The organism is Saccharopolyspora sp. NPDC045941 (genome assembly GCF_056431445.1).
Map to the genome: position 1 here is coordinate 171,345 of NZ_JBWKKU010000001.1, position 57,671 is coordinate 229,015.

At 70.9% G+C, this 57,671-nt stretch carries 49 protein-coding genes, 1 pseudogene and 1 riboswitch (2 of these 51 cut by a window edge); of the genes and pseudogenes, 37 read left to right on the forward strand and 13 right to left on the reverse strand.

The window, feature by feature from the left end; genetic code table 11:
• Positions 1 to 397: the 5' portion of an FdhF/YdeP family oxidoreductase gene (locus AC07FN_RS00775; RefSeq protein ID WP_478393873.1), read on the reverse strand. Its footprint begins 1,901 nt before the window's first position; 397 of the gene's 2,298 nt are visible here — the first part of the coding sequence; its start codon is at positions 395 to 397; its stop codon lies beyond the left edge, outside the window.
• 126 nt (positions 398 to 523) lie between these two features.
• Here AC07FN_RS00775 and AC07FN_RS00780 point away from each other — a divergent pair, with 126 nt between their 5' ends.
• Positions 524 to 3,151 (forward strand): valine--tRNA ligase, encoded by a 2,628-nt coding sequence (locus AC07FN_RS00780; protein ID WP_478393732.1) that lies wholly within the window; start codon positions 524 to 526, stop codon positions 3,149 to 3,151.
• Between the two features lie 183 nt (positions 3,152 to 3,334).
• On the opposite strand, the pseudogene AC07FN_RS00785 reads toward AC07FN_RS00780, so the two are convergent.
• A pseudogene (locus AC07FN_RS00785) lies at positions 3,335 to 3,658 on the reverse strand (hypothetical protein); the annotation flags it as partial.
• Between AC07FN_RS00785 and folC the strand changes: the two are divergent.
• Entirely contained in the window at positions 3,543 to 4,910 is a 1,368-nt protein-coding gene (gene folC, locus AC07FN_RS00790; protein WP_478393733.1) for a bifunctional tetrahydrofolate synthase/dihydrofolate synthase, read from the forward strand. The pseudogene AC07FN_RS00785 and the gene folC overlap by 116 nt on opposite strands.
• Positions 4,907 to 5,389 (forward strand): DUF4233 domain-containing protein, encoded by a 483-nt coding sequence (locus AC07FN_RS00795; RefSeq protein WP_452612104.1) that lies wholly within the window; start codon positions 4,907 to 4,909, stop codon positions 5,387 to 5,389. Before folC ends, AC07FN_RS00795 begins: the two co-directional genes overlap by 4 nt.
• A 2-nt stretch (positions 5,390 to 5,391) precedes the next feature.
• Here the strand turns inward: AC07FN_RS00795 and AC07FN_RS00800 are convergent, their stop codons facing one another.
• Positions 5,392 to 6,492, reverse strand: a complete 1,101-nt coding sequence (locus tag AC07FN_RS00800; RefSeq protein WP_452612101.1) for a zinc-binding dehydrogenase — start codon at positions 6,490 to 6,492, stop codon at positions 5,392 to 5,394.
• A gap of 209 nt (positions 6,493 to 6,701) precedes the next feature.
• On the opposite strand from AC07FN_RS00800, the gene AC07FN_RS00805 reads away from it, so the two are divergent.
• From AC07FN_RS00805 to AC07FN_RS00855, 11 genes are all read left to right on the forward strand, one after another.
• Positions 6,702 to 8,240, forward strand: coding sequence for an alkaline phosphatase D family protein (locus tag AC07FN_RS00805; protein WP_478393734.1), 1,539 nt, complete (start codon positions 6,702 to 6,704; stop codon positions 8,238 to 8,240).
• 66 nt (positions 8,241 to 8,306) lie between these two features.
• The gene (locus AC07FN_RS00810) at positions 8,307 to 8,531 is read left to right on the forward strand and encodes an AbrB/MazE/SpoVT family DNA-binding domain-containing protein (RefSeq protein ID WP_358576745.1); all 225 of its coding nucleotides are present in this window, start codon (positions 8,307 to 8,309) and stop codon (positions 8,529 to 8,531) included.
• Positions 8,521 to 8,949 carry a type II toxin-antitoxin system VapC family toxin gene (locus AC07FN_RS00815; protein ID WP_478393735.1) on the forward strand — a complete coding sequence of 143 codons (429 nt, stop codon included), beginning with the start codon at positions 8,521 to 8,523 and terminating at the stop codon, positions 8,947 to 8,949. Before AC07FN_RS00810 ends, AC07FN_RS00815 begins: the two co-directional genes overlap by 11 nt.
• Before the next feature lie 106 nt (positions 8,950 to 9,055).
• Positions 9,056 to 9,466 (forward strand): nucleoside-diphosphate kinase, encoded by a 411-nt coding sequence (gene ndk / locus AC07FN_RS00820; RefSeq protein ID WP_101376463.1) that lies wholly within the window; start codon positions 9,056 to 9,058, stop codon positions 9,464 to 9,466.
• 5 nt (positions 9,467 to 9,471) lie between these two features.
• Positions 9,472 to 10,005, forward strand: a complete 534-nt coding sequence (locus tag AC07FN_RS00825; RefSeq protein ID WP_478393736.1) for a GNAT family N-acetyltransferase — start codon at positions 9,472 to 9,474, stop codon at positions 10,003 to 10,005.
• 345 nt (positions 10,006 to 10,350) lie between these two features.
• Entirely contained in the window at positions 10,351 to 12,315 is a 1,965-nt protein-coding gene (locus AC07FN_RS00830) for a TIGR03960 family B12-binding radical SAM protein (RefSeq protein ID WP_478393737.1), read from the forward strand.
• 264 nt (positions 12,316 to 12,579) lie between these two features.
• Positions 12,580 to 13,374, forward strand: a complete 795-nt coding sequence (locus AC07FN_RS00835; RefSeq protein WP_478393738.1) for a TIGR03936 family radical SAM-associated protein — start codon at positions 12,580 to 12,582, stop codon at positions 13,372 to 13,374.
• A 166-nt stretch (positions 13,375 to 13,540) separates the two neighbouring features.
• The gene (locus tag AC07FN_RS00840) at positions 13,541 to 16,555 is read left to right on the forward strand and encodes a translation initiation factor IF-2 N-terminal domain-containing protein (protein WP_478393739.1); all 3,015 of its coding nucleotides are present in this window, start codon (positions 13,541 to 13,543) and stop codon (positions 16,553 to 16,555) included.
• A 94-nt stretch (positions 16,556 to 16,649) separates the two neighbouring features.
• The gene (locus AC07FN_RS00845) at positions 16,650 to 17,558 is read left to right on the forward strand and encodes a hypothetical protein (protein ID WP_478393740.1); all 909 of its coding nucleotides are present in this window, start codon (positions 16,650 to 16,652) and stop codon (positions 17,556 to 17,558) included.
• Positions 17,559 to 17,603: 45 nt separating this feature from the next.
• Positions 17,604 to 18,212, forward strand: coding sequence for a TetR/AcrR family transcriptional regulator (locus tag AC07FN_RS00850; RefSeq protein WP_478393741.1), 609 nt, complete (start codon positions 17,604 to 17,606; stop codon positions 18,210 to 18,212).
• Positions 18,213 to 18,234: 22 nt separating this feature from the next.
• Entirely contained in the window at positions 18,235 to 19,740 is a 1,506-nt protein-coding gene (locus tag AC07FN_RS00855) for a carboxylesterase/lipase family protein (RefSeq protein ID WP_478393742.1), read from the forward strand.
• Between the two features lie 16 nt (positions 19,741 to 19,756).
• Here the strand turns inward: AC07FN_RS00855 and AC07FN_RS00860 are convergent, their stop codons facing one another.
• The 4 genes from AC07FN_RS00860 to AC07FN_RS00875 form a co-directional block, all read right to left on the reverse strand.
• Positions 19,757 to 20,509: a helix-turn-helix domain-containing protein gene (locus AC07FN_RS00860; protein WP_478393743.1), complete on the reverse strand. Its 753-nt coding sequence runs from the start codon at positions 20,507 to 20,509 to the stop codon at positions 19,757 to 19,759.
• Positions 20,510 to 20,600: 91 nt separating this feature from the next.
• The gene (locus AC07FN_RS00865; RefSeq protein ID WP_478393874.1) at positions 20,601 to 23,912 is read right to left on the reverse strand and encodes an arabinosyltransferase domain-containing protein; all 3,312 of its coding nucleotides are present in this window, start codon (positions 23,910 to 23,912) and stop codon (positions 20,601 to 20,603) included.
• A 164-nt stretch (positions 23,913 to 24,076) separates the two neighbouring features.
• The gene (locus AC07FN_RS00870) at positions 24,077 to 25,054 is read right to left on the reverse strand and encodes a glycosyltransferase family 2 protein (RefSeq protein ID WP_452612088.1); all 978 of its coding nucleotides are present in this window, start codon (positions 25,052 to 25,054) and stop codon (positions 24,077 to 24,079) included.
• Positions 25,051 to 26,751 carry a hypothetical protein gene (locus AC07FN_RS00875; protein ID WP_478393744.1) on the reverse strand — a complete coding sequence of 567 codons (1,701 nt, stop codon included), beginning with the start codon at positions 26,749 to 26,751 and terminating at the stop codon, positions 25,051 to 25,053. Before AC07FN_RS00875 ends, AC07FN_RS00870 begins: the two co-directional genes overlap by 4 nt.
• A 417-nt stretch (positions 26,752 to 27,168) precedes the next feature.
• Here AC07FN_RS00875 and rplU point away from each other — a divergent pair, with 417 nt between their 5' ends.
• The 4 genes from rplU to proB all read left to right on the forward strand — a co-directional run bounded on the left by rplU (position 27,169) and on the right by proB (position 30,561).
• Positions 27,169 to 27,477: a 50S ribosomal protein L21 gene (gene rplU / locus AC07FN_RS00880; RefSeq protein WP_093278869.1), complete on the forward strand. Its 309-nt coding sequence runs from the start codon at positions 27,169 to 27,171 to the stop codon at positions 27,475 to 27,477.
• A gap of 14 nt (positions 27,478 to 27,491) precedes the next feature.
• Positions 27,492 to 27,749 carry a 50S ribosomal protein L27 gene (gene rpmA, locus AC07FN_RS00885; RefSeq protein WP_132489159.1) on the forward strand — a complete coding sequence of 86 codons (258 nt, stop codon included), beginning with the start codon at positions 27,492 to 27,494 and terminating at the stop codon, positions 27,747 to 27,749.
• A gap of 203 nt (positions 27,750 to 27,952) precedes the next feature.
• Positions 27,953 to 29,443 (forward strand): GTPase ObgE, encoded by a 1,491-nt coding sequence (obgE, locus tag AC07FN_RS00890; RefSeq protein ID WP_478393875.1) that lies wholly within the window; start codon positions 27,953 to 27,955, stop codon positions 29,441 to 29,443.
• A complete protein-coding gene (gene proB, locus AC07FN_RS00895; protein ID WP_452612086.1) occupies positions 29,440 to 30,561 on the forward strand; it encodes a glutamate 5-kinase in 1,122 nt (373 codons plus the stop codon). The genes obgE and proB overlap by 4 nt, the downstream gene beginning before the upstream one ends.
• 64 nt (positions 30,562 to 30,625) lie before the next feature.
• Here proB and AC07FN_RS00900 read toward each other — a convergent pair whose 3' ends face one another.
• On the reverse strand, positions 30,626 to 31,903 hold the full coding sequence (locus AC07FN_RS00900) for an MFS transporter (RefSeq protein ID WP_478393745.1): 1,278 nt from the start codon (positions 31,901 to 31,903) through the stop codon (positions 30,626 to 30,628).
• A 117-nt stretch (positions 31,904 to 32,020) separates the two neighbouring features.
• Positions 32,021 to 32,260, reverse strand: a complete 240-nt coding sequence (locus AC07FN_RS00905) for an HC3 family zinc finger protein (protein WP_478388354.1) — start codon at positions 32,258 to 32,260, stop codon at positions 32,021 to 32,023.
• A 251-nt stretch (positions 32,261 to 32,511) separates the two neighbouring features.
• Here AC07FN_RS00905 and AC07FN_RS00910 point away from each other — a divergent pair, with 251 nt between their 5' ends.
• The 3 genes from AC07FN_RS00910 (at position 32,512) to AC07FN_RS00920 (ending at position 35,356) form a co-directional block, all read left to right on the forward strand.
• Positions 32,512 to 33,363 carry a helix-turn-helix domain-containing protein gene (locus AC07FN_RS00910; protein ID WP_478393746.1) on the forward strand — a complete coding sequence of 284 codons (852 nt, stop codon included), beginning with the start codon at positions 32,512 to 32,514 and terminating at the stop codon, positions 33,361 to 33,363.
• Entirely contained in the window at positions 33,360 to 33,557 is a 198-nt protein-coding gene (locus AC07FN_RS00915; protein ID WP_132489149.1) for a DUF397 domain-containing protein, read from the forward strand. The genes AC07FN_RS00910 and AC07FN_RS00915 overlap by 4 nt, the downstream gene beginning before the upstream one ends.
• A gap of 158 nt (positions 33,558 to 33,715) precedes the next feature.
• Positions 33,716 to 35,356, forward strand: coding sequence for a DUF885 domain-containing protein (locus tag AC07FN_RS00920; RefSeq protein WP_478393747.1), 1,641 nt, complete (start codon positions 33,716 to 33,718; stop codon positions 35,354 to 35,356).
• 93 nt (positions 35,357 to 35,449) lie between these two features.
• Here the strand turns inward: AC07FN_RS00920 and AC07FN_RS00925 are convergent, their stop codons facing one another.
• Positions 35,450 to 37,570, reverse strand: coding sequence for a RecQ family ATP-dependent DNA helicase (locus tag AC07FN_RS00925; protein ID WP_452612081.1), 2,121 nt, complete (start codon positions 37,568 to 37,570; stop codon positions 35,450 to 35,452).
• A gap of 89 nt (positions 37,571 to 37,659) precedes the next feature.
• On the opposite strand from AC07FN_RS00925, the gene AC07FN_RS00930 reads away from it, so the two are divergent.
• The 10 genes from AC07FN_RS00930 to AC07FN_RS00975 all read left to right on the forward strand — a co-directional run bounded on the left by AC07FN_RS00930 (position 37,660) and on the right by AC07FN_RS00975 (position 47,376).
• Positions 37,660 to 39,000: a glutamate-5-semialdehyde dehydrogenase gene (locus tag AC07FN_RS00930; RefSeq protein WP_478393748.1), complete on the forward strand. Its 1,341-nt coding sequence runs from the start codon at positions 37,660 to 37,662 to the stop codon at positions 38,998 to 39,000.
• Between the two features lie 2 nt (positions 39,001 to 39,002).
• Entirely contained in the window at positions 39,003 to 39,587 is a 585-nt protein-coding gene (locus tag AC07FN_RS00935; RefSeq protein ID WP_478393749.1) for a TetR/AcrR family transcriptional regulator, read from the forward strand.
• Positions 39,588 to 39,668: 81 nt separating this feature from the next.
• Complete coding sequence (locus AC07FN_RS00940) at positions 39,669 to 40,874, forward strand: cytochrome P450 (RefSeq protein ID WP_478393750.1); 1,206 nt, start codon at positions 39,669 to 39,671, stop codon at positions 40,872 to 40,874.
• Between the two features lie 28 nt (positions 40,875 to 40,902).
• Positions 40,903 to 41,124: a ferredoxin gene (locus AC07FN_RS00945; RefSeq protein ID WP_132489137.1), complete on the forward strand. Its 222-nt coding sequence runs from the start codon at positions 40,903 to 40,905 to the stop codon at positions 41,122 to 41,124.
• A gap of 287 nt (positions 41,125 to 41,411) precedes the next feature.
• Entirely contained in the window at positions 41,412 to 42,035 is a 624-nt protein-coding gene (gene nadD, locus AC07FN_RS00950) for a nicotinate-nucleotide adenylyltransferase (protein ID WP_478393751.1), read from the forward strand.
• A 188-nt stretch (positions 42,036 to 42,223) separates the two neighbouring features.
• Positions 42,224 to 42,622, forward strand: a complete 399-nt coding sequence (gene rsfS / locus AC07FN_RS00955; RefSeq protein WP_478393752.1) for a ribosome silencing factor — start codon at positions 42,224 to 42,226, stop codon at positions 42,620 to 42,622.
• On the forward strand, positions 42,619 to 43,233 hold the full coding sequence (locus AC07FN_RS00960) for a histidine phosphatase family protein (RefSeq protein WP_478393753.1): 615 nt from the start codon (positions 42,619 to 42,621) through the stop codon (positions 43,231 to 43,233). The genes rsfS and AC07FN_RS00960 overlap by 4 nt, the downstream gene beginning before the upstream one ends.
• A 34-nt stretch (positions 43,234 to 43,267) precedes the next feature.
• On the forward strand, positions 43,268 to 44,125 hold the full coding sequence (locus AC07FN_RS00965; protein ID WP_478393754.1) for a DegV family protein: 858 nt from the start codon (positions 43,268 to 43,270) through the stop codon (positions 44,123 to 44,125).
• A 339-nt stretch (positions 44,126 to 44,464) separates the two neighbouring features.
• Positions 44,465 to 45,028, forward strand: coding sequence for a ComEA family DNA-binding protein (locus AC07FN_RS00970; RefSeq protein WP_478393755.1), 564 nt, complete (start codon positions 44,465 to 44,467; stop codon positions 45,026 to 45,028).
• Complete coding sequence (locus AC07FN_RS00975) at positions 45,025 to 47,376, forward strand: ComEC/Rec2 family competence protein (protein ID WP_478393756.1); 2,352 nt, start codon at positions 45,025 to 45,027, stop codon at positions 47,374 to 47,376. Before AC07FN_RS00970 ends, AC07FN_RS00975 begins: the two co-directional genes overlap by 4 nt.
• Before the next feature lie 102 nt (positions 47,377 to 47,478).
• On the opposite strand, the gene thrC is transcribed toward AC07FN_RS00975, so the two are convergent.
• Positions 47,479 to 48,747, reverse strand: a complete 1,269-nt coding sequence (gene thrC, locus AC07FN_RS00980) for a threonine synthase (RefSeq protein ID WP_132489125.1) — start codon at positions 48,745 to 48,747, stop codon at positions 47,479 to 47,481.
• 12 nt (positions 48,748 to 48,759) lie between these two features.
• Positions 48,760 to 48,892, reverse strand: a riboswitch (SAM riboswitch).
• Positions 48,893 to 48,988: 96 nt separating this feature from the next.
• On the opposite strand from thrC, the gene holA reads away from it, so the two are divergent.
• Positions 48,989 to 49,975, forward strand: a complete 987-nt coding sequence (gene holA, locus AC07FN_RS00985; protein WP_132489123.1) for a DNA polymerase III subunit delta — start codon at positions 48,989 to 48,991, stop codon at positions 49,973 to 49,975.
• A gap of 71 nt (positions 49,976 to 50,046) precedes the next feature.
• On the opposite strand, the gene rpsT is transcribed toward holA, so the two are convergent.
• Positions 50,047 to 50,307, reverse strand: coding sequence for a 30S ribosomal protein S20 (rpsT, locus tag AC07FN_RS00990; protein WP_093271622.1), 261 nt, complete (start codon positions 50,305 to 50,307; stop codon positions 50,047 to 50,049).
• Positions 50,308 to 50,515: 208 nt separating this feature from the next.
• Between rpsT and AC07FN_RS00995 the strand changes: the two genes are divergently transcribed.
• From AC07FN_RS00995 to AC07FN_RS01005, 3 genes are all read left to right on the forward strand, one after another.
• On the forward strand, positions 50,516 to 51,322 hold the full coding sequence (locus AC07FN_RS00995; protein WP_478393757.1) for a TSUP family transporter: 807 nt from the start codon (positions 50,516 to 50,518) through the stop codon (positions 51,320 to 51,322).
• 207 nt (positions 51,323 to 51,529) lie between these two features.
• Positions 51,530 to 52,393, forward strand: a complete 864-nt coding sequence (locus tag AC07FN_RS01000) for an EamA family transporter (RefSeq protein ID WP_478393758.1) — start codon at positions 51,530 to 51,532, stop codon at positions 52,391 to 52,393.
• Positions 52,394 to 52,442: 49 nt separating this feature from the next.
• On the forward strand, positions 52,443 to 52,832 hold the full coding sequence (locus tag AC07FN_RS01005; protein ID WP_478388337.1) for a VOC family protein: 390 nt from the start codon (positions 52,443 to 52,445) through the stop codon (positions 52,830 to 52,832).
• Between the two features lie 22 nt (positions 52,833 to 52,854).
• Here the strand turns inward: AC07FN_RS01005 and AC07FN_RS01010 are convergent, their stop codons facing one another.
• A complete protein-coding gene (locus AC07FN_RS01010) occupies positions 52,855 to 53,439 on the reverse strand; it encodes a class I SAM-dependent methyltransferase (RefSeq protein ID WP_478393759.1) in 585 nt (194 codons plus the stop codon).
• A gap of 129 nt (positions 53,440 to 53,568) precedes the next feature.
• On the opposite strand from AC07FN_RS01010, the gene lepA reads away from it, so the two are divergent.
• Both lepA and AC07FN_RS01020 read left to right on the forward strand, forming a co-directional pair.
• On the forward strand, positions 53,569 to 55,419 hold the full coding sequence (gene lepA / locus AC07FN_RS01015; RefSeq protein ID WP_478393760.1) for a translation elongation factor 4: 1,851 nt from the start codon (positions 53,569 to 53,571) through the stop codon (positions 55,417 to 55,419).
• 484 nt (positions 55,420 to 55,903) lie between these two features.
• Positions 55,904 to 57,671, forward strand: partial view of an arylsulfatase gene (locus AC07FN_RS01020; protein WP_478393761.1) — the 5' portion only. 572 nt of this gene lie beyond the right edge of the window; 1,768 of the gene's 2,340 nt are visible here — the first part of the coding sequence; its start codon is at positions 55,904 to 55,906; the stop codon falls past the right edge of the window.

Here is a 57,671-nt window from a genome sequence, read left to right on the forward strand (position 1 = left end):
GCAGGATCATCGGCTGCGTCAGCCGGCCCTGCTGGCCGAGCCAGTAGTCGGTCTTCCCGGCGAGCTCGGCGACCGGGTGGCGGGCGAAGAACTCCGGCCCGACCCGCCGCGTCGTCGCCTCCTCGGCGACCGCCTTCGCGCCGTTCTCGCAGAACTCGGCGAGCTTCCGCTTGTCGCCCTCGGCCTCGCGCGGGTCCGGCCACGCGCACCCGGGGCAGTCGAAGCCCGCGCGCTGGTTCAGCAGCGGCAACGTCCGCACGGTGCGGGTCAGGCCCATCTGCTCCCAGCTGCGCTGCAGCGAGACCAGAACGCCCTTCACCCCCGCCGCGGCGTGGCCGGGCGGACCGACTCGGAGGCCGTTCTCGTCGATGTCCTGTTCGGGCGCTCCACGCGACATGCGCCTAGCGTGCGCCACGGCGCGCAGGCGGGCACGGGTGGGGTGGGGGGAGTCACAACCGCGCTGGTCGCCGCGCACCCCAATGCCCGGAAAACGCGCTGAACAGGCACTCGTAGAATCCGGTGCGTGACACAGACCCATGACGCTCAGCAACGTGAACTTCCGTCGACCTGGAATCCGGCCGACGTAGAGGCCGAGCTGTACGAGCGCTGGGTAGCCGCCGAATACTTCACCGCCGACGCGAACAGCGACAAGCCGCCGTTCTCGATCGTCATCCCGCCGCCGAACGTCACCGGCAGCCTGCACATCGGGCACGCCTTCGAGCACACCCTGATGGACATCCTCACCCGGCGCCGCCGGATGCAGGGCTACGAGGCGCTGTGGCTGCCGGGCATGGACCACGCGAGCATCGCGGTGCAGGCGCTGGTCGAGCGGCAGCTCCGCGAGGAGGGCGTCGACCACCGCGAGCTGGGCCGCGAGGCGTTCCTGGAGCGCGTGTGGCAGTGGAAGGAGAAGCACGGCGGGGCGATCCTGTCCCAGATGCGCCGCCTCGGCGACAGCGTCGACTGGACCCGCGAGCGCTTCACCATGGACGCCGGGCTTTCCCGCGCGGTGCAGACGATCTTCAAGAAGCTCTACGACGACGGGCTGATCTACCGGGCCGAGCGACTGGTCAACTGGTCGCCGCAGATGCGCTCGGCGATCTCCGACATCGAGGTGGAGCACAAGGAGGTCGAGGGCGAGCTCGTCTCCATGCGCTACGGCGACGGCGACGACGCGATCGTGGTCGCCACGACCCGGATCGAGACGATGCTCGGCGACACCGCCGTCGCGGTCCACCCCGGCGACGAGCGCTACAAGCACCTGGTCGGCACCGAGATCGAGCTGCCGCTGACCGGCCGCAAGATCCCGATCGTCGCCGACGAGCACGTGGACCCGGAGTTCGGCACCGGCGCCGTCAAGGTCACCCCGGCGCACGACCCGAACGACTTCGAGATCGGCAAGCGGCACGACCTGCCGATGCTGACGATCATGGACGAGCAGGGCCGGATCGCCCACACCGGCACGCAGTTCGACGGCATGGACCGCTTCGAGGCCCGCGTCGCCGTCCGCGAGGCGCTGCGCGAGCAGGACCGCATCGTCGCGGAGAAGCGCCCGTACCTGCACAGCGTCGGGCACAGCTCGCGGTCGAAGGAGCCGATCGAGCCGCGGCTGTCGCTGCAGTGGTTCGTCAAGGTCGGCCCACTGGCCAAGGCCGCCGGCGACGCGGTGCGCGACGGCCGGGTCGCGGTGCACCCGCCGGAGATGACCAAGCGCTACTTCGACTGGGTCGACAACCTGCACGACTGGGCCATCTCGCGGCAGCTGTGGTGGGGCCACCGCATCCCGATCTGGTACGGGCCGGGCGGCGAGGTCGTCTGCGTCGGGCCGGACGAGGAGCCGCCGTCGGGCGAGGGCTGGCACCAGGACGAGGACGTGCTGGACACCTGGTTCTCCTCGGGCCTGTGGCCGTTCTCCACGATGGGCTGGCCGGCGGACACCGCGGACCTGCGGAAGTTCTACCCGACCAGCGTGCTGGTCACCGGCTACGACATCTTGTTCTTCTGGGTCGCCCGGATGATGATGTTCGGCCTCTACGCGATGGACGGCGTGGAACCGTTCAAGGTCATCGCGCTGCACGGCATGGTCCGCGACGCGCACGGCAAGAAGATGTCGAAGTCCGCGGGCAACACCGTCGATCCGCTCGTGTGGATGGACACCTACGGCACCGACGCGCTGCGGTTCACCCTGGCCCGCGGCGCGAACCCCGGCACCGACTCGCCGATCAGCGAGGAATGGGTGGCGGCGTCCCGCAGCTTCTGCACGAAGCTGTTCAACGCCACCAAGTTCGCGATGATGAACGGCGCGAAGGTGCCGGAGCGGCTGCCCGACCGCGGCGAGCTCACCGACGCGGACCGGTGGATCCTGGACCGCGTCGACCAGCTGGTGTCCGATGTGGACGAGCTGCTGGAGGACTTCCAGTTCGCCAAGGCGACCGAGGCGCTCTACCACTTCACCTGGGACGAGTTCTGCGACTGGTACCTGGAGCTGTCCAAGGTCCAGCTGGACGGCGAGCGGGCGGAGCGGACCCGCGAGGTGCTCGGGTACGTGCTGGACGTGCTGCTGCGGCTGCTGCACCCGACGATCCCGTTCATCACCGAGACCCTGTGGACCGCGTTGACCGGCCGCGAGTCCGTGGTGATCGCGGACTGGCCGAAGGCGTCCGGGGCGGTTGCCGACGCCGCCGCCGCGGCGCGGATCACGGCGGCGCAGAAGCTGATCACCGAGATCCGGCGGTTCCGGTCCGACCAGGGCCTCAAGCCGGGGCAGCGGGTCGCGGCCAAGCTCGGCGGCATCGCGGAGCTGGGGCTGGCGGACCACGTGCCCGCGGTGCAGGCGCTGGCCCGGGTCACCGAGCCGGCCGACGGGTTCACCTCGTCGGCGTCGATCGAGGTCGGGTTGGCCGGCGGCAACGTGTCGGTGGAGCTGGACCTCTCCGGCGCGGTCGACGTGGCCGCCGAGCGCAAGCGGCTGGCCAAGGACCTGGCCGTGGCGGAGAAGGAACTCGCGGGCACCGACAAGAAGCTGAACAACCCGGCGTTCCTGGACAAGGCCCCGGCCGACGTGGTGGACAAGATCAAGGCCCGCCGCGAGACGGCGCAGGCCGACATCGCCCGCATCAACACGCGCCTGACCGCGTTGCCGGGGGCCTGACCGGTTTCGAGCTCGCCGGGTGGCGCCTTCGCGCGAAATCGCCACCCGGCAGGCACGAGGAGCGGCGATTTCTCGCGAAATTGCCGCTTTCGCCTTTCCGGGACGCGTGCGCGGCCACGGCATTCGCCAGTAGCCGCAGAACATGATGTTGTTCTTCGGCAGGCCGGATCGGACCCAGTGCTGGCGCAGTGAGGCGGCCAGCTCGGACTCGCCGACGACCCAGGCGTAGGTGTTCTCGGCGGGCGCGGGCAACTCCTCGGCCGCGGCCAGCGCCGCTCGCCCCGGGTTGTCCCGCACCACCGGGAACCGGCGGAGCGGGTCTTCGCCGGTCGGCCGACCGGCGAGACGTAGACTGACCTCGTCGTTTCGCCGTTCGCAGGGGAGTGAGCACTTGTCCGGCACCGATCCCGCCGCGTTGCAGGAACTGCGCGTGGTGGAGGCCGAGCTCAACGAACGCTGGCCGGAAACCAAGATCGAACCGTCGCTCGACCGGATCCGGGCGCTCACCGAGCTGCTCGCCGATCCGCAGCACAGCTATCCGGTCGTGCACATCTCCGGCACCAACGGCAAGTCGTCGACGTCGCGCATCACGGACGCGCTGCTGAGCGGCCTCGGGCTGCGCACCGGCCGCTACACCAGCCCGCACCTGCAGCTGGCCACCGAGCGCATCAGCATCGACGGCGCGCCGATCAGCCCCGAGGGCTACGTCGAGGCCTACCGCGACGTCGCGCCGTACGTGTCCATCGTGGACTCGCGCAGCGACGTCCGGATGAGCAAGTTCGAGGTGCTCACCGGGATGGCGTTCGCGGCCTTCGCCGACGCCCCGGTGGAGGCGGCGGTGATCGAGGTCGGCCTGGGCGGCAGCTGGGACGCCACCAACGTCGCCGACGCGAAGATCGCGGTCGTCTGCCCGGTCGCGCTCGACCACGCCGACTACCTCGGCACCGACCTGGCCTCGATCGCCGGGGAGAAGGCCGGGATCATCAAGCCCGGCTCCATCGCGGTGGTCGCGGCGCAGCCCGCCGAGGCGCAGAAGGTGATCATGGAGCGGGCCGCCGAGGTGGATGCCACGGTCGCCCGTGAGGGCCAGGAGTTCGGCGTCCTCTCGCGGACCGTCGCCGTCGGCGGCCAGCTGCTCCGGCTGCAGGGCCTGGGCGGCGTGTACGACGAGATCTTCCTGCCGCTGCACGGAGAACACCAGGCGCGCAACGCCGTGTTGGCGCTGGCGGCGGTCGAAGCGTTCTTCGGTGCCGGTGCCGACCGGCAGCTCGACGTCGAGCGGGTCCGCGACGCGTTCGCGAACGTCGTGACGCCCGGGCGCCTGGAGCGGGTCCGCGCGGCGCCGACGGTACTGGTCGACGCGGCCCACAACCCGCACGGCGCACGAGCCCTCGCCGACGCGCTCAGCTCCGAGTTCTCGTTCCGCAAGCTGGTCGCGGTGGTCGCAGTGCTCGGCGACAAGGACGCGCGCGGCATCCTCGCCGAGCTGGAACCGGTGGTCGAGGAGATCGTGCTGACCACGAACTCCTCGCCGCGGGCGATGGATCCGGACGAGCTGGCCGGCGTGGCCAAGGACATCTTCGGCCCGGACCGGATCGTGGTGGAGCCCCGGCTGGACAACGCGGTGGAGACCGCGATCCAGCTGGCCGAGGAGACCGATGAGCCCGGCGAATCGGTTTCCGGCGGCGGCGTCGTGATCACCGGGTCCGTGGTGACCGCAGGCGAGGCGCGCGCCCTGTTCGGCAAGGAGCCCGCGTGAGCGAACCGCAAGACACTGGAGTCGTCGTGACCGATCAGCCGAACCCCGAACCAGGCAAGGGCCTGCCCGAAGCACCGCCCGGCGTGCGCGACCCGTGGAAGGGCCTGCGCGGGATCATGGCGGGCACGCTGGTGCTGGAGTTCATCTCGTTCATGCTCGCGCTGCCGGTGGTCTGGAAGCTCGGCGGCGGCGTCTCCAGCATCGGCTTCACCATCGTGGCGGTGCTGTCGGTGCTGATGCTGGCGGCGGCGTTCGTGCAGCGCCGCCCGTGGGGCCTCGGCGTCGCGCTCGCCCTGCAGGTCGCGATGGTGCTCTGCTTCTTCGTGCACCCGGCGGTCGGGATCATGGGCGCGGTGTTCGCGGCGGTCTGGGCCTACATGCTGTACCTGCGCCACGACGTCGCCCGGCGCATGCGCGAAGGCCAGCTCTACGACCAGCTCGGCCACCCGCCGGGCTACCCGCCGGAGCAGACCGACTGACGTCAGCCGATGTCGATGACGGCTCGGCCGACGGTTTCGCCGCGCTTCAGGGCGTCGTAGGCGTCCTGGACCTGCTCGAACGGGTAATGGCGGCTGATCGCGTCCTGCGGGCGGAGCAGGCCGCGGGCCACCAGGTCGAGCAGGACCGGCATGTCACGCCGCGGCTTCGCGCCGTAGGAGCCCTTGATCTGCAGCTTCCGGCGGGCGATGGTGGCCAGGTCGAACTCCGCGGTGGTGCCCCTGGCGGCGATGCCGACCACCACGACCTGACCGCCTTCGACGACCGAGTCGCGCGCGATGTCGAAGGTGGGCACCGCGCCCAGCGCCTCGAAGGCGACGTCCACGCCGCGCCCGCCGGTCAGCTCGCGGATCGCCGCGGGCGCGTCCGCCTCGGCGGAGTTGACCACGTGCGTCGCGCCCAGCTTCCGCGCCCCGGCCAGCTTCTCCTCGCTGATGTCCACCGCGATGATCATCGACGCGCCGAACACCGCCGCCAGCTGGATCAGCGCCGAGCCGACGCCGCCCGCCGCGATCACCGCCACGGTGTCGCCGACCTGCACGTTCGCCGCGTGGCGCAGCGCGCCGTACGCGGTCATCGTCGAGCAGCCCACCGAAGCGACGTCGCTGAGCTCCACGCCGTCCGGCACGCGGTAGACCGAGGTCGCGGGCGTGACGCAGCGTTCCGCCAGGCCGCCCATCGAGTACATCCAGACCGGCTCGCCGTCCGGCCGGAACAGCCGGGTCTCGTCGTCGTAGAGCCGCCCCTTGCCGCGGTTGAACTCGAAGAACTTCCGGCAGATCTCCTCGTTGCCGCGGGCGCACTGCTCGCACTGGCCGCACGGCATGATGAAGCTGGTCACCACCCGGTCGCCCACCTCGAGCCCGGTGACGTCCGGCCCGAGCTCGGCGATCACGCCGGCCACCTCGTGCCCGAGCACCGTCGGCGTCGGGAACGGCAGTTCTCCCTTGAGCACGTGCAGATCCGTGTGGCAGGCCCCGCAGGACCGCACGTCGATGGCGACCTCGCCGGCCTTCGGCCGGGGATCGGCGAGTTCCTCGATCCGCATCGGCTGGTTCGCGGCGGTGTGCACGGCGGCGCGCATCCGGACCTCCAAGTCAGACCGGCCAGTCGGTTTGCCCGTGAAGCTATCGCGCCGACCCGCCGGGCACCAGGCGTGAACGCGGGAAATCCGCACCGCCGGTGACTGGCCCGGCACCGCCCGTGCGCTCGTGGTCGCCCGGCACGAACTCTTCACCTGCGCGTCGACCAGCGGTGATCCACCAGTCTCCTGCCCTGGATAGAACCGGAGGCATGACTCCCGAACCTGCCCAGCTGAACCGGCGAGCCCTGCTCCGCGGCGCCGCCGCCACCGGCCTGGCCGCCACCGGCCTGGTCCTGTCCGGCGCGCCCGCGTTCGCGCGCGGCGGCCGCCCGGTGCTGACCCACGGCGTGCAGCTCGGGGACCCGCGCCCGGACGGGGCCGTGGTGTGGACCCGCGCCGACCGGCCGTCGCGGATGTTCGTGGAGGTCTCCCGGCACGCCGACTTCCGCGGCGCGCGGCGGATCCCCGGCCCGGTCCTGACCCCGGAGACCGACGGCACCGGCGAGGTCCGGCTGGACGGGCTGCCGCCGGGGCAGCAGGCGTACTACCGCGTGATCGCCGAGGACCTGGACGGCCGCGTCGAGAGCGAGGCGCTGACCGGCACCTTCCGCACCGCGCCGCGCAACCGGCGGGACGTGCGCTTCCTGTGGTCCGGCGACGTCGTGGGGCAGGGCTGGGGCATCAACCCGGACGTCGGCGGCATGACGATCTACCACGCGATGGCCGCCCGCAACCCGGACTTCTTCCTGCACAGCGGCGACACGGTGTACTCCGACGGTCCGTTGAAGGAGTCCGTCACGCTGCCCGACGGCCGGGTGTGGCGCAACGTCGTGACCCAGGAGAAGTCCAAGGTCGCCGAGACGTTGGCCGAATACCGCGGGCAGTTCGCCTACAACCTGCTCGACGAGAACGTGCGGCGCTTCGCCGCGCAGGTCCCGCAGCTCGTGCAGTGGGACGACCACGAGGTCACCAACAACTGGTACCCGGGCGAGATCCTGGACCTCGACCAGTACACCGAGAAGCGCGTCGACGTGCTCGCCGCGCGGGCCTTCCAGGCCTTCCACGAGTGGCAGCCCGTCCGCCGCCAGGACGCGGTGGACGGCCGGGTGTACCGGAAGGTCTCGCACGGCCCGCTGCTGGACGTGTTCGTGCTCGACATGCGCAGCTACCGCGACCCGAACTCGGTGGGCACCACGCCGGAGCGGATCCTCGGCGCCCGCCAGGCGCGCTGGCTCGTCGACGAGCTCGCCCGGTCCCGCGCGACCTGGAAGGTGATCGCCTCGGACATGCCGATCGGCATCGTCGTGCCGGACGGCGACAAGATCGAGGCCGTGGCCAACGGCCTGCCGGGGGCGCCCAACGGGCGCGAGGCGGAGCTGGCCTGGGTGCTACAGGAGATCAGCCGCCGCTCGGTCCGCAACACCGTCTGGCTGACCGCCGACGTGCACTACACGGCGGCGATCCACTACGCGCCGGAGCGCGCGGCCTTCGCCGGGTTCGACCCGTTCTGGGAGTTCGTCTCCGGCCCGCTGCACGCCGGCGCGTTCGGGCCGAACAAGCTCGACCCGACCTTCGGTCCGGAGCAGGTGTTCGTCAACGCCCCGACCCGCCAGGGCACGTCCCCGCTGGAGGGCTTCCAGCACTTCGGCGAGGTCAACATCGACGGCCGCACGGGGCAGCTGACCGTGGACCTCCGCGACCAATCCGGCCGCTCCCTCTGGGCCAAGGCCCTCGACCCGCAGCGCTGACCAGCCACGATCGAGTTATTCCGTGGAAGTGGAAGTAGGAAAAGTCGTATTCTTACTTCCGTGAAGATGACGGAGAAGGGGCAGGTGACCATCCCGGTCGACCTGCGTCGCGAACTAGGACTGAGACCCGGGGATCAGATCGAGATCAGATTGGAGGGAAACGCGCTGATCCTCACCCGCGGGCATTCGGTGCCCAGCCGTGGGCAGCGGATCGTGGAGCACCTCCGCGGGCGCGCCAGCGGGGAGGGGCTTTCCACCGACGAGATCATGGCGATGACCCGTGGAGAGTGAATCCGCCCTCGCGCCGGCCACACTGGTCGACTCCAACGTTCTGCTCGATCTGGTCATCGAGGAGGGCGAATGGGTCGATTGGTCTTCGGACGCGCTGGAAAAGGCGGCGGAAGAGGGCCCCTTGGTGATCAACCCGTTGATCTTCGCCGAGGTGTCGGTGCGCTTCCCGGCGATCGAGGAAGTCGAGGACGCGTTCCCGAACGACTTCTTCGTCCGCATGCCGTTGCCGTGGTCGGCGGCGTTCCTCGCGGGAAAGTGCTTCCAGGACTACCGCCGCCGAGGAGGCGAGAAGCGGTCGCCGCTGCCCGATTTCTACATCGGCGCGCATGCGGCGGTGAGCCGGCTTCGCCTGCTGACCCGCGATGCCCGCCGGTACCGCACCTACTTCCCGACGGTCGAGGTGATCGCTCCGGACTGAGGCGGGGTCGCCGCTCGGGGTGTCACCTGCATCGATACCCTGGCGGGCAAATCGGGCGCGGTGCGTTTTCGCACCCGGCACCACCGGAAATGAAGGAGAAGCAACCGTGAGCGAGCGCACCCTGGTCCTGGTCAAGCCCGACGGCGTCGAGCGCGGCCTGGTCGGCGAGGTGATCAGCCGCATCGAGCGCAAGGGCCTGAAGCTGGTCGCGCTGGAGCTGAAGAACGTCGACCGCCAGCTCGCCGAGCAGCACTACGCCGAGCACGACGGCAAGCCGTTCTTCGGCAGCCTGATCGAGTTCATCACCTCCGGCCCGGTCGTGGCCGCGTGCGTCGAGGGCCCGCGCGCGATCTCGGCGTTCCGCCAGCTGGCCGGTGGCACCGACCCGGTCGACAAGGCCGCGCCGGGCAGCATCCGCGGCGACTTCGGCCTGGAGGTCCAGTACAACCTCGTGCACGGCTCCGACTCGGTCGAGTCCGCCGAGCGCGAGCTCAAGCTGTGGTTCCCGGAGATCTGAGCGCCGTGACCGTAACCCGCGTCGAAGTGACCGGGCCGCACCGGGTCGAGGCCTCGCACCCGGGCCTGGTGGACGGGCTCGCCGGCCTGTGGGAGCGGGTCACCGCCGCAGGCGGCGCGGTCGGCTTCAGCCCGACCGACCCGGTCGAGCGGCTGCGCGCGGCGGCCGCCGCGCTGGTCGAGGACGTCCAAGCCGAGCGGGCGCACCTGATCACCATCGGCCGGCAGGACGCGCTGGTCGGGCTCGCGGTGCTGCGGCAGCGCCAGCTGCCGGTGCGCAGGCACACCGGTGAGCTGGCCTGGCTCGCGATCGACCCCGTCCTGCAGCGCCAGGGCTGGGGCAAGCGGCTGCTCGACGCCGTGCTGGTGCAGGCGCGGGCGATCGGCCTGGAGAAGCTGGACCTGGTCACCCGCAGCGGGCACGACCTGGAGCGCTTCTACGAGGCCAACGGCTGGGTCGAGCGCGGCCGCTGGCCGGGCGCGGTGCGGGTCGCCGCCGGCGACGACCGCGACGAAATCTGGTTCACCCGCGACGTCTGAGCACCGGTGTTGCGCGATTTCAGTGGAAATCGGAGGTCCGATTTCCACTGAGCCTTATTTCATCCTGGTCGGCCCGCAGTCGCGGCCCGCAATGCCACACGTCGTAGGTGTCGCATGCGCCGCAGGCGCATAGCCCACCTACGACACCTGCACCGCTGCGGGTTCTCAGAGGCTTCCTGGCGAGGACGGCCCTGGCGCCGTTGGACATACATAAGTCAGGGCACCCACCGTCCAGGGAGCCTCTGAGGTTCCGCCACCCGCACCGCCACGCAAAACGAGGTTGGAAAACCTCAATGAAATCCGCCCCCGGTCTCCTGATTCTGGGCGGACCTCTACCCTGGTCGCGTGCGTGTTGAGTCCGTTTTCGACAGGTTGGAACCGCTGTTGCCGCGCGTCTCCAAACCCGTGCAGTACGTGGGTGGGGAGCTCAACGCGACGGCGAAGGCGTGGGACGACGCCGCCATCCGGTGGTGCCTGATGTACCCCGACGCCTACGAGGTCGGGCTGCCCAACCAGGGCGTGCAGATCCTCTACGAGATCCTCAACGAGCAGCCGGACGTGCTCGCCGAACGCACCTACGCGGTGTGGCCGGACCTCGAGGAGCTGATGCGGGAGCACGACATCCCGCAGTTCACCGTGGACAGCCACCGGCCGGTCGGCGCGTTCGACGTGCTGGGCCTCAGCTTCGCCACCGAACTCGGCTACACCAACATGCTCGGCGCGCTCGACCTCGCGGGCATCCCGCTGCACGCGGTCGATCGCACCGATGACCACCCGATCGTGCTGGCCGGCGGGCACGCGGCGTTCAACCCCGAGCCGATCGCCGACTTCCTGGACGCCGCAGTGCTCGGCGACGGCGAGGAAGCGGTCCTGGAGATCACCGAGGCCATCCGGCGCTGGAAGGCCGAGGGGCGGCCGGGCGGCCGCGAGGAGCTGCTGCTCCGGCTCGCCGAGTCCGGCGGCGTATACGTGCCGCAGTTCTACGACGTCACCTACGGCCCCGACGGCGCGATCTCCGAGGTCGTGCCGAACCGCGACCGGGTGCCGTACCGCGTCTTCAAGCGGACGACCATGGAGCTCGACGACTGGCCGTACCCGAAGAAGCCGCTGGTGCCGCTGGCCGAGAGCGTGCACGAGCGGATGAGCGTGGAGATCTTCCGCGGCTGCACCCGCGGCTGCCGGTTCTGCCAGGCCGGGATGATCACCCGGCCGGTGCGGGAGCGGTCCATCGAGGGCATCGGCGAGATGGTGCAGCGCGGGCTGGAGGCCACCGGTTTCGAAGAGGTCGGCCTGCTGTCGCTGAGCTCGGCCGACCACTCCGAGATCGCCGAGATCACCAAGGGTCTGGCGGACCGCTACGAGGGCACCAACACCGGGCTGTCGCTGCCGTCGACCCGCGTGGACGCCTTCAACATCGACCTGGCCAACGAGCTGTCCCGCAACGGCCGCCGCTCGGGCCTGACGTTCGCCCCGGAGGGCGGCAGCGAGCGGATCCGGCGGGTGATCAACAAGATGGTGTCGGAGGAGGACCTGATCCGCACCGTCTCCGCCGCGTTCGCCAACGGCTGGCGGCAGGTCAAGCTGTACTTCATGTGCGGGCTGCCGACCGAGACCGACGAGGACGTGCTGCAGATCGCCGAGATGGCCAAGCAGGTCATCCGGGCCGGCCGGGAGGTGTCGGGCCGCAAGGACATCCGCTGCACGATCTCGATCGGCGGTTTCGTGCCGAAGCCGCACACCCCGTTCCAGTGGGCGTCGCAGTGCGATCCGGACACCATCGACGAGCGGCTGCGCAAGCTGCGCCAGGAGATCAACACCGACCGCAGCCTGGGCCGCAACATCGGCATGCGCTACCACGACGGCAAGCCGACGATGGTCGAGGGACTGCTGTCGCGCGGTGACCGCCGGATCGGCCGGGTCATCGAGCGGGTGTGGCGCGAGGGCGGCCGGTTCGACGGCTGGAACGAGTACTTCTCGTTCGAGCGCTGGATGTCCTGCGCCGCCGCCGAGCTCGAACCGCTGGGCGTGGACGTGCACTGGTTCACCACCCGCGAGCGCGGCGAGACCGAAGTGCTGCCGTGGGACCACCTCGACTCCGGGCTCGACAAGGAGTGGTTGTGGGCCGACTGGCAGGACGCGCTGGACGCCCGCGAGCAGGACGACTGCCGGTGGACGCCGTGCTTCGACTGCGGCGTGTGCCCGACGATGGGCACCGACATCGAGGTCGGTCCGACCGGGCGGAAGTTGCTGCCGATCTCTCCGGTCGGGCAGGGTTCCCCGGTTCGCAACCCGGCCCTCAACGGCGGCTGATCCCCGCATCGTCCCTGGTCAAGGGGCTCTGATTCGGGGTGTGCGAGGTTCCGGCCGGAACCTCGCACACCCAGGCGGAGCGCTCGGTGCCGGGGTGGTGGCCGGGGTACGGTCCTTCGAAATATGAGCCGCAGGTGTTGTCACACGGCGGTTGAGCACGCAAGCATCGACATCGGAGCGGTCGACGAGGACCGCCGATGACGATCATTGGTCGGGGAGGGCATCCTGAGTCGGCGAGATCACCCCAATCCCTCGGCGCCACCGGTGCAGAAGCTGCGCCTGCGTTACGCCAAACGGGGACGGCTGCGCTTCACCTCGCACCGCGACGTGGCGCGCACCTTCGAACGCGCGCTGCGGAGGGCTGGGGTACCGATGGCGTATTCCCAGGGCTTCAGCCCGCACCCGAAGGTGTCCTGGGCCGGTGCGGTGCCCACCGGCGTGTCCAGCGTGGCCGAGTACGTCGAGCTCCAGCTCGTCGAGCGGCTCGACCCGGCGACGCTGTCCGCCGAGCTCAACGCCGCGCTGCCGGACGGGATCGACGTGCTCGACGCGGTCGAGGCCGAGCCGGGGCCGCTCGCGGACCGGCTGCAGGTGAGCCGGTGGCGGATCGATCTCCCCGGCACGGACGTCGCCGAGCTGCGCGACGCCGCAACGGCGCTGATGGCGGCCGACACCGCGCTGGTGGAGCGGATGACCAAGGATGGCCGCCGCACCATCGACGCGCGGGCCGCGTTGGTCAGCGCGGAGGTGCAGGACGGCCGACAGGTCGTCGCGGAGAGTGATCAAAATTCCGCGTCGACCGCCCAGGTGGACGATTGGCCGAAGGCATCTGAACCGTATGGGATACTTGTAACGGTCGTGCGGCAGACAACACCGGTCGTACGACCCGACGACGTACTGAGCGCCCTGCGTGTCGTCGCCGGTCTGGCACCGTCGGCCGTCGCGAGAGCGACCCGGCTGGAGCAGGGTCGGCTCGACGACGGGGGAGGGATTGTCGACCCGTTGGCCCGGGCCTCAGGCGGCGGCCGGATTCCGGCGGGAGAGCCCGCGGCGGGGTGACGGGCGGCGCGGACGTCGTCGACCCGCCGTGTGACTTCCCGGCCTGAAGGCTCGGGGCGGAGGGAACACCAGAATTGCCGTCGCCTGCGGGCGGCGGAGACCGAAGATCGCACATGCCTCTGTGCGGCCGCGTCCACCAGGACGCGCCCGGGGGCGGAGGAGCTGGATGTTGAACATGGATACGCCCGCTGGAAGCGCCAGCGGGCAATCGCCCACACCCACCCGAGACGAGCAGGGCACGATCGAGCTGCCCGCCAAGCTCCGGGTGCACGCACTGGCCAAGCTGCTGGGCGCCAGCAGCCGGGAGATCATCACGACGCTGGAATCGATCGGCGAATCGGTTCGCAGCGCCCAGTCGAACATCACCCGAGACGTCGCCCTGCAGGTGGTGCAGGCCCTGCACCCCGAGATGGTGGCGGAGTCGGAGAGCGCGGCCGGGCCGGAGCAGACCGAGCCGGAACCCCAGGCCGAGGCCCAGGCGGAAGCCGCAGCCCAGGCCGAGCCGGAGCCGGTAGCCGAGGCCAAGCCCGCGGTCGAGGCGCAGGCCGCAGCTGAGGCGCAGGCCGCTGTCGAGCCCGCGGTGCCGGCGGCGGACTTCGCGTCCGCCGGTGCCGAGACCCCCGCAGGCACGCCCGCGGCACCGGGGCTGACGCCCCTGTTCGCCGCGCCGGCGCCGGAGGCGATGTTCCTCGCACCCCAGCCCGAGGCGCGGCAGGTGCCGAAGCCCGAGCCGGAGCCGGTGGAGGCGAGCCAGGAGCCCGAGGCCGAGCAGCCCGTCGAGACCGCCGCCGAGACCGCCGCCGAGACCGACGACGAGAGCGAGCCCGCTGGTCGCCGCCGTCGTCGTCGCGGCCGCCGGGGCCGTGGCCGTGGTCGCGGTGCCGAGTTCGAGTCGGGCGAGGAGGAGACCGACACCGCCGAGGAGACCGCCGCCGAGGCCGCCGAACCGGCTGCGGAGGAAGCCGCCGAGGAGCAGTCGGCCGAGGCTGAGGGCTCGGGTGACTCCAACCGCCGTCGCCGTCGTCGCCGTCGCCGCAAGGGCTCCTCGGACGACGAGAGCAGCGCCCGCGAGGACGACCCGCCGAACACCGTCGTGCACGTGCGCGAGCCGGCGGCCGCGGAGACCCGCCAGGACAGCAGCGACGACGAGGTGCGCGCGGTCAAGGGCTCGACGCGCCTGGAGGCCAAGCGGCAGCGCCGCCGGGACGGCCGCGAGGCCGGTCGCCGCCGGGCCCCGGTGCTCTCCGAGGCCGAGTTCCTGGCCCGCCGCGAGTCGGTGGACCGCAAGATGGTCGTCCGGCAGAACGGCGACCAGACGCAGATCGCGGTGCTTGAGGACAACGTCCTCGTCGAGAACTTCGTGACCTCGTCGGGCTCCGGCTCGCTGGTCGGCAACGTCTACCTCGGGCGCGTGCAGAACGTGCTGCCCAGCATGGAGGCGGCGTTCGTCGACATCGGCCGCGGCCGCAACGCAGTGCTCTACGCCGGTGAGGTGGACTGGGACGCCGCCGGGCTGGCCGGCAAGGCCCGCCGCATCGAGCAGGCCCTGCAGACCGGTGACAGCGTCCTGGTGCAGGTCACCAAGGACCCGGTCGGCCACAAGGGCGCGCGCCTGACCACCCAGATCAGCCTGCCCGGCCGATTCCTGGTGTACGTGCCGGGCGGCGGCGCGACCGGCATCAGCCGCAAGCTGCCGGACATCGAGCGCAAGCGGCTCAAGGAGATCCTCAAGCGGATCGTGCCGGACAACGCCGGGGTGATCATCCGCACCGCGTCCGAGGGCACCAGCGAAGAGGCGCTGGACCGCGACGTGCGGCGCCTGCAGGCGCAGTGGGAGGTCATCAAGGAGAAGGCCGAGACGCCGGGCGCGCAGGCCCCGCAGCTGCTCTACGAGGAGCCGGACCTGCTGATCAAGGTCGTCCGCGACCTGTTCACCGAGGACTTCTCGGCCATGACGGTCCAGGGCACCGACGCCTGGGACACCATCGAGGCCTACGTCAAGCACGTCGCGCCGGACCTGGCGCAGCGGCTGTCCAAGCACGTCGGCAAGAACGACGTGTTCACCGAGCAGCGGATCAACGAGCAGATCGCCAAGGCCCTGGACCGCAAGGTCTGGCTGCCCTCCGGCGGCTACCTGGTGATCGACCGCACCGAAGCCATGACGGTGATCGACGTCAACACCGGCAAGTTCACCGGCTCCGGGGGCAACTTGGAGGAGACGGTCACCCGCAACAACCTGGAGGCGGCCGAGGAGATCGTCCGGCAGCTCCGGTTGCGCGACATCGGCGGCATCATCGTCATCGACTTCATCGACATGGTGCTGGAGTCGAACCGCGACCTGGTGCTGCGCCGCCTCACCGAGTGCCTGGGCCGGGACCGCACCCGCCACCAGGTCGCCGAGGTGACCTCGCTGGGCCTGGTGCAGATGACCCGCAAGCGGGTCGGTACCGGCCTGCTGGAGGCCTACAGCAGCACCTGCGAGCACTGCCGCGGCCGCGGCCTGGTCGTCTCGACCGAGCCGGTCACGCACCCGAACGGGCAGACGGGCGGCAACAACGGTGCCCGGCGGAAGCAGCGGGGCAAGCAGCACGAGCACGAGCAGCCCGCCCAGCAGGAGACGCGCACCGAGGCCAAGGCCGGGGCACCCAAGGCCGAAGAGCCGAAGGCCGAGGCGGCCAAGGTTGAGGCACCGAAGGCCGAAGAGCCCAAGGTCGAGGCGCCCAAGGTTGAAGAGGCCAAGGTTGAAGAGCCCAAGGTCGAGCGGGCCAAGGCCGAGGAGCCGAAGGCGGAGGCCGCCAAGGTCGAAAAGACCAAGCCGGAGCCCGTCAAGAGCGAGCCCGTCGAGGCCGTGAAGGCCGAGCCGGAGCCGGCGGCGAAGGCCGAGCCGGAGGCGCCGAAGCCGGAGCCCGTCGTCGAGCCGAAGGCGGAGGCGGCGAAGCCGGTCGTCGAGCCGAAGGCGGTCGAGCCCGAGGCGGAGCCGGCCGCGGCGAACGGTCGCCCGCGGCGCAAGGCGACGCGGGCCGCCGGCAGCGCCGGCGCGGCGGTGACGCCGCTGGTGGTCAGCAAGTCGGCCGAGCCGCAGGAGGCCGCCCAGAACGGCCTGCCGAGCGTCGCTCCGGCCGCTCCGGTGCGGCGGGTTCGCCGGTCCGCGTCCCGTCCGGCGGGGCCGCCGGTGGAGTAGGCCCCGTCCGGGGCTGCCACCGAGAGCAGAGCAGATTCGCCAGAATGGCCGATTCGTTCAAGAACGGATCGGCCATTCTTCTTATCTTCGGTGCATGATTCGATGCACCGAAGAGCGCGTGGCCGCCGTCGAGCGGTTCGTCTGGCTGACCGCGCGCGTGCTGGAACAACGCCGTTTCGAGTTCTTGTTCGCCGGAGGCGGCGCCGACGGGGTGCTGGCCGCGCTCGACGCCTACCGCTGCGCGGACGGCGGCTACGGCTACGCCTTGGAGCCCGACTCGCGCGGCCCGCTCAGCCAGCCGCTGCAGACCTTCACGGCGCTGGTGATCCTCGACGAGGTCGGGGCCTGCGACGGGGCCGCGGTGGCGCGGATCTGCGACTACTTGGTGTCGATCACGCGCCCGGACGGCGGCGTGCCTGGAGGTGACACGCGGCTGCGGGACTACCCGCACGCGCCGTGGATTCCGATCGTCGAGGAGCCCGAGGGGAACCTGCTCTCCACCGGCCTGCTCGCGGCCCTGCTGCACAAGAACCGGATCGTCCACCCGTGGCTGGCCGGGGCCACCGAGTTCTGCTGGCGGCGGATCGAGGAGCTGACCGAGAGCCACCCCTACGAGGTGCAGGCCGCGGTGTCGTTCCTCGACCACGTGCCGGATCGCGATCGGGCACGTGCCGCGGCCGGGAAGCTCGGCGAGCTCGTGCGGGAGAAGGGGTTCGTGCTGCTCGACCCGCAGCATCCCGAACGGGCTCAGGTGCCTCCCGGCTACGCGCCCGGCGAGCTGCACTGCGCCTGGGACTACGCGCCGGAGCCGACGAGCCTGGCGCGTTCGTGGTTCTCCGACGACGAGATGGCCCGCGGGCTCGACCACCTCGCGGCCTTGCAGGAGGACGATGGCGGCTGGCCGATCCGCTGGCGCGCGTGGGCGCCCGGCACCCGCCTGGAGGGGCGGCCGCGGGTGACCATCGATGCCCTGCGCATCCTCCGCGCCTACGACCAGGTCTGATCCGCGGCGCTCCCGGCTCTTGCTCGTCTGTGCTAACTTTTGCTCATGCGAGCAAATTCCGGCTCAGGTGAGCAAGGACGGTCGTTCACCGAGCGGGGCCGGCGGGCGCAGATCGTCGAGGCCGCCATCGACACGATCGTCGAGCTCGGCTACTCGCGCGCGTCGTTCGGGCAGATCGCCAAGCGGGCCGGGCTGAGCAGCACGGGGATGATCTCCTACCACTTCCGGAACAAGGCCGAGCTGATGCAGCAGGTGGTCACCGAGGTCTACGCGGTGGCCGAGGAGCTGGTGGGGGAGCGCATCGAGGCGGCGAGCACGGCGCGCGACCGGCTCCGGGCGTTCATCGAGTCCAGTGTGGACTTCTACCGCGCGCACCACCGGAAGATCCGGGCGCTCACCGAGATCTTCCTGAACGAGCGCGGCGACGACGCGGCGCTGCCGCACCGGCGGGAACTCGAAGGCTTGCGGGAAATGCTCCGCGCCGGCCAGCTGGCGGGCGAGTTCCGGGACTTCGACCCGCACGTGATGGCGGTGGCGCTGCGCCACGCGCTGGACGGCGTCGCACTGCGCCTCGGGGTGGAACCCGGCGCCGACGCCGACCGCTACGCCTGCGAGCTCGCGACCATGTTCGACCTGGCCACCCGCTCCGGGTGAGCCGGCAACGCACGGAGGTGCCGTGGAAGACATCGTGGAGCTGGACTCGGGTCGCGTGCGCGGCCTGACCTTCGAAGAGCACCGGCTCTTCCAGGGGATTCCCTACGCCGCGCCGCCGGTCGGCGAGCTGCGCTGGAGCTCGCCGCAGCCCGTCGAGCCGTGGCCGGACGTGCGGGACGCGACCGCGCCGGGAAATCCGTGCCCGCAGCTCCCGCAGGACTTCGCCGACATCGCGAGCCTGGACGAGGACTGCCTGTTCCTGAACGTGACCGCGCCCCGCAGCGGCGGCCGCAAGCCGGTGATGGTGTGGCTGCACGGCGGCGGCGGGGCCAACGGCGCGGGCGCGATCTTCGACGCGCGCCGGCTCGCCACCGCCGAGGACGTCGTCGTGGTCACGCCGAATTCGCGGCTGGGCATCTTCGGCAACTTCGGCTACCCGGGCCTGGCGGGAGGCGGTGGTTTCGGCCTCGAAGATCAGCAGGCGGTGCTGCGCTGGGTGCAGCGCAACATCGGCGAGTTCGGCGGAGACCCGGGCAACGTGACGCTGTTCGGCGAGTCCTACGGCGGGCTCAACGTCAGCGCGCACCTGGTAGCGCCCGGCTCGGCGGGGCTGTTCCACCGGGCGATCGTGCAGAGCGGCTTCGCGCTGCTGCAGGCCCCGGCCAACGGCTGGGCGCCGGGCTCGCCGGACTTGCCGACGATGTGGATGTCCACAGTGGAACTGGAAGCCCTGGCCGAGCACCTGGCCGGCGAGCTCGGCTGGGTGCGGCCCGGGCAGGGCCCGGCGATCGAGCAGCTGCGCCGCGTTCCGGTCGAGCAGCTCGTCAAGGTGTCGTCGGTGTTCAGCAGGCCGGCGTTCGGCGGTTCGGTGCTGCCGGAATCCCCGGCGCAGGCGCTGCCCGCCGGGCGGTTCCACCGGGTCCCGGTCCTCACCGGCGGAACCCGGGATGAGGCCCGGCTGTTCACGGCGCTGTTCTGGGACGCTGCAGGTCAGCCGATCACGGCCGACGGCTACGACAAGCTGCTCGCCGAGGCCTTCGACGCAGCGGCGGACGACGTCGCGCAGCAGTACCCCGCCGGGACGTACCCGACGCCGAGCGTGGCGTGGGCTGACGTGGTCGGCGACTGCGCCTGGGCACGCTCGGTGTGGGACTTCGCGCACGCCCTGAGTCCGGACACCGCCACTTACGTTTACGAGTTCGCAGACCGCGACGCGCCGCCGATCGTGCCGTTCCCGTCTGGATTCCCGCCGGGCGCCCACCACTCCGCCGAGGTGCCCTACCAGTTCGACCTCGGCGAGCCGGCGCCGCTGAACGACGCGCAGCGGCGGCTGGCGGCGACGATGAACCGCTACTGGGCGAACTTCGCGCGCAGCGGCGACCCCAACGGGCCGGACCTGCCCGGCTGGCAGCGGTTCTCGGCCGCCGAGCCGAGGGTGCAGTCTTTGCACCCGGACCAGGTCGCCGGGACCGACTTCGCCGCCGAGCACCGCTTGGAGTTCTGGAGGGCTCTGGCCGAACGAGGCTGATCGTCCCGTGCCGTGTCTACTTTCGGCTGCTGTAGGGGCTGTTCTGGACGTCGTGGTGTGAGGTGAAATACCGACCCGGGGTCACGCCGGCCAGGCGGCGGAACTCGCGCGTGAGGTGTGCCTGGTCGGCGTAGCCGGTGGCGTGGGCGAGCTCCGCGAGCCCGCCAGGGCCGGTGCCGCGCCGCGTCGCCCGCTGGAAGCGGAGCACCGCGGCGAGGGCCTGCGGGCTGTAGCCGACGGCTGCGGTGACGCGTCGCCGCAGCTGGCGCTCGGACAACCCGAGGGCGTCGGCGAGCGCCGGAACCGTGAGCGGGGCGGGGGAATCCAGAGCCGCGACGACGGCCGCGAGCGCCGGATCGGGCCGGTACTCCGACAACCGGGAGCAGGCGAACTCCTGGAGAATCCGTCCCGCCTGCTCCGGCGCTTCGCTGATCCTGTCCACTGTGTACCGGATCGAGGCGCCCCAGCAGTCCAGTCCGTCGACCTGCAGATCGCGCAGCTCGGTGGCCGGAATGTCGCCCAGCAGCAGCCGGGCGGATCCGGGCCTGGCCCGGATCCCGGTGATGCGGCTCCCCGGTGGCAGCTCCGCGAGCCGGGCGGAGGTGTCCGGCCCGGCCACGTCGAGGCGATCGCCCATCCAGATCAGGTCCACGCAGCCGTCCGGGACCACGCGCTGCACGTGGCAGTCCGCGTCCGCCCCGTGCGTCCACACGCAGGCGATCGCCCCGGTCAGCGCGCCGACCGGCGGCCGCTCCCGATACCGGCTCACGACCCCATGATGCCCACCGACCCCGACACCGGAACGCGAAGGGCCCCGCCGACGACCGGCTCGTTCGGTCGGCGGGGCCCTGCTGCCCGGATCAGTCCTGCTTGTCGTCGAACGTCGGGATGTCCGTGCGGTCGTCGGAGCTGGGCATGTCGCCCGGCAGATCCAGGGCCTGCGTCAGCGGGCCCGGCGACCAGGTGCCCCAGTGGGTCTCCGAATGCACCTCGATCGCCGCCTGCGCGGGCAGCGCATCCGCGTCGTACGGGTGCACCACGTACAGCGAACCCCAGTCCTGCTGCGGATCGTTGCGCAGGTAGGTCGGCAGCTCGCGGACGCTGGACGCGATCGTCAGCCAGCCGAACGGCCCGCCGGCATCCGGCGACGACCAGCCCTCGCCGACGTCCCGGACCTCCTCGCCGGCCGACACCCGGAACTGCGGCATCTCCGCGATCCCGTTGTACAGACCGGAAATCCGCAGGCACGGGTGCACCAGCGCGGCCGGCCACTCGACGAAGGTCGCGCTGTTGCCGATGACGTCGGTCATGTTCGTCAGCTTCGGCACCCGCGGCGCGGTCACCGCGATCCAGCCCTCCCGGCCCAGCGCCTGGTCGACGGCGATCAGCCGCATCTTCGTCGCGCCCTCGGCCTCGGCGCCGAGCATGTAGCGGTGATCCCGCCACCCGGGCGGCGGGCCCTGCTCCGCGGTGTATCGGCCGGTGATCTCGAAGCCCCGATCGGTGTCCTTGCCGAATTCGAGGACCACGAAGTTCGCGCCGGTCTCCGCGCCCGCCAGGCTCACCGCCACCGGCACCTCGCCGTTGCGGGCCGAATCCGGGATGTCGTACCAGGGCGTGCGCAGCTCGCCGGTGTTGGTGCCGGCCTCGTCGAAGCTGCCCCACGCCGGCGCGTTGTCGCCGCCGAACTGGTGCGGCGGCTTCCAGCTCGGCGCATCCGAGTCGACGCCGTCGCTGGCGGGCACGCCGGGCCGGGTGAAGCCCACCTGCTTGGGCTGCAGGTACTGCTCGGCGGTTTCCCGGCCGGCCAGGCGGCGCGGCGGCACCGGCACCGCCGGGTCCCGGGTCGGCGCGACCACCGAGGGCTGGTCGGGCGCCACCGGCAGGACGCTGGCCTGCGGATCGGTCTCGACCCCGATGTAGTCCGACAACCCGCAGCTGTCGCCGGTGAGCTGCTTGACGTTGTCCGTGGACAGGCTGTAGCTGTCGCCGCGCTCCTGGATGGCCTTGCCGAACGCGGCGAGCTCGCCGAACACCATCAGCGCGCAGACCAGCGACAACGGTGCGGTGCCCAGCCGCAGGGCGCGGCTGCGCTTCTCCGGGCTGTCCCAGCGCTCGTCGACGATCTTCGGGTTGTTCTCGTCGATGCGCAGGTGCTCGATCAGCGCGATCACGCCCGCTATCGCGGCGAACACCAGGAACAGCGTGCTGAAGTTGTGCCCGTTGATCGACGGCGGCTTGTCGAACCACGGAACGCCCCAGCCCGAGACGTACCACCATGCGTTCGGCCCGGTGGCGGCGAACGCCAGGATCACCATCAGACCGGCGACGAAGGCGGCCCGGTTGCGGCGGGAGCGCAGCACGGTGGTGCTGGTGGCCAGCGCGGTCAGCGCCGCCAGGGCACCGCCGAAGGCGGCGAAGATGCCGAAGTGGTGGGTGTGCTTGGTGGGGGTCAGGGCGAGCACCGCGAAGCACATCGCGGTGATCGCGAGCAGCCGCCGGCTCGGGCCGAGCCCGGCACCGCGGATGCGGCCGCGCCGCAGCAGCACCACGGCGCAGGTGGCCAGGCAGAGGATCACCAGCAGCACCGGGAACCGTCGGGTCAGCGAACCGTCCGGGCTCTGGCTGAACAGCAGGCTGTAGCGGTTGAGCTCCTCGTACCAGCGGCCGTTCGGGCCGAAGGTGGTCTTGAGCTCCATCGCGTCCATGACCGACTGCCAGGTCTGGTCGTAGAACACCAGCGTCAGGATCACGAACCCGGAAGCGGAGATCGGCGCCAGCACCGGCACCCAGCCGAACTCCTGGGCCCGCTTGCGCACCAACCGGTACAGCGGCTTGATCGCGGCGATGTAGGGCAGCACGGCGACGAGGCCGTGCGGGTTGACGCCCACCGACAGGGCGGCGCCGACAAGGCCCAGCGCGGCGGGCATCAGCCGGCCGGTCGACACGGCCCGCTCGACGGCGCACAGCGCCAGCAGCGAGAACAGCACCACGACCGGCTCGGCCCGGAGTCCGTTGTTGTAGGGCAGCCAGAACGCCAGGAACACCGCGGCGGCGGCCCAGCCTGCGGCGTTGCTGCGCCGCACCTGCTGGCCGAGTCTCGGCAGCACCTCACGGCTGATCAGCAACCAGCTGATGATGCCCATCAGCAGCGCGGGCAGCCGCACCCACGGCGTCGCCGTCGAGATCTGCACCCACAGCGCGTAGAACTCGTAGAACCAGCCGAACGGCGACTCGGGGTTGGCGAACCAGCGGTAGTAGTTGCTGACGTACCCGGCGCTCTCGGCCGACCGCACCATGCTCAGCACGTAACCGTCGTCGGACGTCATCGCGCCGATCAGCCACCACAAGCCCAGCGCGCCGAACACCGAGACGTCGCGGAGCGTCGGCTTCCACCAGCGCAGCGGGGCCAGCCGCGGCGCGCGACGGCCGGCGCGCGTGTCCAGCTTCCGCAGGCAGAGCACCGAACCGATGAACGCGGCCACGGTGAGGGCGATCACCACGAGCTTGAGCGGCGTCGCGTAGCTGCTGAACCGGTTGTCGACGCGCGCCTCGAAGGACAGCCCGCGCACGTCGTCCGCGGCGTTGTCCAGCGACGAGTAGATGCCGGTCAGCTGCGGGCGCTGGTCGCCGAGAACGCGCGCCCACGCCTGTCCGTCGATGCTCGCGGTGGTGCCGTCGGCGTCCGCGCGCACGTCGATCGAGCACGCGCCGGCGGGCAGCTGCACCGTGCTGATCTGCCGCCCCTTGGAGAACAGCGCGGCCTGGCCCTCGTCGACCTGCAGCGTCAGCCCGGTCAGCCTGCCGTAGTCCGAGGACGGCGGATTGGTGCTCAGCAGGATCGCCGGCCCCGCGGTGCGCGCGTCCAGGCTGCGCGCGGCGGCGCACGGCACCTTCGCGTCGAGCCACAGCGGCGAATAGGCGACCAACGGGGCGGACACCGATCTGGTGCCTTCAGCGGTTGGCCACCGCAATGTCACCACATCGTGATTGACAGGTAGGAAGGGCACGAGCAACGCCAGCACGGTGCCGACGAGCCCGAGCAGCGAGGCGTACAGCCGAAGTTTTTTCGCCGACCCTGGGTGCACGTGGAGACCATACGGGCGCTGATCGCCCGCACTTGTGCGCACCCCTCGCGCGTCATCCGGACGGCATTTGCATGCCCGCCACACCGGGCGTTCTGCCTGGTCGTAGCGGGTGGGTGTGCTGGGGCGCAATGCAGTGCCGGTTTTGTCCCGGCGACGCGAGACATTCGCTGTCGCTCAGTCCGCCTCTGCGAGCGCCGACGCCGCGCGAAACAATTCGGAAACGAGTCCGCATAGCGACCCGAACACGATCAGGCGGACTGCGCCGGGCTTTCGGTCGTCGTCTGATCGGCGACCAGCACATCCACATCCCGGTCCCGCCCGGTCCGGTGCAGCACCAGTTCCGCGAGCAGGCCCACGGAGATCATCTGCACCGCGAAGATCTCCAGCAGGATGCCCAGCGTCAGCAGCGGGCGGGTGCCGATCGACTGCTCGGTGAACACCCACACCCCGGTCAGGTAGAGCAGGATCAGCGTGCCGATGGTCCCGGCCAGCAGCCCCAGCCCGCCGAAGAGGTGCGCCGGGCGCCGCCCGTAGCGGGTGAGCGCGACGACCGTGAGCAGGTCCAGCGCGCCGCGCACGTACCGTTCGAACCCGTAGTTGGACTTGCCGTGCACCCGCGGCCGGTGGTGCACGGCCAGCTCGCGCACCCGGTAGCCCAGCTGGTGCGCCAGCGCCGGGATGTAGCGGTGCAGCTCCCCGTACAGCGGCACGCGCCGGTAGACCTCGGTGCGCGCGGCCTTCAGCCCGCAGTTGTGGTCCGCGAGCTTCAGGCCGGTGATCAGCCCGGTGACCCAGTTGAACACCTTCGACGGCAGCCGCTTGCCCAGCGGGTCCTGCCGCTGCGCCTTGTGACCGCTGACCAGGTCGGCCCCGTCGTCGAGCTCGTCGAGCAGGCGCGGGATCTCGGCGGGGTCGTCCTGCAGGTCGGCGTCCAGCGTCACCAGCAGCCGCCCGCGGACCTCGGCGACGCCCGCGGCCAGCGCCGCGGCCTTGCCGAAGTTGCGCCGCAACCGGATGCCGCGGAACCGGGGATCCTGCCGGGCCTGCTCGGCGATCACCTGCCAGCTGTCGTCGGTGCTGCCGTCGTCGACGACCAGCAGCTCCCAGCTCCGGGGCTGCTGCTGCATCGCGTCGCGGATCTCGGCGAACAGCCGGGGCAGGTTCTCCCCTTCGTTCTTGGCCGGGGCCAGCAGCGAGACCTCGACTTCCGGTGCGGCTTCCGTCATGACTTGACCTGCGGGCTTTCCGTGAGGGGCCGGATCCACCAGCCGTCGGGGAAGTGGAAGGCGACGCGCACCGGCCCGGGCTGCGCGGGGGCGACCGCCTCGAAGCCCAGGCCGATCTCGATGCCGGGCGTCTGGGCTTCCGCGTCCGAGCGCGGGATGTCGACCACGCCGCCGCCGATGACCGTGCCGGTCTGGTCGAGCACGGCGACGCAGTCGGCCCGCTCGATCCCGGAGATCGCCCAGCCCTTGAGCATCCGGGCCCCGCCCTGGATCTGGTCGGTCTCCACGTTGAGCACCACGTCGCGGCCGTCCGGGCGCGGCTCGCGCAGCGCGCCGTCGCTGGGCGTCCGCCAGTCCGCGGTGCTGCCCCGGTCGCCGATCTCCAGGCCGTCGGGGCAGCCGAGCGTGAACTGGCCGGAGAACGGGTAGTGCCCGAGCGCCTGCAGCCGCGGCAGCAGGCGGTCCGGCTCGGGGAACCGGTCCTCGAACGCGTCGGGGTGGCCGATGCGCGCGGCGATGGCGAGCAGGTCCTGGTTCGGCGCATCGGAGCGCACGCTCTGAGCCATGGGCGCGCCGAGCGCGACGGTGGCCAGCACCGTGCCCGCCACGGCGACGGTGCGGACCTTCGGCCAGCGAGGCCAGGCGACCACGATCACGAGCACCGCGATCCACAGCGCTGCGGTCATGCTGTTGTACCGGCTCTGCAGCCCGGCGGCCTCGCCGAACGCGGCCCGCGAGCCGGAGATCATCACCGCGCAGCCGGCCGCGTAGACCGCCAGCCCCCACCACGGCGCGGCGCTGCGGAACTCCTCGCGGGTCTGCCGGACGTGCAGCACGAGTACGGCCAGGCCAGCCACGCCCGCGATCAGCGCGATCGACGGCTCGGTGCCGGTCCAGGCCATGCCGAGCATGCTCAGCCCGGCGAGCAGCGCCTGCGCCGGATCGTCGGTCGGCGAAGCGCCGCCACCGCCCTGCGGGCCGCGCAGCACCAGCCACGAGGCCACCACGAGGAAGCCGACCACCAGCGGCGTCGCGACCCAGCGACGGCGGTCCCCGCGCAGCCACGCCACCAGCGCCAGCGCCGGCCACACCGCGAACGAGGTGCCGTAGCTGATCGACGCCAGCAGCCCGAACACGATCGCGAGCACCCGGTGTTCGCGCTGCATCGCCAGCAGCGCGGCGAGCACCAGCATCAGCGCGAGGATCCAGGACGCCCCGCTCATCGAGCGCACGTAGTTGTGGATGCCGTGCGGGTTGAACACCAGCGTCGAGGCGGCCGCCACCAGCCCGGCCCGCTGCCACGGGTTCAGCGACTTCGGCAGCATCGCCCACACCAGCAGGACGCTGGCGACCCCGAACGCGATGATCACCAGCCCGAGCGGCTGGTTGAGGCCGTGCCCGAACCGGGCGCTGAGCCAGAACAGCAGGCTGGGCAGCACGAACGGGTGCTCATTGCGGAACCCGAACAGCGCCTCCGGGCGCAACGAGCCGTCGTCGTCGGTGAGGTCGAGCAGGACCCACCAGTAGTCGTAGAAGTGCATCTGCGGGTAGCGCAGCACTTCCCGAAGCATCATCAGCGGCGGGACGATCGCCGACAGGCCGAGCAGCACGGGGCCGAACCGCCGCACCGGGCCTGGAATGGGGGCTTCGGGGGTGGCGCGCTCGCCCGGGTCGGTCTCCGATGCGATGTCAGTCACGCTTTGCTTCCCCAGTTCCGATCAATAGCGCCTCACCGTAGCAAGCGCAGGTCAGAGCCTGGCAGATCAGACGTCGACCGTGGCTGGATTTGACCACGCGGTTCCGCCGGTCGTACGCTGTCGCGGCTCGCTCGTCATCGGCCCTCGTGGCCGGTTCCTCCCGCAGTGCGCCCCCGGTCGATCGGGGTCCGGAAAGCGGTCTGTATGATGGGTGAGAACTTCTCGCCGCCGGACGGGCGGAGAGATAAAACGCCTGTTTCGAATGCGATCGCCCGTGCGGCTCGGCTGCCGAGACAGGAACCCACCGAGGCGCTGCACCGGCGGCGTGGTAGGAATCCTCGTCCCACGCGGTCGAGGTGGACGTCCGCCGCAGACCTGGTGAAGTAGCGAAACCGAGCAGCAGGAGACTTCCGACTCATGTACGCGATCGTCAAGACCGGCGGCAAGCAGTACAAGGTGGCTGTCGGGGACGTCGTCGAGGTCGAGAAGCTCGAGGGCGAGCTGGGCTCCGAGGTCAGTTTCCCGGCGCTTCTGGTCGTCGATGGCTCTGATGTCACGACCGACGCCGACGCGCTGGCCAAGGTGTCGGTGACCGGCAAGCTGGTCGAGCAGACCAAGGGCCCCAAGATCCGCATCCACAAGTTCAAGAACAAGACCGGCTACCACAAGCGCCAGGGTCACCGTCAGAAGCTGACCCGCGTTGAGGTCACCGGCATCACGAAGTGAGGACCTGAGTAGTCATGGCACACAAGAAGGGCGCATCCAGCTCTCGGAACGGCCGCGACTCTAACCCCAAGTACCTCGGGGTGAAGCGCTACGGCGGCCAGGTCGTCAAGGCCGGCGAGATCCTGATCCGTCAGCGGGGCACCAAGTTCCACCCCGGCCTGAACGTGGGACGGGGCAACGACGACACCCTGTTCGCGCTGTCCGCCGGTACCGTCGAGTTCGGACGTTACCGCGGCCGCAAGGCCGTCAGCGTGCTGCCGGCCGAGGCCTGATCCGGCTCTCGGCTGCGAAGTAGTTCCCGACGAGGGGCGGGTCCGGCTAGTCCGGCCCGCCCCTCGTCGTTTTCGTTGTGCGGGTGGTCACGCCTCCCGGCAGCGACGCGTCTCGCGCGGCACCATCGAGGTGGGTGACGTGCGCGTTCACGCGCGAGGCGCCCAAGACAGTTTTATGCCGGGCCGGGCTCGGCCGGAGTTTCCTGGAGGCATTCGTGTCGCGGTTCGTTGACCGCGTGACCATCCACGTCGCGGCAGGCGACGGCGGGCATGGCTGCGCCTCGGTGCACCGGGAGAAGTTCAAGCCGCTGGGCGGGCCGGACGGCGGCAACGGCGGCAAGGGCGGCGACGTCCAGCTCGTCGTGGATCCCAACGTGCACACCCTGCTCGACTTCCACTACCGCCCGAACGCCCGCGCGGCCAACGGCAAGCCGGGCCAGGGCAACATGCGCAACGGCGCGCAGGGCGGCGACCTCGTCCTGTCGGTCCCGGACGGCACCGTGGTGATGACCGAGGGCGGCGAGGTGCTGGCGGACCTCGTCGGCATCGGCACCACCTTCGTCGCCGCCGCGGGCGGCCGCGGTGGGCTGGGCAACGCCGCGCTGGCGTCCAAGGCGCGCAAGGCGCCCGGCTTCGCGCTCCTCGGCGAGGCGGGGGAGCAGTTCGACCTGGTGCTGGAGCTGAAGTCGGTCGCCGACGTCGGCCTCGTCGGATTCCCGTCGGCGGGCAAGTCGTCGCTGATCTCGGTGCTGTCCGCGGCGCGGCCGAAGATCGCCGACTACCCGTTCACCACGCTGGTGCCCAACCTCGGCGTGGTCACCGCCGGCGAGACGGTGTTCACCGTGGCGGACGTGCCGGGTCTGATCCCGGGTGCCAGCGAGGGCCGCGGCCTGGGATTGGACTTCCTGCGCCACATCGAGCGCTGCGCGGTCCTGGTGCACGTGGTGGACTGCGCCACGCTCGAACCCGGCCGCGATCCGCTGTCCGATGTGGACGCGCTGGAGAACGAGCTGGCGCAGTACACCCCGGCGCTGAAGGCCGAGCAGGGCGGCCAGGACCTGGAGTCCCGCCCGCGGATGGTCGTGCTCAACAAGATGGACGTGCCGGAGGCCCGCGAACTGGCCGAGCTGGTCAAGGCGGACCTGGAGGCGCGCGGCTGGCCGGTGTTCGAGGTGTCCACCGCGTCCCGCGAAGGGCTGCGCGAGCTGAGCTTCGCGATGGCCGCCGAGGTCGAGCGCTACCGCGCGCAGCTGCCGCCGCCGGAGCCGGCGCGAGTGGTGGTCCGGCCCGCGGCCGTCGACGCGGGCAACTTCACCGTCGAACCCGATCCCCAGTTCGAGGACGCGTTCGTGGTGCGCGGCGAGAAGCCGGAGCGGTGGGTGCGGCAGACCGACTTCGGCAACACCGAGGCGATCGGCTTCCTCGCCGACCGGCTGGCGAAGCTCGGCGTCGAGGAGGCCCTGGCCAAGCGGGGCGCGAAGCCCGGCAGCCAGGTGACCATCGGCAACATGACCTTCGACTGGGAACCGTCCACGCCGGCCGGCGTGGCGGGCGTGCTCGGCCGACGGGGCACCGACCTGCGCATCGACCACGACGACCGGATCTCGGCGTCCGACCGCAAGGCGGCGAAGAAGGCGCGCCGCAGCGCGCTGGACGAGTTCGGCCAGTACGTCGAGGAGGAGGACGGCCGGTGAGCGATCAGCTCTCGGCGACCAGGAAGGCGGTCGCCGCGGCGCAGCGCGTCGTGGTGAAGGTCGGGTCGTCGTCGCTGACCACCACGAAGGGCGGCCTGGACGCCGAGCGGCTGGCGACGTTGGTCGACACCGTGGCCCGGCGGGTCGCCGCCGGTGGCCAGGTGGTGCTGGTGTCGTCGGGAGCGATCGCGGCGGGCATCGCGCCGCTGGGGTTGAACCGCAGGCCGAAGGACCTCGCGACCCAGCAGGCTGCGGCGAGCGTCGGCCAGCAGGCTTTGGCGCACGCGTACGCGGAGTCCTTCTCGCGCTACGACCTGACGGTCGGGCAGGTGCTGCTCACTGCGGACGACGTGGTGCGCCGCGGTCACTACCGCAATGCGCAGCGCACCTTGGACCGGTTGCTCGGTCTCGGCGCGGTACCGGTGGTCAACGAGAACGACACGGTCGCGACGCACGAGATCCGCTTCGGCGACAACGACCGGCTGGCCGCGCTGGTGTCGCACCTGGTGGGTGCCGACGCGCTGGTCCTGCTGTCCGATGTGGACGCCCTGTACGACGGCGATCCGCGCCGCGGCGGCGCTTCGGCGATCCGGGAGGTCAACGGCGACGCGGACATGGCGGGCGTGCACGCCGGACGCACCGGCGCGTCCGGGCTGGGCACCGGTGGCATGGCGTCGAAGGTGGAGGCGGCGAGGGTCGCCTGCTCCTCGGGGATTCCGGTGCTGCTGACCTCCGCCGCGCTGGCCGAGCGCGCGCTCGGCCCGGCCGATGTCGGCACCGCTTTCGCGGCGACCGGCAGCAGGCTCTCGGCGCGCCGCTTCTGGCTTGCGCACGCGGCCGGGGCCAACGGCCGGCTGTGGCTGGACGACGGTGCGGTGGCAGCGGTCGTCAAGCGCCGCCGTTCCCTGCTGGCGGCGGGCATCACGGCGGTGGAGGGCGCGTTCGACGGTGGCGACGTGGTCGAGCTGGTCAACCCGGCGGGCAAGGTCGTGGGCCGCGGCGTGGTCGCCTACGACGCGGCGGAACTGCCGGACCTGATCGGCCGCTCGACGCACGAGCTGCCGGCGGAACAACGCCGAGAGGTGGTCCACGCCGACGACCTCGTCCCGCTCCGCTGAGGACGATTTCCCCTGAGCGAAAGGCACCTCCGAGCGGAGGTGCCTTTCGTCGGCCGGGCCGAGGTCAGCGGAGCTCGGTGCCCTTGGTCTCGGGCAGCGTGCGGATCACGAAGAACGCGATCGCCGAGGCGATTGCGATGTACCAGAAGAACATCGTCGACAGCTCGTAGCGCGCCAGCGTCTGGATCACCAGCGGGGCGGTGCCGCCGAAGATCGCGACGGTGAGGTTGTACCAGGCGCCGATGCCCAGGCCGCGCAGCTCGGTCGGGAACAGCTCCGACATGATCGCCGGAGCGATCGAGGTCATCGCGGTGTACAACGCGATTCCCACGCAGAACACCACGAGCAGGCCACCCAGCCCGGGACGGACCAATGTGGACAGCGGCACGATGAGGACCGCGATCGCCGCCGACCACACCAGCAGCTGTGGCTTTCGCCCGATGCGGTCCGACAGCGCGCCCATCGGGTACTGCAGCGCGATGAACAGCGCGGTGGCGATCGACAGCGCGAGGAACACGTCGGTGGCGTCGGCGTGCCGGGTCTTCACCGCGAACGGCGTCAGCGCGCTGAAGAACGTGTAGTAGCAGAGCGTGGACAGCATGCTGAAGCCCACCAGCTGGCCGACCGCCTTGGGGTGGTGCTTGATCGTCATCCACAGCGGATTCTTCAGCGCCTTGGCCTTGGCTCGGTTGTCCTCGAACTGCTCGGTCTCCTCGAGCGTGCGGCGCAACCAGATGCCGAGCAGCCCGAGCACGCCGCCGATCAGGAACGGGATCCGCCAGCCGAAGTCGGTGAGCTGCTCCTCGGTGAGCAGCGCCGTCAGCGCGTAGCCGAGCAGCGAGGCGACGAGCAGCGCGGAGCCGGTCGAGATGTAGAAGAACGCCGAGTAGCGGCCGCGCTTGGCGGCCGGGGCGATCTCCGCCAGGTAGGCCGATGCGTTGGACACCTCGCCGCCGAGCGAGAGGCCCTGCCCGATGCGCGCCAGGACCAGCAGGACCGCCGCGGCCCAGCCGATCGACTCGAACGTCGGCAGCAGGCCGATGATCAGCGAGCCACCGGCCATCAGCGAGATGGTCACCAGCATCGCCGTCTTGCGGCCCCGGAGGTCGGCGAACCGCCCGAGCAGCCAGCCGCCGAGCGGGCGGAAGAAGAACGCCAGCGCGAACGTGGCCAGCGTGTTGATCAGCGCGAGCTCACCGGGGAAGAACGCCGCGGCGAAGTAGACGCTGAAGGCGGTGTAGATGGTCCAGTCGTACCACTCGACCGCGTTGCCGATGCTGGCGGCGACCAGGGTTCGGATGGGTAGTCGGGAATCCTCGGCCGTCGCCGCTTCGTGCGCCATCGCATCCTCCGGTGTCGTGGCAGGACGCCCGTGCGCCGGAGATGTGCTGTTGTTCTCCGGGCTTCGTACGGGTGACGACACAGTACGGTCTGGGTCGCCCGTACGGAAGATCCCAATTCACCCTGTGGGAGGACCTGGACTACAGGGCGCGATCGGAGTACCGGTCAGTTCGTGCGCGAACCGGTTGCACTCCGGGCACGTCGTCCACAGCCATGCGACGTCGGAGTTGTCCACGGCGATCTGCTTGCCGCACAGCGTCTCGATCTGCGCGTCCACCGGAAAACCGCCGCGGGGCCGGGGTTTCAGCGTGGCGTGGCGCTGCCCATCGCCGGGTTGCCAGCGAAACGGGTGAGGCATGCAAGATCACCGCCTGTTCCAACTCGACTGAGGCGTCCGCCGCTTGTCGCGTCCGGCAGCCGGTTCTGGGGGGACGACGCCGCCGGGATTGCGGTGCTGGACACCGAGGACGCGCCGGGCGGCTGCGAGACTGGCCGGTGCCCTCCTGATCGGACGTCGTCGCACGTACCATTCTGGTGGTACTGAAACGGCTGGCCAATTACCTGAACAGGTAGTAGTTACCAGACCCGAATTCTGTTTCGCTATGTTTCATGACCCGTACCACTGGCGGCACGCCGAAGGCCCGCGCGCTCGGGGCTGAGCTGCGCGAAGCCCGGGAACTGGTCGGCAAGAGCCTCCGCGCGCTGGCACAGGAGCTCGACACCAATCACGTCAAGCTGATGCGGTACGAGACGGGCAAGTCCGTGCCGCCGCCGGAAGTGGTGGCCGCGTTCGTGACGGCGCTGGGAGTTTCGGCCACCGAGCGTGATCGACTCGTCGAGATGGCGCGCGACGCCGACGTGCCGAACTGGCTCACCGCGGATCGCGCCGGCGTGCGGCAGGAGCTGACTGCGCTGATCGAGTTCGAGCGCACCGCCACCCGCATCACCAATGTGGCCACCGGGCTGGTTCCCGGGCTGCTGCAGACCTCCGACTACGCGCGCGCCGTGATGCGCGGCAGGCCGGTCGGCGAGGTGGAGAAACTGGTGCTGATGCGCGTCGGCCGCCGGGAGATCCTCTCCGCGCGCAACGGTCCGCAACTGACGGCGATCATCAGCGAACACGCGCTGCGGGAACCGATCGGTGGGCACGCCGTGATGGCCGACCAGCTCCGCAAGGTCGCGGAACTCGCGGAATGGTCCAACATCGAAGTCCGCGTCGTGGCGAGCGGTTCGACGTCCTGGCATCCCGGTCATGTCGGCCCGTTCGTGGTGTTCGAATTCCCGAAGGCGCAGCCGATCGTCCACCTGGAGCACTACCGGTCCGCCGCCTTTCTGTACAACCCCGGACTAGCGCAGGAATACCTGGACGCGATCACTACCCTGCTCTCGTTCGCGATGGATCACGACGAATCGATCGGGTTCATCGCCAAGTGTGCGAACGAGATGGAGGCCATTGCGTGACTACGGCACAGCCGGTTGGTTGGCGGAAGTCGAGCCGGTCGGCGCAGGTGAGCGACTGCGTCGAGGTCGGCCGCTTCGGTGACGGCGCGGCCGTCCGGGATTCGAAGAACCGGGCTGCGGGGTACTTCGCGGTTTCGGGTGGTCAATGGAGATCGTTCGTCGCCGGGGTGCGCGCCGGCCGATTCGATTCCTGACGTCGACTCCTGCGGTGCCCTCGGCGTCGGTTCGAGGGCACCGAGCCGGTTTTCCGCATTTCATTCGCCTTCGCACCTTTTCATGACCTACTTCGGGTGAATTGCACCCGGTGGCCGAATTCGGTCGAATGCGTTGCCGCGTAGGGCAGACTGGTCCGGTGAACACCGCGCGCGAGCTCGCCGACGAGCTGATCGAGGTCCTGGCGGATGAGGATCCGCTGAACGAACTCCTGCAGGGGATACCGGGAATCGACCACCGGCTGGGCGATCTCGACGAGTCCGCGGAGTCCGCGATCCGCGAGCGCGCGCTGCGCATCGCCGCCGCGGCCCGCTCGCTCGATCCGCCGCCCGAGGACCGGATCACCCGCGGTGTGGTGGTGCAGCAGGCAGAGGCGGTCGCGACGCGGCTCGGCGCGCGGCTGGTCGAACACACCATGCACGACCTGCTGGTCTCGCCGATCGCCAAGCTGCTCGAACTCCTCCCCGCAGTGCGGCCGTCCGGGCCGCAGCAGGAACAGGACTTCCTGACCAGGCTCGCCGAGATCCCCGATTTCCTTGCCAAAGCGGCGGATCGGCACCGCCACGGCGCGGCGGCGGGGCGGACGCCGGTCGCGCGCCGGGTCCGGGATGCGGTCGCGCATCTCGACGTCTACCTGTCGGCCCCGGAAAGCGATCCGTTGCGGCAGGCTCCGTTGCGCAGTGCCGACGAGCGGGATCGGCTGCTCGCCGACGCGGTCCGGCCGGCGTTCGCCGCGTACCGCAACGTCCTGCACACCGAGATCCGGCCGCACGGCCGTCCCGACGACCGGCCGGGGCTGTGCTGGCTGCCGGGCGGTGCGGAGACTTACGCAGCACTGGCCCGGATGCACACCACGGTCGACTGGACCCCGGAGGAGCTGCACCGCACCGGGCTCGCGGCGATCGAAGGGCTTGCCGAGGAATACGCGGAAATCGGTTCGCGGGAATTCGGCCTGCGAACCGCCGCCGAGGTGCAGCAGCGGATGCGCACCGATCCGGCGTTGTGCTGGCAGAACGCCGCGGAGCTGCTCGGAGCGGCCCAGGCGGCGATCGGCCGTGCCGAAGAGGCGGCGCCGGAGTGGTTCGGGCGGCAGCCGGCGCAGCGGTGCCGGGTGGAAGCCGTCCCGGCGGACCGCGAGGCGAGTGCGACCGCGGCCGCGTACCTCCCGGCGCCGCTGGACGGCTCCAGGCCGGGGATCTACTACGCCAACACCTACCGCGCCGAGGAGCGCCCCCGGTTCCTGGCCGAGGCGACGGCGTTCCACGAAGCCGTTCCGGGACACCACTTCCAGATCACCCTCGCGCAGGAGCTGACCGGGGTGCCGCTGATCCGGCGGGCCGCGTGGATCAACGCGTTCATGGAGGGCTGGGGCCTGTACGCGGAGCGGTTCGCCGACGAGGCCGGCCTGTACTCGGACGACATCGCGCGGCTGGGCATGCTCGCGATGGATTCGATGCGCGCGGCGCGGCTGGTGGTGGACACCGGGCTGCACGCCTTCGGCTGGAGTCGTCGGCAGGTGGTGGACTTCCTCCGAGCGAACACGGTGATGCCGGAGGTCGAGATCCAGTCGGAAACCGACCGGTACATCGAAAATCCGGGGCAGGCGCTGTCCTATCTGGTCGGCCGCCTGGAGATCCAGCGGCTGCGCGCCAAGGCCGAAGCGCAGCTGGGCCCGGCATTCGACCTCAGGGCGTTCCACGACGTGGTCATCGGCAACGGCCCGCTGCCGATGCCGGTCCTGGACGAGGTCATCGCCGGATGGGTGCGAGCGCAGGGCTGAAGCGCAGGACTGCTCGCCCGTGCGTACTTCGTGCTGCTATGGCGGCACGAAGTACGCACGGGTCTTGAGCAGCGGCTCAGCGTCCAGATCCGCTCACGAAGTGGTGGCGAGGGTGAAGGGCAGGACCGCTGGGGCGCCCGCCTGGCGGAGCAGGCGGCTGACGACGGTGACGGTCCAGCCGGTGTCGGCGTAGTCGTCCATCAGCAGCACCGGTCCATCCAGTGTGGACAGTTTGGCTGCGAGTTCCTCGGGGACCTTGAACTGCTGCCACAGCGAAGCCACCCGCTGCGCGCTGTTCGTGGCGCGCCGGGGCGTCGTGTTCGGGTTCGTCAGCACCTCGCCGAGCAGTGGCAGCCGGCCGATCGTGGCGATCCGCTCCGCCAGGCTGCGCACCAGCAGGGGGCGCGTCCGCGAACCGAGCGCGACCACGCCCACCGGGCGCTGAGCCCACTCCCACGCGGCCAGCACCTTGATCCCGGCCTGGAACAGGTCGTCCGGCAGTTCCTGGTCGGGCGCGCCGGTGGCGAGCAGTTCGCGCAGCCGGTTGCCCCAGCCGATGTCGGTGAGCCGCCCGATCGCCCGGCCCGTGGTGGCCTGCTCCCCGGCGGGCAGCTTGCCGGACGCCGGGACGCCCAGCGAGTCCATCCCGCTCGGCCACATCTTGCGCGGCGAAACCTCCACGCCGGGCCGCCGCAGGCGCTCCCCGGCCTGCTGCACGGCCTGGTCGTCGACGTCCCCGGAATAGCCGGAGCCGGTGCAGTTGTCGCAGCGGCCGCAGGGTTCGGCCGCCGGATCGTCCAGCTGCCGCCGGAGGAACTCCATGCGGCACGACGACGTGCCGAGGTAGTCGAGCATCGCCTGCTGCTCGGACTTCCGCTCCGCGGCGATGCGGGCGTAGCGCTCGGCGTCGTAGTGCCACGGCTCGCCGGTGGCCTCCCAACCGCCCTTCACCCGGCGGACGGCCCCGTCGACGTCCAGCACCTTCAGCACCATCTCCAGCCGGGTGCGTCCCAGCTCGACGTGCGGCTCCAGCGCGGCCGTCGACATGCGCTCGTGCTGCGCCAGCGCGTCGAGCACCGCGCGCACCGTCGGCTCCGGCGGGAACGCCAGCGACGCGAAGTAGCTCCAGATGTCGCGGTCCTCCGGCCCGGGCAGCAGCAGCACCTCGGCCCGCTGCACGCCGCGCCCGGCGCGGCCGATCTGCTGGTAGTAGGCGATCGGCGAGGACGGCGCGCCCAGGTGGACCACGAAACCGAGGTCGGGCTTGTCGAAACCCATGCCCAGCGCCGAGGTCGCGACCAGCGCCTTGACCCGGTTCGCCAGCAGGTCCGCCTCGGCCTGCTGCCGCTCGCCGGGATCGGTGCGGCCTGAGTAGGACGCCACCTCGTAGCCCTGATCGCGCAGGTAGGCGGCGATCTCGTCGGTCGCCGCCACGGTCAGCGTGTAGATGATGCCGGAGCCGGGCAGCTCCTTCAGGTGGCTCGCCAGCCACCCCAGCCGCGCTTCCGCCGAGGGCAACCGGACGACGCCCAGCCGCAGGCTCTCCCGGTCCAGGGTGCCGCGCAGCACCAGCGTCTCCTGCGGGTCGGTGTACTCGCCGCCGACCCCGAGCTGGTCGGAGACGTCCTGCACGACGCGGTCGTTCGCGGTGGCGGTGGTCGCCAGCACCGGGACGCCCTCCGGCAGCTCCGTGAGCAGCGTCCGCAGCCGCCGGTAGTCCGGGCGGAAGTCGTGGCCCCAGTCGGAGATGCAGTGCGCCTCGTCCACCACCAGCAGGCCCGCGGTCTGCGTGAGCTCGGGCAGGATCGTGTCGCGGAAGTCGGGGTTGTTCAGCCGCTCCGGGCTGACAAGCAGCACGTCCACCTCGCCGGAGGCGACCTGCTCCTCGATGTCGGCCCACTCGTCGGGGTTCGCGGAGTTGATCGTGGCGGCGTGCACCCCGGCGGCAGCGGCCGCGTCGACCTGGTTGCGCATCAGCGCGAGCAGCGGCGAAACGATCACCGTCGGTCCCTCGCCGAGCTCGCGCAGCAGCGCGGTGGCGATGAAGTAGACGGCCGACTTCCCCCAGCCGGTGCGCTGCACCACCAGCGCGCGGCGGCGTTCCAGCACCAGGGCGCGGATGGCGCTCCACTGGTCCTCGCGCAGCGCGGCGTCGGGGCCGGCCAGCGCGCGGAGTCGGTCGTCGGCGAGTTCGCGCAGCGCGTTTTCGTCCACGCCCCGATTCCTACCGGATGCCCACGACGCCGCACGTCCGGGGTGAAATCCGGTGCCGGGACGAGGACCGAACGGACTAGTCTGGGCGGGTGACCACCACCGAGTCCACGATCACAGGCAAGGTGTCCGGCGACGAGCTGCGGGAGCAGGTCCGCGACGCGGCGCGACGCGCCAAGCGGGCGGCGGCCGAGCTGGCGCAGGCCACCCGGGGCGACAAGGACGCGTTGCTGCACGCGATGGCCGACGCGCTGGTGCGGCGGGCGCCGGAGATCCTCGCCGCCAACGACAGGGACGTCGCCGCCGGCCGCGAGTCCGGGATGCCGGAGAGCCTGATCGACAGGCTGAGCCTGAGCACCGAGCGCGTCGAGGCGATGGCAGACGGGCTGCGCACGGTCGCCGGCCTTCCGGACCCGGTGGGCGAGGTGGTGCGCGGCAGCGTGCTGCCCAACGGGTTGCAGCTGCAGCAGGTCCGGGTGCCGCTCGGCGTGGTCGGGATCGTCTACGAGGGTCGTCCCAACGTCACCGTGGACGCCGCGGGCCTGACGCTGAAGGCGGGCAACGCGGTGCTGCTGAGGGGCTCGTCCTCGGCGGAGCACTCCAACACCGTGCTGGTGTCGATCCTCGCCGACGTGGTCCGCGAGCGCGGCCTGCCTGCCGACGCCGTGCAGCTCCTGCCGTGCCACGACCGGGCGTCCGTGCAGCACTTGATCACCGCGCGCGGCCTGGTGGACGTGGTGATCCCGCGCGGCGGTGCCGGGCTGATCTCCGCCGTCGTGCAGAACGCCACGGTGCCCGCGATCGAGACCGGCGTCGGCAACTGCCACGTGTACGTCGACGCGACTGCGGACATCGACACCGCGCTGCGGATCCTTCTCAACTCCAAGGCCCGGCGTCCGAGCGTGTGCAACGCGGCGGAAACGGTGCTGGTGCACAAGGACATCGCCGAGGAGTTCCTGCCCCGGGCGCTCGCCGAGCTGCACGGCGCGGGCGTGACGGTGCACGGCGATGAGCGCGTCATCGCGGTCGGCGGCTCCAACGTGGTCGCGGCGACCGACGAGGACTGGGACACCGAGTTCTTGTCGCTGGACATCGCGGCGGCGGTGGTCGACTCGCTGCCCGACGCCGTCGAGCACATCCGCGCCCACGGCTCCGGGCACACCGAGGCCATCGTGACCAGCGACGTCCGCGCGGCCCGGCAGTTCACCGTTCAGGTGGACGCCGCGGCGGTGATGGTCAACGCCTCCACCGCGTTCACCGACGGCGCCGAGTTCGGGATGGGTGCCGAGATCGGCATTTCCACCCAGAAGCTGCACGCCCGCGGGCCGATGGGCCTGCCGGAGCTGACGTCCACGAAGTGGCTGGCGTTCGGCGACGGGCACGTGCGGCCGGGCTCCGCCCCGTCGAGCACCAGTTCCTGCCCGGGGAGCTGACCTTGACCCAGGCGCCGCGCCGCAAACGTGACTCGGCCGCCACCAAGGACGCGCTGTTGCAGGCCGCGTCGGCGCTGTTCGCCGAGCGCGGCTTCAACGCGACCACGGTGCGCGACGTGGCGGCGCGGGCGGGGGTGAACCAGGCCCTGCTGTTCCGCTACTTCGGCTCCAAGCAGGAGCTTTTCGCGGCGGTGCTCAGCCACAACAGCACCCGGCTGCTCGAAGCGCAGCCGCCGGAGGAGCTGCCGCTGCGGATCCTCGGCAACCTCTTGTCCGCGGAACAGCTCAGCGGTCCTGAGCATCCGATCGCGGCGATGCTGCGCTCCTACAGCGACGAGCGCGCCGCGCACGTGCTGCGCGAGGAGCTGGGCGCACGCTACGCGGCCCGGCTGGCGGAGCTCACGGACGCGCCGGACGCCGAGCTGCGCGCGGATCTGGTGCTGGCGTGGCTGTTCGGTATCGGCATGGTCCGCTCGGTGCTGGGCAAGTCCCCGTTGGCGGACGCCGATCCCGAGGCGGTCGCGCGCCACGTGGCGCGCGGGATTTCCGTTCTGCTGGAACGAACGGACCTTCCGGACGAAAAGTGATCAAGGCGTGCACCTGCACCGGAGCCGGCGTACGGTGATGATGTAAGCGACTGCTTACATCACGTCCACCAGGAGCTGTGCATGACCACCACGGAGCCGAGGACCTATCCCTTCAGCGCGGCCGACAAGCTGAACCTGGATCCCATCTACGCCCACCTGCGCGAGCAGGAACCGCTGACCCGGGTCCAGCTGCCCTACGGCGAGACGGCTTGGCTCGCGACCCGATACGAAGACACCAAGATCGTGCTGGGCGACCCGCGCTTCAGCCGCGCCGCCGCGCTCGACCACGACGAGCCGAGGCTGCGGCCGAACAGCCCGCAAGGCGGACTGCTCAGCATGGACCCGCCGGACCACACCCGTCTCCGCAAGCTGGTGGCGAAGGCCTTCACCGCGCGCCGCGTGGAACAGCTGCGGCCGCGGACCCAGGAGATCGCCGACGGCCTGGTGGACCGGATGATCGAACGAGGCGGACCCACCGACCTCGTCGAGGAGTTCGCGCTGCCGCTGCCGATCACCGTCATCTGCGAACTGCTCGGCGTGCCCTACGCCGACCGCGGGGACTTCCGGGTGTGGTCGGACGCGTTCCTGTCCACCACGAAGCTCACGCCGGAGCAGGTGACCGACTACATCGACAAGATGTTCGGCTACATCGCCGGGCTGATCGCCCAACGCCGCGAGGAACCCGCCGACGACCTGCTCAGCGCGTTGATCGCGGCCCGCGATGAGCAGGACAAGCTGTCCGAGGACGAACTCGTCCGGCTGGCGGCGGGGATCCTGGTGGCCGGTCACGAGACCACCGCGACCCAGATCCCGAACTTCGTCTACGTGCTGCTGACGCACCCGGAGCAGCTCGCCGGGCTGCGCGAGAACCTCGACGCGGTGCCGCAGGCCGTCGAGGAGCTGATGCGCTACGTGCCGCTCGGTGTCGGCGCCGGCTTCCCGCGATACGCCACCGAGGACGTGGAGCTGGGCGGCGTGCTGGTGCGGGCCGGCGAGCCGGTCATGGTCAGCGCGTCGGCCGCGAACCGCGACGAGGGGGTGTTCAGCGATCCCGAGCAGCTCGACCTGACCCGCCGGGAGGCGACGCACCTCGGCTTCGGGCACGGCCCGCACCACTGCCTCGGCGCCCAGCTCGCGCGGCTGGAGCTGCAGGTCGCGCTGCGCACGCTGCTGACCCGGCTGCCGGGGCTGCGGTTCGCGACATCCGAGGCAGACGTCGAGTGGAAGAGCGGAATGCTCGTCCGGGGGCCCCAGCGGATGGTGCTGACGTGGCAAGGTGTCGAGTGATCTCCCTCATGACTGGAAGAGGTGGGCAATGAGCTGGACGATCGAGGTCGATGCGGACACCTGCATCGGTTCCGGCATGTGCGCCGGTGTCGCGCCTGATCACTTCGAGCTGGTGGACGGGTACGGCTGCGCCAGGAACGCGGCGGTGGACCCGGCCGACCAGGTGGTCGACGCGGCGGAGTCCTGTCCCGTGGAGGCGATCCTGGTCAAGGACGCCGAGACCGGCGACGTAGTGGCCCCAGAAGAGTGACGTAGGACACATTCGTGTCCGCGTCATGGTTGCCCGGGTCCGCGCGTCACACCGGTGCGCGCCTTGAGAAATGGCAGCGCCGGCGACCCGAGGTGGGCCCCCAGCCGCCGAGGGTCGTGCAGGGCCGTGGGGCCCGGCTCAGGGGGGAGCGTGGGCCGGGCTCCACGGTCGGCGTGGCGTGAGGCCTGGTTCGCAGGGGAGTGCGAGCCGGGCCCCACAGCCGCGGTGATGTACGACGCACGCCCCGCCGACCACCTCGGGACATCGACTTCCTAGGCTTGGCAGCTATGTCTCGTCGCAGGATCGGGGTCATGGGTGGCACCTTCGATCCCATTCATCACGGACACCTGGTCGCGGCCAGCGAGGTGCAGGCCCAGTTCGGACTGGAACTGGTCGTCTTCGTGCCCACCGGCCAGCCTTGGCAGAAGAGCCACGAGGTGGTCAGCCCCGCCGAGGACCGCTACCTGATGACGGTGATCGCCACCGCGTCAAACCCGCGATTCCTGGTCAGCCGCGTCGACATCGACCGCAGCGGCCCGACCTACACCGCGGACACCCTCACGGATCTGCACCAGCAGTTCCCGGACGCGGAGCTGTACTTCATCACCGGTGCGGACGCGCTGGAGCAGATCCTGTCCTGGCACCGGGTCGAAGAGCTCTTCGACCTGGCGCACTTCATCGGCGTGACCCGGCCCGGCTACTCGCTCAACGGCGCCCACCTGCCCGCGGGGGCGGTGTCGCTGGTGGAGATCCCGGCGATGGCGATCTCGTCGACCGGCTGCCGGGACCGGGTCCGGGCGGGCCTGCCGGTCTGGTACCTGGTCCCGGACGGAATCGTGCAGTACATCACCAAGCGAGGCCTGTACCGGGACGACTCCGGAACGGAGTGGGGACCGGCGTCGCAGTCCTGACCGGCGGCGAGTCCACGTTCCGGAGCCTGTTCGACCAGGTGGGACTTCTGGTGTTCCGGGAGTGACATGCTTCGGACGTGGATGTCGCGGCCCGGTGTTCGTGGAGGCGGGTTCGGCCTGGTGTGGGGCGGGCTGGCTATCCTCTACCCGGCGTGGGTCGCACACCGGACCCACCCGAGAGGAGTGACGTGGCAGCCACCGAGAACGCCCGACGGCTGGCTCTGATCGCGGCGCAGGCCGCGGCGGACAAGAAGGCCACCGACGTGGTCTTGCTCGATGTCTCCGAGCAGCTGGTCATCACCGACTGCTTCCTGATCGCATCCGCGCCCAACGAGCGGCACGTCGAAGCGATCGTCGACGCGGTCGAGGAGAAGCTGCGCGCCGCCGGGTCCAAGCCGGTGCGCCGCGAAGGCGCGCGCGAGGGCCGGTGGGTCCTGCTGGACTTCGTCGACGTCGTGGTGCACGTCCAGCACTCCGACGAGCGCGCCTTCTACCAGCTGGAACGGCTGTGGAAGGACTGCCCGCGGATCGAGTTCGAGGACCAGAGCGCGCCCGCCGAGGCGGACTCGCCGGACACCGAATCGTGAGCCTCGACCAGCTGGTGCTCTGGCGGCACGGGGAGACCGACTACAACGCGACGGGCCGCATGCAGGGGCACCTCGACAGCTCGCTGACCGAGACCGGTCAGGAGCAGGCCCGGCGCGCGGCGCCGGCGATCGCCCGGTTCGCCCCGGACGCCGCGCTCAGCTCCGACCTGAACCGGGCCCGCACGACGGCGGCCGCGTTCGTCGAGGTCAGCGGGGCTTCGGTGCGGCTGGAAAAGCGGCTGCGCGAGACGCACCTCGGGGAGTGGCAGGGGCTCAGCGTCGCGGAGGTCGAGCAGGACTGGCCTGGGGCTTTGAGCACGTGGCGAGCGGACCCGACGTGGGCGCCGCCGGGCGGCGAGTCCCGCGTCGAGGTGGCCGAGCGCGCGCTGGAGGTCGTCGAGGAGCTCGACGGGAAGCCGCACGGCTCCGCGTTGCTGTGCGCGCACGGCGGGCTGATCACCGCGCTGACCGCCAAGCTGGTCGGCCTGCCGCTGGACCTGTGGCCGGGTCTGGGCGGCATCGGCAACTGCCACTGGGTCGTGCTGAAGCGGCGCGGCGGCGATGACGGTCGCTGGCGGCTGGTCGCTTTCAACGCCGGGGTCGAGGGCTGATCGCGTTCTGCCCGTGACGTCGTAGGGTTGCGGCGTGCCCATTGCAGTCGTCACCGATTCGACGGCGTACCTACCTGCGGGATACGCCGCGCAGTACGCGGTGCGGACCGTTCCGTTGCACGTCAGCGTGGATGGGGCCGCCGCGATCGACGAGTCGGATTTCGGTCCCGGCGATCTCGCGCGCGCTTTCGACCGCAAGCACCGGGTCACCACTGCTGGTGCGACGCCGCAGGAACTGGCGCAGGCATATCAGGACGCGTTGGACGGCGGCGCCGACGGCGTGGTCGCGGTGCACCTGTCGCGGCAGTTGTCGGGCACCTGGGACGCGGCGCGGCTGGCCGCGCGCGAGGTCGACCCCGAGCGGGTCCGGGTCGTCGATTCCCGGTCCACCGCCATGGGGCTGGGTTTTTCGGTGCTCGCGGCCGCCGAGGCGGCGAAGTCGGGTGCCGTGCTGACCGAGGTGGAGCGCGTCGCGGCTTCGACCGCCGAGCGCACGACGACGTTGTTCTCCGTGCAGACCTTGGAATACCTGCGGCGTGGTGGGCGGATCGGGACCGCTGCGGCGGTGTTGGGCACCGCGTTGGCCATAAAGCCGCTGTTGCACGTGCACGACGGTCGCATCGACGCGTTGGAGAAGGTGCGCACGACCACCCGGGCGATGGCCCGGTTGCTGGAGATTTCGTTGCGCACGGCGGATTCTCGGGCCGCGATCGCAGTGCACCACCTGGCCGCGCCGGAGCGCGCCGAGCGGCTCGCCGGTCAGATCCGCGCCGAGCTCGGTGATTCGGTGGATTGCGTCGTTTCGGAGGTGGGCGCGGTGATCGGCGCGCACATCGGGCCGGGCGCGGTGGGTGTCGTGGTGCTCCCGAACGGGTGGCGTTCGGACGCCTGAAAACCTTTCGACTGGCGGATTCCACACCTTCGAGCTGAATCCGTCGCCGATCTGATCCACAGTGGTCTTATCTACGAAAAATAAAGCTGCGGAACGACTTTCGTCTGCTCTACCGTCGACCGCATGTTTGACATCCGGAGTTTTCGTTCCAGTGCAGACGAATTCGAAGAACTAGACCCGCGAAGCAGGCTGCAGACCCTGCAGCGGCATGCGTCCCGTGATGATCCGGCGGAGCGCGCCGGTCCGAACTACTCGGCGCCGCCACCGGATACCGGATCCGGCTCACCTTGGCGGCGGCTGGCCGAGAGGTGGCTACCCGAGCCCTTGCTGAGGTCCAGAGTGGACCCCGGTCGAATCGGTGTGCTCGCGCTCGCCCTGGCGTCCTTGGTGGTGCTGGTCTGCATCGTGGCCGTGACGTGGGCCGGTCAGCCCACGGCGGAACCCGCGCCGCCGCCGATCGTGCCGCCGCCGGCCCCGGTCACGACGGCGGCGCCGCCGGAGCTCGTGGTCAGCGTCGTCGGCCGGGTGACTCGCCCGGGCCTGGTCACCGTGCCGCCGGGCGCCCGGGTGGCCGACGCCGTCGCGTCGGCCGGGGGCCCACTGCCGGACACGGACCTGACGGGTCTCAACCTGGCCCGCCGGCTGACCGACGGCGAGCAGCTCTACGTCGCCGTGCCGGGGGCGCCGCAGCCCGGACAACCCGGCGGCGACGGGAAGGTCGATCTGAACATCGCGACGGAGGACGAACTCGATGAACTACCAGGCATCGGCGAGGTCACCGCCAAGCGGATCGTGCAGTGGCGGGCCGAACACGGCCGCTTCGACTCGGTGGAGCAGCTGAAGGAGGTCGGCGGGATCGGCGAAACCCGGTTCGACCGGTTGCGGGAGGTGGTGCGGGTGTGATCGCGAGGCTCGACCTGCGCCTGGTCCCGGCCGCGCTCGCGGTCTGGGCCGTGACGTTGACCGGATTGCTGGCGGGCTGGGTTCCGGCCGCGGTCGTGGCGCTGCTCGCCCTGCTGGCCGCGCCGCTGGTGTGGAAGGCGGTACGCGCCCGGCCGGTCGCCAGGGGCGCCCTCGTGGTCCTGCTGCTGGCGGGCGTTGCCGCCACCGGGATCGCGGTTCGCGTCCACGCCGTTGAGCACCATCCGGTGCGGCTGGCCGCCGGACACGGCGAACGGGCGACGCTGCGAGTCACGTTGACGAGCGCGCCGACCCCGTTGCGCGGCGCGTCCTTCGGAGCCCGGCGAGCGGCGGACAGGTCGTTGGTCCGCGCCGAGTTGCAGGCAGGCGAGTTGGCCGGGCGTCGGGTGCGGGCAGGCGGCGCGGTGGTGCTGCTTGTCCCGACCGAGCAGTGGCGGAACCTCATTGCCGGACAACAGGTAACGGCGACCGGCAAGGTCTCCCCGCCGCGTGCCGGTGAGCTCACGGTCGCGGCTTTCCAGGTGTTCGGCCCACCGGCCGACGTCGCGGCCGCGCCGGGCTGGCAGCGCGTCGCGGAGGACTTGCGGGACGGCCTGCGGCGGGTCTCGGCCGACGTGCTCGGCCCGGCCGCCGCGGGGCTGCTGCCGGGGTTGGTGGTCGGCGACACCGGTCGGCTGCCGCCGGAGGTGGAGCAGAACTTCGAGACCGCCGGGCTGTCCCACCTGACGGCGGTTTCGGGCGCCAACCTCGCGATCGTGTGCGGCGCGGTGCTGGTGCTGCTGCACCTGGTCGGCGCGGGGCCGGTCATGTCGGCCGTGGGTGCGGGCGCGGCGCTCGTCGGGTTCGTCATCCTGGCCGGACCGGAACCGAGCGTGTTGCGCGCGGCGGTGATGGGCGCGATCACGTTGCTCGCATTGGTGCTGGGCAGGCAGCGGTCGGCGTTGCCGGCGCTGTCCGCGAGCGTGATCGGCTTGCTGCTGCTCCTGCCCGACCTGGCGACCAGCGCGGGGTTCGCGCTGTCGGTCGCGGCGACCGCCGGGCTGGTGCTGCTGGCGCCGGTGTGGTCGTCGTCGCTGCGGGCGAGGGGAGTGCCGGTCGGGTTGGCCGAAGCGATCGCCGTGCCGCTGGCGGCGCACGTCGTCACGGCTCCGTTGATCGCGGCGCTCTCCGGCGAGGTCAGCCTGGTGGCGGTACCGGCGAACGTGCTGGCCGGGCCCGTCGTCGCACCGGCGACGGTGTTCGGCGTCCTGGCCACCGTGGTGGCGCCGGTATCGGCCTGGTCGGCCGGCGTGTTCGGCCGGCTGGCGGCGCCGGAGCTGGAGTGGATCATCCTGGTCGCCGAGCGGGCGGCGGCGGTTCCCGGCGCGGCGTTCGACTGGCCATCGGGCACCGTGGGCGGGATCGCGCTCGCGGTGATCGCGGCGGTCGGGCTGATCGCCTTGCGCGGCAAGCGGATTCGCCTGGTGGTCGCGGTGGGGCTGCTGCTCGTGGTGCTGGTCGTGGTGCCGGTGCGCACCGTGCTGCCGGGCTGGCCGGTGCCGGGCTGGAGCATGGTCGCGTGCGATGTCGGCCAGGGCGACGGGCTGGTGCTGGCCACCGGTCGCCCGGACGAGGCGGTGGTGGTCGACGCCGGGCCGGATCCGCAACGGGCCGCGGAATGCCTGCGGCGGCTCGGGATTCGCCGGATCCCGCTGGCGGTGCTCACCCACCTGCACGCCGATCACGTGAGCGGGCTCGCCGCGCTGATGGGGAAGATCCCCGTCGACGCGGTCGCGATCGGCCCGCTGCGGCAGCCGGCGTGGGCGATGGACGACGTCGAGAGGGATGCCCGCGCGCACCGGGTTCCGGTCGTGCCGCTGTTGTCCGGGCAGCGCGCGGTCTGGCCGGGGCTCGTCCTGGACGTGCTCGGCCCGGACCCGGTGCTGGCCCGCACGCAGTCGGCCGACGACGCCAACGACGCGTCGATCGTGCTGCTGGCGACCACCCCGGCCGGCCGGGTCCTGCTCACCGGCGACGTCGAACTGCCCGGGCAGGGGCGGCTGGTGTCTTCCGGTGCGGATCTCCGGGCCGATGTGCTCAAGGTCCCGCACCACGGATCCCGTTACACCGCACCGCGTTTCCTGCAAGCAGTGCGCCCGAGGCTGGCCGTGATCAGCGTCGGCGCCGGCAACACCTACGGGCACCCCAGCCCGTTCATCGTCGACAACCTCGCCCGTGCGGGCACGAAAGTGCTGCGCACCGACCAGGAAGGAGATATCGCGATCCTGCCCGGCCCGCAGGGCCCCCGCTACGTAGCCCGGGGCGACCCGCTGCGCGCAGGCGAGCCATAGGACGAGGCGACCCGAGCGTCCGCTGTCGTCCCTTGTGGACGAAAGCGCGGCGCCACCGCCGTGCGGTGACGCCGCGCCCTCGAATCAGGTCGTCTGGTCGGCTCAGAGGCCGAGCGCCTGGTTGACCGCTTCGGTGGTCGGCGCGACGGTGGCCTTCGGGCCGATCTGGTCCTGCACCGCGTCCAGGGTCTTCAGGCCATCACCGGTGATCAGCAGCACGGTCTCGGCATCCGGGTCGATCTTGCCCGCCTCGATGAGCTTCTTCGCCGTGGCCACGGTGACCCCACCGGCCGTCTCGGCGAAGATGCCCTCGGTGCGCGCCAGCAGCCGGATGCCGTCGCGGACCTCGTCGTCGGTGACGTCCTCGATGGCGCCGCCGGTCTTGCGCACGATGTCGAGCACGTAGGGGCCGTCGGCGGGAGCGCCGATGGCCAGCGACCGGGCGATGGTGTCCGGCCGCACCGGCTGGACCACGTCGTGGCCGTTCTTGTACGCCGTCGACACCGGGGAGCAGCCGGTGGCCTGCGCGCCGAAGATCCGCACCGGGCTCGGCTCCACCAGGCCGACCTGGCCGAGCTCGTTGAATCCCTTGTAGACCTTGGTCAGCTGCGAGCCGGAGGCGATCGGCACCACGATCTGCTCGGGGATGCGCCAGCCGAGCTGCTCGGCGACCTCGAAGGCGAGCGTCTTCGAGCCTTCGGAGTAGTAGGGCCGGACGTTGACGTTGACGAACGCCCAGTCCTCGTGCTCGGCGGCGAGCTCGGTGGCCAGCCGGTTCACGTCGTCGTAGTTGCCGTCGACGGCCAGCAGCGAACCGTCGTAGACCGCGCTCATCAGGATCTTGGCGCGCTCCAGGGTCTTGGGCACCAGCACCACCGAGTCCCAGCCGGCGCGGGCCGCGGCTGCGGCCACCGCGTTGGCGAGGTTGCCGGTGGAGGGGCAGGCCAGCACCTTGAAGCCGAATTCGCGGGCGGCGGCCAGCGCCACCGCGACGACGCGGTCCTTGAAGGAGTGGGTCGGGTTGCCGGTGTCGTCCTTGATCCAGATCCGCTTGACGCCCAACGCCTTCGCGAGGTTGTCGGCCCGGATCAGCCGGGTACAGCCCGGGTCGGTGTTCGGGTGCTCCTCGACGTTGGAGGGAACCGGGAGCAGCTGCTTGTAGCGCCAGATGGAACGCGGGCCGGCCTCGATGTCCTCGCGGCGGATCCGGCCGAAGTCGTACGCGACCTCGAGCGGGGAGAAATCTTCCAAGGAGACGAATTCCGGGGCCAGCGGCTGCCGGTGGCCCTCTTCCTTGGACACCAGTTCGACGGCATTGCCCAGGTCGTAGGTCTTCTTCGCCGAATTCTGGGCATGGGCGGCAGCGGTCATCGCGAGGTCCTCTCCTCATCTGTCCCGCGGACGGGTCGGAATTGGCACCGCTTTCGTCAGAGACCTCGCGGGTGAAATCACGATTCGCTGACGAACGGTTGCCGGGGCTTCATCGGGCCGTTCCCTCTGCCCCTCTGGATGAGCTATTCGGTTGTGCCGGCAACGCTAGTGGACCGCGCCGGGTTCTGGCCAGCACGATCCAGATGGCGGGACAGTCGCGGGTGCGTGCGACGATGCGTGCATGAGCGCACCGGCCGTGGTCCCCGATCCGCTGCATCTGGTTATCGGAGACGAAGAACTGCTGGTGGAACGCGCGCTGTGGGCGGCCGTCGGAGCGGCCCGCGCCGTGGACCCGGAGGCCGAGCTGCGCCGGGTGAAGGTGAGTGAGCTCACTCCTCCGGAGTTGGCGGAGCTGCTCAGCCCGTCGTTGTTCGCCGAGGGCCGGGTGCTGGCCGTGGAGTCCGCGCAGGACGCGGGCAAGGAGATCGCCGAAGCGCTGCTGACGTACGCCCGGCAGCCGGCGGACGGCGTCACGCTCGTCGTCGTGCACACCGGTGGCGGCCGGTCGAAGCACGCCAAGGAACTGCCCAATGCGCTGCGCAAACTCGGCGCGCGCGTCACCGAGTGCAACAAGATCACCAAGCCCGCGGAGCGGGAGGCGTTCGTCCGCGACGAGGTGCGCCGGGCCGGCGGGAAGACCGATGCGGCCGGCGTGGCCGCGCTGATCGAATCGGTCGGTTCGGACCTGCGCGAGCTGTCGGCCGCGGCGACGCAGCTGGTCGCCGACACCGGCGGCAAGGTCGACGAGACGGCGGTGCGCCGCTACCACCGCGGGCGCGCGGAGGTGACCGGGTTCGCGGTCGCGGAGAAGGCGGTGACCGGTGATCGGGCGGCGGCGCTGGAGGCCTTGCGGTGGGCCGTGCAGCTCGGCGTTCCGCACGTGCTGATCGCCGATGCCCTCGCCGATTCGGTGCGCACCATCGGCCGGGTCGCCGCAGCGGGCGGCCGGAACGATCCGTTCCGGCTGGCGGGCGAGCTCGGCATGCCCGCGTGGAAGGTGAAGAAGGCGCTGGCGCAGTCCCGCGGCTGGAACGCATCGAGCCTCGCGCAAGCGCTGCAGGCGGTCGCGGAGGTCAACGCCGGGGTCAAGGGCATGGCCGCTGACGCCACCTACGCCCTGGAGCGGACCGTCCTCCGGCTCGTGGAGCTCCGCAACCAGCGTTCGTGACCCGCGCTTTCCCGTGAATGCAAACGGCCCCCTCCCCGTGGCGGGAAGGGGGCCGGAAGCTCGGCCTCAGCTCAGAGCTGGTTGGCGCGCTGCGCCAGCGCGGACTTCTTGTTCGCGGCCTGGTTCTTGTGGATGACGCCCTTGCTGGCGGCCTTGTCCAGCGCGCGGCTGGCGGCCTGCTGCAGCTCGATGGCCTTGTCCTTCTCGCCGGCGTCAGCGGCCTCGCGGAACTTGCGGATGGCGGTCTTGACCGCGGACTTCACGGCCTTGTTCCGCTGCCGGGCCAGCTCGTTGGTCTTGATCCGCTTCATCTGGGACTTGATGTTGGCCACTGTGGCGCCTCTTCTCAGTCTGTTGCATCGATCGTGCCGCGCTGTTGTCGGCGCTGCCCCAGGGCAGATTTCCTCCACGGCGGAATGCCGCACGGCACGGTCGTCCATGTTAACAGCGGCCACCTGCGCCGATGGTGGCGGGCGGGACCGGGCGACGGCGGTCACATCGGCTCGGATCCCGCGCCTGCGGACCATAGGGTCACTCTTCGTGCTCGATGCGTTGAACTGGCCCGGATTCGCGGAACTTTCCCTGGCCGGGCTGTTGTTCCTCTGCTGCGCCGCGTTCCTGGCCGGGGCGGTCGACGCCATCGTGGGCGGCGGCGGCCTGATCCAGCTGCCCGCGATGCTGCTGCTCCTGCCCGGCGGCGAGGTGATCTACTCGCTGGCCACGAACAAGGTGGCGGCGATCGCCGGGACAGCGGCCGCCGCCCGGACGTACGCGAAGCGGACGCCGATCGACTGGCAGGCCGCGCTGTCGATGGCGATCGTCGCCCTGCTCGGGTCGCTGGGCGGAGCCGTCCTGGCCGATGCGCTTCCGTCGCAGGTCCTCAACGTCATCGTGCTGGTCGCGTTGGCCGTCGTCGGCATCTACACCTGGCGCAAGCCCGAGCTGGGTTCGTCCGATGCGCCGCGCTTCGAGCGGCGCGCGCAGCTGCTCGTGATGCTCGCCGGCGGCGCCCTGATCGGCTTCTGGGACGGCATCGCGGGGCCCGGCACCGGCTCGTTCCTGGTGTTCCTGCTCGTCGGCCTGGTCGGTTTCGCGTTCGTCACGGCATCGGCGACGGCGAAGGTCGTCAACGTCGCCACGAACATCGGCGCGCTCGCGTTCTTCGTCCCGGCGGGCAAGGTGCTGTGGGGCCTGGCGCTGGTGATGGCCGCGAGCAACATGGCGGGCAGCGTCCTCGGCGCGATGGTCGCCGCGAAGCGCGGATCCGGATTCGTGCGGCGGGTTTTCCTGACGGTGGTCGTCGGGCTCGTCATCAGCCTCGGCTGGAAGCTCGCCGCGGGCGTGTAGACGCGGGAATCGGACGGAGTAATATCAACGCCTGGTTGTGCCTAGGGTTCCGCTCCCGCTCCGCTGCAGGTCACCACAACTAGGAGCGCGGGGGACCGGTCCGAGCGGCACCGGCGATCGCGGAAGGAGTGCGGTCGCACATCTGACGGGACAAAAGCCTGGAGGAACCCGGATGCCGCGCGCCCGCGTGGCACGGAGAGGGTTCCCATGGGCCTGGCCGCCGTTCTCCTCGTCGTCACCGCCGCGTTCGCGCACGCGGGGTGGAACTTCTTCGCCAAGCGCGCCGGGTCGGCCGGCACCGGGTTCGTGTGGCTGACCGCGACGTGCAGCGCCGTGCTGTACCTGCCGGTGGCTGCGGGATCGCTGTTCTGGACCGGGATGCCCGTGCTGGGCGACTGGCTGCTGGGCGTGCTGGTCAGCGCGGTCGTGCACCTGGCGTACTTCCTGCTGCTGCAGCGCGGCTACGCGGTCGGCGACATGTCGGTGGTGTACCCGCTGGCCCGCGGCACTGGCCCGATGCTGGCGATGATCATCGCGGTGGTGGTCCTGGGGGAGCGCCCGGGCTGGCTCGGGGTGCTCGGCGGGCTGCTGGTGGTCGCCGGGGTGTTCGTGATCGGCCTGTCCGACGGTGTACCGCGTTCCGGCGCGAGCCTGGCGGGCGTCGGTTTCGGCCTGCTGACCGGCTCGCTGATCGCGATCTACACGGTGTGGGACGCGCACGCGGTGACGGGCCTGGCGCTGTCTCCGCTGGTGTTCGACTGGACGAGCAACTTCGCCCGCTCGGTGATGCTCAGCCCTTACGCGGCGACCCGGCGGACCCAGATCGCACGCACGTGGCGGGAGCACCGCCGCGAGATCCTGGCGGTGGCGTTGCTGTCGCCGCTGGCGTACATCCTCGTCCTGTTCGCGATGCAGCTCGCCCCGGTGAGCCTGGTGGCCCCGGCCCGGGAGCTGAGCATCGTCCTGGCGGGCCTGCTGGCCTGGCGGCTCCTGGGCGAAGCCCAGCCGACGCGCCGGATGACGGGTGCCGTGGTGGTCCTGGCCGGGGTTGTGCTCCTCGGCATCGCCTGATGGCCCCGGTTGCTCGGCGGCCATCGGTCCGCGCGGGTAGAAACGGGGCATGGAGGTCTTGAACAGCCGATTGATCCTCCGGCCGCGGGATTGGCAGCGGTCGTTGCGGTTCTACCGCGATGTGCTCGGGCTGGCCGTCTCGCGGGAGTTCCCCGGTGGCACGGTTTTCTTCCTGGGGCAGGGTTTTCTGGAGATCTCCGGCGCGGGCGGACCGGGGCCGAGCCCGGATCAGGTGCTCTGGTTGCAGGTGCGGGACGTGCGGGCGGAGTTCGAGCGGCTCCGGGGCCGTGGCGTGACGGTCCTGGCGGAGCCGGCGCGGCAGCCGTGGGGCCTCGACGAGGGCTGGGTAGCCGATCCGGACGGGATGCGCATCGTGCTGGTCGAAATCCCGGCCGATCACCCGATCCGGACCGACGTCCGCGACCCTGCCCCGGAGTGATCGCCGGCACTCATCGGCGGCCCTATTCCGGCCGGAGGGCCCGGGTTTGGGCCTGGGTGGTGCCGTGGTCCGGTTGCCAGGCCCAGGTCTGAACGTCGGCGAAGCCCGCCGCCTGGACGTCGGAGTGGAGGCCGGCCCGGCCGCCGGGCAGCCAGCGCTCGTGGGTCGACAGCAGCAGGACGCCGCCGGGCCGGAGCACGCGGTGCAGCTCGGCGAGCGCTGCGGCGCGATCCGGCCACAGCTGGACGTTGTTCACGCTCAGCGCCACGTCGAACGCGGCGTCCGGCTGCCCGGTCGCTTCGGCGGTGCCGTCCTCGACGGCGACGTTGGGCAGCTCCGCGCACCGGCGGCAGGACGCCTGCCGCATGGGTGCCGACGGCTCGACCGCGACCACCCGCGCCGCACGCTCGCCTGCCGCTCGCAGTCCCACGCCGGGCCCGGGCCCGATCACCAGGACATCTTCCGCGCCGGTCAGCTTGGCCAACCGCACCACCTGGTGCTCGGCCGCCGCGTTGCCGCGCGCCATCAGCGCGCCGCCCGCGGCACCCAGCAGACCGCGCGGGTGACCGAACGCACGATCCAGGGCGAAACCGGCGAAATGACCCATAGGACCAGCTCAGCAGCCCGGAGCCGGTGCTCGCATCGGGGATGACCCGGAGTTGGACGCCGAGTACCAGGTGTGTCATGGGACGATGGGGTGAACCCCGCACCAGTCGACATCCGCGAGGAACACTGAGTGAGCAGTTTCGCCGACACCACGTTCACGCCCCCGGAGCGAATCCGGAACTTCTGCATCATTGCGCACATCGACCACGGCAAGTCGACGCTGGCCGACCGCATGCTGCAGCTGACCGGTGTGCTGGAGGAGCGCGCGTACCGGGCGCAGTACCTCGACCGGATGGACATCGAGCGGGAGCGCGGCATCACGATCAAGGCGCAGAACGTGCGCCTGCCGTGGACCTCCGACGGCGTCGACCACGTGCTGCACATGATCGACACCCCCGGTCACGTCGACTTCACCTACGAGGTCAGCCGGTCGCTGGCGGCCTGCGAGGGCGCGGTGCTGTTGGTCGACGCCGCGCAGGGCATCGAGGCGCAGACGCTGGCGAACCTGTACCTCGCGATGGAGCACGACCTGCAGATCATCCCCGTGCTCAACAAGATCGACCTGCCGGCCGCCGAGCCCGACAAGTACGCCGCCGAGCTGGCGCACATCATCGGCTGCGAGCCGGAGGACGTGCTGCGGGTGTCGGCGAAGACCGGTGAGGGCGTCGGGTCGGTGCTCGACGAGGTGGTGCGGCAGATCCCGGCGCCTCAGGGCGTCTCCGACGCGCCGCCGCGCGCGATGATCTTCGACTCGGTCTACGACACCTACCGCGGCGTGGTGACCTACATCCGGGTGGTCGACGGCAGGATCACCCCGCGGCAGCGGATCCGGATGATGTCCACCGGCGCGACCCACGAGCTGCTGGAAGTCGGCATCATCTCGCCGGAGCCGAAGCCGTCCGGGGGCCTCGGCGTCGGCGAGGTCGGCTACCTGATCACCGGGGTGAAGGACGTCCGCCAGTCCAAGGTCGGTGACACGATCACCGCCGAGCGCAAGGGCGCGGAGGAGCCGCTCAGCGGCTACCGCGAGCCGAAGCCGATGGTGTACTCCGGGCTCTACCCGGTGGACGGCACGGACTACCCGCTGCTGCGCGAGGCGCTGGACAAGCTGCAGCTCAACGACGCCGCTCTGACCTACGAGCCCGAGACCTCCGGGGCGCTGGGCTTCGGTTTCCGCTGCGGTTTCCTCGGTCTGCTCCACCTGGAGATCACCCGGGACCGGCTGGAGCGCGAGTTCAACCTGAACCTGATCTCCACGGCGCCGAACGTGGTCTACCACGTGGAGATGGAGGACGGGTCGGAGCTGGTGGTGACCAACCCGTCCGACTGGCCCGAGGGCAAGATCAAGGACGTCCTGGAGCCGGTCGCCAAGTGCACGATCATCGCGCCGTCGGAGTTCGTGGGCACGATCATGGAGCTGTGCCAGAGCCGGCGCGGGCAGCTGTCCGGGATGGACTACCTGTCGGAGAGCCGGGTCGAGCTGCGCTACTCGCTGCCGCTCGCGGAGATCGTGTTCGACTTCTTCGACCAGCTGAAGTCGCGGACCCGCGGCTATGCCTCGATGGACTACGAGGAGTCGGGCATGCAGGCGTCGAACCTGGTGAAGGTCGACATCCTGCTGCAGGGCGAGCCGGTGGACGCGTTCAGCGCGATCGTGCACCGCGACGCCGCCTACGCCTACGGCACGAAGATGGCCTCGAAGCTGCGCGAGCTGATCCCGCGGCAGCAGTTCGAGGTGCCGATCCAGGCGGCGATCGGGTCGCGGATCATCGCCCGCGAGACGATCCGCGCGATCCGCAAGGACGTGCTCGCCAAGTGCTACGGCGGTGACATCAGCCGGAAGCGCAAGCTGCTGGAGAAGCAGAAGGAAGGCAAGAAGCGGATGAAGACCATCGGCCGCGTCGAGGTCCCGCAGGAAGCCTTCGTGGCTGCGCTGTCCACCGACGAGGCCAAGGACGACAAGGCCAAGGGCAAGAAGTAGCTCAGGGCACCGCCAGCGGGCGGAGCGGGGCGAGGCGGCGGTCCGTTCGACGTTGGTTCCGCGCCGCAGCGTTTCGGCGAAACCGCGGTCGGCCATCACCCGAGTGGTGATGGCCTTGTCGTACGGCACGTCGATGACGTTGGCGAAGTGCAGCCGGGTCGCGGTCGGCCAGCACCCGTGTGCCGAACCGTTCGGCGACCGAGGGGTAGTCCCGCGTTGCGATCGCAGCGGTTCGGCCCGCGCTCGCCGGATGAGACAGCCATCTTCCACGAGGTGGATCGAGAACCGGTCTGACTGCCACTGATGCCGCGCTGACCAGGAATGATGCCGGGATCTTGCGATCCGGGACACATCCGCAGCGCTGGGGTTCAGGTGTGCGCCCACTAGCATGCGGTGTGGAAAGCCTTGTGGGGTTGGTGGTTTCCGATGCTCCGCGCCCGGTTCGCTGGTACGGCGTCGAAATTGTGGGAGGTAGGGCGTGCAGATGTCGCGTGATCGGTTGCCGATTCCGGATCCCGAGCCGCCGTCCGCGACCGCGTTCGACGTGCGCGATCAACGCCCGGCGTTCGCGCCGCGGCAGCCGCTGCGCCCACCGGAGGGCGCGCCGAACGTCGTGGTGGTGCTCATCGACGACATGGGTTTCGGCGCACCGAGCGCCTTCGGCGGGCCGTGCCAGATGCCGACCGCGGACCGGTTGGCCGACGGCGGCCTGCGTTACAGCCGGTTCCACGTCACCGCGATCTGCTCGCCGACCCGCCAGGCGCTGCTGACCGGCCGCAACCACCATTCGGTCGGGATGGGCGTCACGACCGAGATGGCCAGCGCCGCGCCCGGCTACTGCGGCATCCGGCCGTTGAGTGCCGCGACGATCGGTCAGGTCTTGCAGGGCAACGGCTACAACACGGCGGCCTTCGGCAAGTGGCACCAGACGCCTGCGCGAGACGTGAGCGCCGCCGGGCCGTTCGACCGGTGGCCGACCGGTGAGGGCTTCGAGAAGTTCTACGGTTTCCTGTGCGCTGAGATGAACCACTGGTATCCGGTGCTGTTCGACGGCACGAATCCGGTGGAGCCCGCGCGCGGGCCGGAGGACGGCTACCACCTGTCCGAGGACCTCGTCGATCAGGCCATCGATTGGGTGCGCAACCAGCGGGCCCTCAAACCGGACAGCCCGTTCTTCGCCTACCTGCCGTTCGGTGCCACGCACGCGCCCTACCACGTGCCGAAGGAGTTCCGGGAGCGCTACCGGGGGAAGTTCGACCACGGCTGGGATGCGCAGCGCGAGATCACCCTGCGGCGGCAGAAGGAACTCGGTGTGGTGCCGCGGGACGCGGAGCTGGCGCCGTGGGCCGAGGGCGTGCCGCATTGGGACGAGCTGTCGGACTCCGAGCGGTGCGCGGCGGCTTCGCTGATGGAGCTCTACGCGGGTTTCGCGGAGCACACGGATGTCCAGGTCGGACGGTTCGTCGACGCCTTGCAGCAGTTGGGTGAGCTGGACAACACGCTTTTCGTCTACATCCTCGGGGACAACGGTGCCTCGGCCGAGGGCGGTCTGGGCGGGACTCTCAACGAGCACCGCTTCGCCAGCGGCATCCCGGACAGCGCCGAGTTCATCAATTCGCAGGATGCGGCGCTGGGTGATGCGACCACGCACGCGCACTACCCGGTCGGCTGGGCGTTGGCGATGAACACGCCATACCAGTGGACGAAGCAGGTCGCATCGCACTTCGGCGGGATCCGGGACGGGATGATCGTGCACTGGCCGGTCGGGATCGCCGAGCGGGGCGGGATCCGGAACCAGTTCCACCACGTGATCGACGTCGTTCCCACCATCCTGGAGGCGGCGGGGCTGCCGCACCCGGTCGAGGTCAACGGCATTGCGCAGCAGCCCATCGAGGGCACCAGCATGCTCTACAGCTTCAACGACGCGGATGCGCCGGGCCGGCATCGGGTGCAGTACTTCGAGATGGTCGGCAACCGCGGCATCTACCGCGACGGTTGGATGGCGGTGACCAGGCACGGCACCCCGTGGGTGATGGTGCAGGACGGTGCGCGCCGCTCGTTCGACGACGACCGGTGGGAGCTCTACGACACCAACGTGGACTGGACGCAGGCCCGCGACCTGGCGGCAGAGCATCCGGAGACGCTGCGGGAACTCCAGCAGTTGTTCCTGATCGAGGCGGCGAAGCACAACGTGCTGCCGCTGGACGATCGGATGACCGAGCGGGAGAACCCGTTGGAGGCCGGGCGGTTGG

Excerpts from the sequence above, each read along its gene's own strand:
- AC07FN_RS00800 (WP_452612101.1), bottom strand. The coding sequence starts at position 6,492 with ATGCGCGCCGCCGTGCACACCGCCGCGAACCAGCCGATGCGGATCGAG.
- AC07FN_RS00805 (WP_478393734.1), top strand. The coding sequence starts at position 6,702 with ATGACTCCCGAACCTGCCCAGCTGAACCGGCGAGCCCTGCTCCGCGGC.
- AC07FN_RS00810 (WP_358576745.1), top strand. The coding sequence starts at position 8,307 with ATGACGGAGAAGGGGCAGGTGACCATCCCGGTCGACCTGCGTCGCGAA.
- AC07FN_RS00840 (WP_478393739.1), top strand. The coding sequence starts at position 13,541 with ATGTTGAACATGGATACGCCCGCTGGAAGCGCCAGCGGGCAATCGCCC.
- AC07FN_RS00845 (WP_478393740.1), top strand. The coding sequence starts at position 16,650 with ATGATTCGATGCACCGAAGAGCGCGTGGCCGCCGTCGAGCGGTTCGTC.
- AC07FN_RS00850 (WP_478393741.1), top strand. The coding sequence starts at position 17,604 with ATGCGAGCAAATTCCGGCTCAGGTGAGCAAGGACGGTCGTTCACCGAG.
- AC07FN_RS00870 (WP_452612088.1), bottom strand. The coding sequence starts at position 25,054 with ATGACGGAAGCCGCACCGGAAGTCGAGGTCTCGCTGCTGGCCCCGGCC.
- rplU (WP_093278869.1), top strand. The coding sequence starts at position 27,169 with ATGTACGCGATCGTCAAGACCGGCGGCAAGCAGTACAAGGTGGCTGTC.
- rpmA (WP_132489159.1), top strand. The coding sequence starts at position 27,492 with ATGGCACACAAGAAGGGCGCATCCAGCTCTCGGAACGGCCGCGACTCT.
- AC07FN_RS00900 (WP_478393745.1), bottom strand. The coding sequence starts at position 31,903 with ATGGCGCACGAAGCGGCGACGGCCGAGGATTCCCGACTACCCATCCGA.
- AC07FN_RS00905 (WP_478388354.1), bottom strand. The coding sequence starts at position 32,260 with ATGCCTCACCCGTTTCGCTGGCAACCCGGCGATGGGCAGCGCCACGCC.
- AC07FN_RS00910 (WP_478393746.1), top strand. The coding sequence starts at position 32,512 with ATGACCCGTACCACTGGCGGCACGCCGAAGGCCCGCGCGCTCGGGGCT.
- AC07FN_RS00940 (WP_478393750.1), top strand. The coding sequence starts at position 39,669 with ATGACCACCACGGAGCCGAGGACCTATCCCTTCAGCGCGGCCGACAAG.
- AC07FN_RS00945 (WP_132489137.1), top strand. The coding sequence starts at position 40,903 with ATGAGCTGGACGATCGAGGTCGATGCGGACACCTGCATCGGTTCCGGC.
- nadD (WP_478393751.1), top strand. The coding sequence starts at position 41,412 with ATGTCTCGTCGCAGGATCGGGGTCATGGGTGGCACCTTCGATCCCATT.
- thrC (WP_132489125.1), bottom strand. The coding sequence starts at position 48,747 with ATGACCGCTGCCGCCCATGCCCAGAATTCGGCGAAGAAGACCTACGAC.
- holA (WP_132489123.1), top strand. The coding sequence starts at position 48,989 with ATGAGCGCACCGGCCGTGGTCCCCGATCCGCTGCATCTGGTTATCGGA.
- AC07FN_RS01000 (WP_478393758.1), top strand. The coding sequence starts at position 51,530 with ATGGGCCTGGCCGCCGTTCTCCTCGTCGTCACCGCCGCGTTCGCGCAC.
- AC07FN_RS01005 (WP_478388337.1), top strand. The coding sequence starts at position 52,443 with ATGGAGGTCTTGAACAGCCGATTGATCCTCCGGCCGCGGGATTGGCAG.
- AC07FN_RS01010 (WP_478393759.1), bottom strand. The coding sequence starts at position 53,439 with ATGGGTCATTTCGCCGGTTTCGCCCTGGATCGTGCGTTCGGTCACCCG.